We start from the raw sequence: 55101 nt of genomic DNA on the forward strand, positions 1-55101 counted from the left end.
TTATGAAAATTTATATTTATGACACCAAAAATAATGAATATCTATACGAGGCAGAAGCTCAAATAGACCCGCTAGCAAGTAGCAAGGGCGAAACGATCTACCTAATGCCGCCAAATGCAACACAGATCGCACCGAAAGAGCCAAAAGCTGGTTATGCAAATGTTTTTACTAATGGCAAGTGGGAGCAAATCAAAGACGAGCGAGGCGAAATTTATTACGACAATGATAATAACGCCGTAACAATAACCGAACTAGGGCAAGAAAAAGGGCTAAGCAAAGAGCCAAAGGTAGACGAGAAAGACGAGCAACTAGCTGAAATTGAAGCTGATATAAGTGAGTGCGAGAATCATATTAGGCATGCTTTGATTATCGGTAATAACGCCGTGCTTGAAAATTTAAGAGCGGAGTATAAGGAATTAATAATTCAAAGAGAGGAGCTGAAGTGAGAGTAAGAGTAAAAAGATGTGATGTGTGTGCGAGCAAGCTTAAAGATGGGAATTGCACTTGGAGCGAGTGCCCTAAGTGCCCTAAATATCAAAGCGAGGTAAAAGATGAAGCTAAACCAAAAGCAAAAACTACAAATTCTTAAAAATGTAGCTATTGAGTTACCTATCGAAATACTGCATTTTATCATAGTGCCTATCGCTTTACTAGCCTGCGATGAGAAAAGCGAGAATTTGCCTAAATGGGCGGCGTGGTTTGATGAGAACGACTATGGGATAAATGGCGATGATGGCTGGAAAAACGAGCATTCCCCAAACGGCAAAAATAAAACTTATTGGGCTAGACTTTGTTGGCTCTATCGCAATAGGATAGGAAACTTTAGCGCGAAGTATCTAGGCGTCAGGGTTGAAGACATAGATGCAAGCAGTGTTAAAAACGTAGGCGATACTCTAGCTACAGAAAACAAAGGAGTAAAAAGCACTCAGTGCCTAGTGACTTGCAGACTTAAAGATGGACGTGAGCGGTTTGGTTATTACAAAGAAATAAGATATGGCAAATCTAAGTTTTATTGCAGGATATATCTCGGCTGGAAGCTTATGGATATATGTGGAATGAATGAAGATAACAAAAACACATATCTTGAAGCAGATGACAAGAAAGTGCTTAAAAGTGTTTGGTGTGTAAATCCGTTTAAAATGGTTAAATAGCGAAGCTATCCATAAAGAATTTGGTAGCCATAGTTACCGTCTATTGACGGCTGTATTTTTATAAATTTTATCAAACAAAGGAGACTCAATGCAAAAGTACATAGGAATGAAAGAGATTAAAGCGATGCCAATGAATCGTGGAGAATACAACAAGCTACGTGGTTGGGAAGTGCCTACGGATGAAAATCCAAATGATGAGGGCTATCTCATAGAGTATGCTGATAGCAAGAAAAATCATCCAAATTTTGACGGCTACATCTCGTGGTCGCCTAAAAACCTTTTTGAAGCTGCCTATCAAAATATCTCTGACGGGTTTGATTTTGGCTCCGCAATACATTTTTTAAAACAGGGTAAAAAGGTAGCTCGCAAAGGTTGGAATGGTAAAGGGATATTTTTATTTTTAGTCGAAGTATCTAAATTTATAGCAAATTGCGAACCACTTTTATCTATCTTTGGTGAGGGGGAGGAGATTGATTGCTGCCCTCACATCGATATGAAGACGGCTGATGATAAGATCGTGCCGTGGCTTGCTAGCCAAACGGATGTTCTTGCTACTGACTGGGTGCTAGTAGAATGAATTTTTTAATCGCAAATAAACTTTGGCTAATCGTAATTGGCGGGTTAATAGGTGTAATGCTAGGACTTGGAGCTGAAATTTATAGTCTAAAAGGTGGCATTAAAGACGCTAAGGCTGAGCTAAAGGAAACACAAAACGAGCTGGCATTAAAAGAGGCAATTAGTGCGGTTGTAAAAGCAAACCTCGAGGCGTGTAACGTAAAGATCGAGCTGCAAAATGCTAAATTTAAAGAGCTTGAAATAAAAAAACCTGATGTAAAAAAGACACAAGAAAAAGCTAGGAGCAAATTTGATGGTATCAAGCCACTGGTTACGCAAAGCTGCGAAGAGAAGCTGGAGCGTTGCGAAAGGATATTTGATGAGCTGGCACGTTAAGATCACGCTTTTTCTTATCGCTATATTTTTATTTTCAGGTTGCGCGAGTAAAGAGCCACAAATTATTAAGCAAACAGAATATCAAGATGTATATATCACAGTATCTTGCGTTGACGAAATGCCACAAAAACCAGAGCGAGATAGGAGTGATCCAGATAATCAAAAAAAGATAGCAGAGTATTTTAAAGCCTGCGAAGATCTTCTAAGACAATGTGTGCATGCAAATGTTCCGCAACCTAAGCAAAAATGGGGAGGGGAGAAAAAATGAGTGAGATTAAGCTACTGCCAAAAGCAAAAAGCAAAATTAGGCGCTGTTTGGTGCTGTTACTTGGTGGTTTGTTTATGGTAGTGTTTAGTGTCGCCCTGTACCGCCTTTACGGCAATATTTTTTACAATGAAGAAATGAAGCTCACAGCGTTGGCCATCACTCAGGGTGTAGTAAATGTTCTATTGAGCCCGGCAAAGATAATTAGTATCTTTAGAGCATAGCCGTGGAATTACATTATTTATTTTATGTATTAATCATAGGTTGTGCAGGCTCTATCACCGCTTTTATAAAAAATGGTGGTGGAGGTATAAAAATTTTACTCAAACGAACGTGGGATGGCTGTTTTAGTGCATATGTAGTTTATGAGATAGCTTACTTTTTTGCTAAGGACGAACACGTGAGTTTTGCGATTTGTGGTGTGGGTGCTTGGATGGGAAGTGAGGCACTGATATTCGTTAGAGACTTTGTATCAAGCAAAGCTGGAAGGAGATACGATGGCTATGACGACTACGGCGGAAGTTTTAAACATGAGGAGTTTGGTGATGACAAACAGTGAAATATTGCAAGGCATGCAAGCACAGCGCACTAGATGCACCGTATGGAGTAGAGTTATGGGGGAGTGAGCGCCTTTAGAGGACGACTGCTCGTTGTCCGTGCGCAAGCGAGTGAGCGAAGCATATCGCGTAAGCGATGCTAGCGATGGGGTATTTGATGAAAATTTTAACACGTCAAAGCAATGTGTTAAAAAATCTTAAAAAGATTAACACAAGGAGTGAATATGGCAGATTTTAACAACGCTTTTCAAATTTTAATGAGTTTAGAGTTTAGTCGCCCTGAAAAAGCTTTACACAAAAATCCTACCGAGCGTGAATGGACATTTATGGGGATATATCAAAAGTATCATTCAAGTTGGAAAGGTTGGAATGAAATACTTGCTGCGTTAGCTTATGGTGGTGATACTGAAAAAATATCAAGGGTGCTGTTTGATAACAAGGATCTTCGTGATGAAGTTTGGAAATTTTACAAGCAAAAGTATTGGGATAGGATGAGGCTTGGTGAAATTAATAGTCAGCTAAAGGCCAATGAAATGTTTATATTTGGTGTAAATGCCGATACAAAACCTGCCATAAGAGTCGCACAACGAATAGCTGGTGTAGTAGATGACGGCATAATGGGTGAGATAAGCTTGGCTGCTATAAATAAAGTTGATGAAGAGAAATTTGATAAAGAGTTTGATAGAGCGGAGCTTGAACACTATAACATGCTAATTAAACAAAATCCAAAATTGAGAGTCTATGCTAATGGCTGGAGAAGAAGGGCGGAGGCAGTATGACTATTGAAGAATTAGATGAAAAAATAAAAAGACAACAGACACAAATAGATGATCTAAAAAGTAAGGTTTTGTCTTACGATAGCACATTCGGTGATCTTTATAACGCTATAAATAGGCTATCTAGTAGGATAAGTGATATAGAAAATAATGGTATTAAGACGGCTGTTGGTGGTTTACAAGAAGAGGTAAATGTACAGAAGTTAAAAATAAATAAATTAGACAGAATAAGAAAGGGATTAGCATGAGTGCGATCAATTATAAAGATAATTTTGTAGAAAATTTTGAAGCCATTTTGGCAAGTAGCACTGGCGAGCGCTCGATATATCAAAAGGCTTTAGCTCATATAAAAAGCGAGTTTGATAACTTTCAAATAACAGATGACGCTAGGGCTAAATTTATAACCTCGCTTATGGCTGAGATGACGATTGCCTTTACAACAAAAGCAATGGATGCAGCCGGTGATGTTGCAACCAAGGCTTTGACGCTAGAAAAAGAGCTTGAAGCTTTGGAGCTCAAAAACCAAGGACTTAGAGATAGGCTGGAGCTTGATAAACAAAATTTACAGATGCAAATAGAGCTTACAAGAGCTCAAACTGAAAAAACAAAGGCCGAAACTAAGCTAGCTGAAGAGCAACAAGTGGCCATAAAAGAGCAGATAAATGACAATAGAATAATAAAGGCTGGCATGATGACTGGTGATTTTATGCAAAATGTCTCTAATGGAAATCTTAGCGTACCTTCTGATATGTTTGAGTATCTCTTTAATATAATCGACGAGATTATCAAAAGAGCTGGTATAAATATTAAAAAGGTAAAAAATTTTAATTTACCTAAAATAAAATGAGCAACGCGACCCAAAGGGCATTTCTAAGCGAAGCAAAGCGAGGCTGGTAAAATGAGCCAGTTTATTGCCTTTGATGATGAATTAAACATAACAAACAAAGAACCAGATGATGCATTTAGCTATCTAGCTGGTGGAGAACTTTATGCTAACACTTTTGCTGCCAGTGCTGCTTACGTAATCGGTAGGGCTTCTAATATAAATTACACTTCTATCTTTTTACCTTTTTTTGTAGATAAGATCTCGTCTATGATGGAGCTCAATGAGGATTTTGTTGAGTTTGCCCTGATGCCTATGCAAATAATCTTTTATAAAACAGCTGATGAAAAGAGGCGAGAAAAAGAGATATATGATGAGATAAGTGAAGATACTGAAAAGATAGTAAAGCTAGCTAATAGGCTACACGAAAAAAGCGGTGGCAAGATAGGTTTTGCTACGGATAATGGGTCTATTAGTAAAAGAACTGCTACTGATGAAAATTTCCTTAGAGAGTTAGTAGAGCAAAGGCAAAAGGGCTTTTTTAAACAGACTTTGCAAAATATAGCATATACCAAATTTGGAGTTATTGGTGCGATAGTTGCCGGATGGGCTTATGATGGAAAGGTAAGTGGTGCTGTTGTAGCAGATGTCGTAAGTCAAGTCTCAACTGCAAAAATTGCAGATGTGGCCGCAGGGCTTTTGGGTAAAGCTTTAGGACTGCAAGCTGGATTTGCTACGCTAGGGCTTAGTATGGTACTAGGCTCTGTTTTAGATGAAGCCTTTGAAGTAGCTAGTGGTCTTGATATAAGCTATGGTTTTGGTGGTGATATAGCGGGGTTTAACGAGATAGGTCATGGGATATATGAAGCACCTTTGTCTTTTTTGGATGGAGTAAAATCTATGTTTGGTGGTGTGCCAACAAAAGATTTGGCATATGATAAAGAGAGCTATCAAAGAACTGGGCAAATAGCTGGCATAAAAACTAAATTTGGAATGTATATAGGTCAAGTTGGCGACAATCTAGTAAGTGGTAAAGAAAAGGGACTAAACAAGAAAGAAAGAGATAGTGCTTTGGGTATGGCTAGGAGTATGGCCAGGGATCTTGATAAAGCTTCAAAGATGAGTCGTAGCGATAAGAGCAAGCAAAGGCAAGCTGAGAAACATGGTAGTTCTAGTGGTAGCTCTTCAGGTATGAGCCGTAGTGAAAAAAGTAGACAAAGACAGGCAGAAAAACATGGCAATGCTGGTAGAAATAGCTCGCATGATAGAAACGGCGCTGGTAGAAATAGTGCTAGTGGCGGAGCTATGGGATAGTAAAAATATATGTTTTTTAGGAAATGTCTTAGTAATAATATCATTAAAAAAGGAGCTAAGAAATGTGGGATTTTTTAAAAAATTTAGGAGATAAGGCTAGCCAAAATGCAGATGGACTAAAAGCATTTGGGTCGTTACTTGGTGCTGGTGCTGGGATATGGAGTGCGGTAGAGCAAGGCAGGCAAGCTAAAAAGCAAAATGATCTAGCCATGAAAAACTACAATCTAAATCTGCAAATTTTAAAAGATGAGAAAGCACGCCAAAAGCAGATGCAGCAAAATTTAGAGCAAGGTTGGGCTAGATCAGCAGCTGGCATGAGTGATAAGGAAGAAGAGGAGAAAAAGAAGAATGGGCTACTTTAATATAGAGTTTTTAAGACGTCCAGAATTAAGTCCGCTAAGTCCTAAGGCTGGGTATGCTGCAGCTCTTGGTGCTGTTGCAAATGGTGTAAAGGATATAGCAGATATAGGTCTAAATCGCCAGAAGTTAGATGATGAAAATAAGAGATATCAAGAGGAAAAGCTCTTTAGAAACGATGAGCTAAATTTTAGAAAAAACTCGCACGCCGAAGAGATGAAGGCTAAGGCCGACGAACTAGCGTGGAATAAGGATAAATTCGGCAAAGAGCAGGAGTTTGATAAATACAAACTAAGTATGGATATTCTAAAAGCTAATGCGGATAGGGCTGTGGATATGTACAAAGCCAAATCTTTGGATGGTTACTATAAATACTTAACCCAAAGAGGTGGCGAAGAGACGGGCGGTTCGCAAAAGGCGAATTATTACCGCGAAATTTTAAAAGACGAGCTAAAAGATAAATTTGGCGACGACTGGGTTAAGCTCAGCGACAAAGAGGTAAATAATTTCGGAGACGTACGTACGGCGATTAGGCGTGAGCAGGGGGGAAGCGATACGGAGGTCGTAGTAGACGAACCGACGGCTAAATTTTTGTATCCGACGGGAAGAGTAAGACAAGGCAATGACGGTAGATTTTACGCCCCAGCTGCTGCTGTAAATAAGCTCACTAAGGATAGAAACGAGCGAAAAGCAAAAATAGATGCGATGTCGCCAGAGCTTTTGCGTAAAGAAGCACGCAAAAAGCTATGGGAACAAACTGGCGATTTAGCGGAGAGTAATAGACTATATCGGGAGCGTAGTGCAAAAAATCAAAATTTTGCAAAAGATTATTTGCTAGATGGAGCATTATAATGACCGCAAGAGAATTTTTGGGCGATGATAATATAAAAAAGCTTGAAGGGCTTGGGTTTAGTCCTCTGGCTATAAGAGACTTGGCTAGAAAAGAATATGAAACCAAAAAACAAAGCCTAATAGATAGAGGTATAAATGAGAGTGTCGCAGCACAAGGTGCATACGAAAATATGAGCGATCATGAAATAGAGCAGATGAATGATGACGCTAGTCGCGGATGGATAAGGCGTGGTTGGGATGACACCAAAAAGGCCGTTTTGGAGACAGCTAATGCCTATTCTAAATTTAACGACTATGGCAAAGATATAGAAAACTATCTAAACAAAAAAATAAGTGGAGACGAAAAAGCTAAATTTGAGCAAAAGACAAAAAGTAGTCTTAGTGAGTATGCAGATAAAGAAATCAAGCGAATAGATAAGGCTGATGAAAGATGGGCACAAGCTCATCCAGGAGAATGGAACGTCGCAGGCTTGGCAGGTGGTTTGGTTGGCGGTTTTATAGATCCAATAAATTTTATACCTTTGGGTAGCTCTGCAAAATGGGGGAAAAAGATTCTTTACTATGCTGGAACTGGAGCTACTGCAGGTGGCGTTTCGGCATACGGTGGAGATAGAGATGTAGGTGAAGGAGTAGTTGCTGGTGCAGTAGGCGGAGCGATCCTGGGGCCTTTGATGGAGTATGGAGTAAGTGGTATTAGTAAGCTCATAGCAAAGCGTCAAGCAAGTAGGGTGGCAAATGAGGCTGATGCAATAGACAATGCTCAAAATAGCGAGTTTTTGGATAGCGGCAATAGTGCTAGTGGAGATAGTGTGGGTGCTGAGTTAAAAGAGGCTCAGACGATGACTGCTAGGGAATTTGCCTTCAAAGGGGCTGGGCTTGATGAAGATACGGCTAAAAAAGTAGTAAAAGAGGCTATGCAAGGCAAAGAAAAAAGCGACTGGACGGATGCAGACACTTATGCAGATATAGTTAAATTTAAAAACTTTGAGATCCAAAGAGACTATGCTAAAGCTTATGGTGAAAGGATACAGACCGCACAAGCTAGTATAAATAATGCAAGAGAGCAATCAGCTATAAGATACGCAGATACGCAAAAAGCAATTAGCGAGTATCAAAAACAAGGTATGTCGCCAAGTGCGACTAGGGAGCTAATCAATGCTAAATTTAAGCCAAGTGTAGATGAGATAAACTATACTAGAGCCTATAACGACGGATCGGATGTTGATGCTAGACTTGCTGGACAAGGGATATTTTATGCACTTGAAAAAGATATTGCAGCACAGGCTTATACTCCAGAAATTTATGCCACAAGGCTAAAACAAAGAGGTTTTAGTGATGAGAGTGCGCAGGCCTTTACACAAGCATACATAAATAAAGATATAAACATTGCCAAAGACTATGCAAATTCAAAAGTGGCCCAAGTGTATGAGAATAAAATTCAAGCACAAATAGCTAACGAGATCAGAGATAGAGATGAAGTAGGGGGTGGTTTTGTCAATGAAGAAGCAAAAAATAACGGATTATCAAATAGCGTTTCTGATATCGGCGATAATGCAAGCCGAACAGGAGAACGACAAGGAGACGATGAGGAAATATTACGCAAAGGCGGACGCAATACTTCAAGCACTAGCCAGACAAAGCGGACAGCCCAGAGCGATGAGCAAATGGAGCAGCAACCAGCCTTTAAAACAGATGGCGATACTGATGCCACAGCTGCAAGCAAGCAAATGGTGGAAGAACAAGGAAGCGGCGATAATGAGATAAGAGGACATGTAGGGCAAACGCAAGAAGAGTATAAAAAGCTTGCAAATGAATATGATGTTGATAAATTCTTAAGCGACAGAGAAAATGTATTATCTAAAGATGCAAGGCATGGAAAAAGTAGGATAACTGACAGAACCATTGAAAGCAACGACGGAGTTGGCGGCTGGGAGTATAAACTAACTCCAGCAGGTTATGAAAAAAACTATAAGGCTGATTTTTTAACTACAAAAGCTGACGTCGCAAAGATAAGAGCTGGCAAGATGGATGAGGCTACTTTTAATAAACTAAAATCTGATCTTGAAAGCAGTGATGCACTAGGCTATGAGTATAAAAAAGGGAGTGAATATGCTGATATGGAAGACTTTGAGCGAGAATTTGGAAGTCTATATAATCCAAAAGGTGACAGAAATATCAATGCTAACTCTCACATAGCAAGTGGTTTGGTTGGTGGCACACTAAATTCTATCGATGAAGATGGAAACTTTAATCCAGATAGATTTGCAGCTGGATTTTTAGCAGGGCTTGCAGGCAGTAAAGCAGTGGCAATAGCCACAAAAAAGATGACACCAAAGCTTTATAATAAGATCTTGGGTGTAGCTAAAAAGATGCCTCAAATGGCAAAAGGTAATCCTAAACTTCTAGGCAAGCTCTATTCAAATGGTAAAGACATAAGCATAAATTCTTTTGCGGGAGAAAAGGCCATCACTGCAAACGTTGGCAAACTAGATCAAGCTAAAGCAATGCTTGAAAAGGGCGCAGACGAGGTAGAAATTTGGCAAAAGACTGGGTGGTTTAAGGATAAAGACGGTGCTTGGAAATTTGAGATAGGAAACAGCAAGGCAAGGCTAAATCCAAATTTTAAAAGTGGCGGAAAGCTAGGTGAGCTACTAGAGCATGAAGAGCTATTTAAAGCATATCCGGAGCTAAAGGATATTAGCGTTAAAAAGATAGGTGATGATATACCAGACGGCGCAGCTCTTAGTGTAAAAAATACGGCACAAAAAGAAAAGCGAGGGATATATAATGTAGCTTATAACGATAAGAGTGCTACTTTGGTAAGGCGTGATCTAGAAAAGATAGATGATGCTTTGATGTTTGAAAAAGGCTCTAGCAAAAAAGGTGGAGCGATACATATAAAAAAACATTTAGAACCAGAGGCGCAAGGTGCAATAACACAAAGTGAGCTTTTAAATATCGGTAAAAATATAAGAGAGTATCTGCAAAAATATAAAGAGCCTTTTATAGACGAGCATGGCGGTAGGATCTATGAATGGGCTAATAAAGAAGGTGAGAAATTTAGAGTTGTAGTATATGAAAAAACAGATGGGATCTCCGCATCCCATCCAGAGACGATTATATCCTTCTACTCTAATAGAAATCTTAAAAAACCTATGGAGTTTCGCAACCCAGAGGTTAAATATGACGTAAATTTGAGGCAGTGGCACAAGGATAGTGCGCCGATTACCAAAAACGCTGACGGAAGTCCAAAGGTGTTTTATCACGGAAGTCAAGCTAAAGATATAACGGAGTTTAAAGATAAGTTTGATAAAAGTGGCTACGGGTTTTGGTTTAATCAAAGCAAAAGCACTGCGGTAGAGTTTAAACAAGATGGTAAAATTTATCAAGTTTATCTCAACGTCAAAAACCCCATTGATCTATCTTTTCCGTATAGTCAAAAAGCTAAAAATTTACTAGACGAAGCTGAGAAGCTTGGGATAGATACCGAGCTTTATCCCGAAAGTCAAAGTGGAGCTTTTAAAAAGTTTTTAGAGCAAAAAGGATACGATGGGATAGTAATGGACGATTTGGACGGAGCAGCTAAGTATCCGCACGTTATAGTTTTTCGTAGTAATCAAATCAAGCACGTCAAAAATGATGGAAATTTTAGCGATAGTCCTAATATCTATAAATCTGGGAAAGAGGGATATTATAGCCCTGCAAAGAACGAAATAGGACTAAGGGATCTTGGCGACAAATCGACGCTTATGCACGAGGTGCAGCACGCTATCCAGGAGATAGAAGATTTTGCTAGGGGCGGGAATATGGCTGAGGCGCGCAGCTATTTGCTTGGAAAAGAGGGGCGAAAATATGAGCAAGAGCTTAAGGGCATAGATAAAACCTTGAGCAATTTATCGCTAGAGGCTCAACATATGAGAATGCGCTACAGCGAAATTCCGCAGGACGCAAGAGAGTATGAATATGCAAAAGAATTATTTAGAGCTATCGACAATAGAGAAAAAGCATATATGGAACTCTCGGTACTTAGAGACGATTTGAGCAAAAAACTATTTGAAATAGATAAAAAAATACGTCTCCAAGATATACGAGAGACTTATAGAAAAATACACGGCGAGGCCGAGGCTAGAAATGTCGAAAGTAGGCTAAATTTAGACGGTAAAGCGCACCCGCACGAAACCTTTGACGTAAATCCAAACGAAACGATCGTAAGCAAAGAGGACGGCATAAGCTACAGTCGCAAGATAGAAGAGATAAAAAGCGAGCATCCAAACGTTGAAAAAGAGCTAGACGAGAGTATAGCTACGATGAATAAAGAGAGCTTTAACGACGTAAATTTCAAAAATAGCTTGCTAAACAAATTTAGCTCCAAAGAAATAACTACGAAAGAACTAGGTAAAAGCATAAATTTGAGTGATAAGCAACTCTCTGTCCTAAAAAACGATATAAAAAATGCAGACTTTAAAGTAATCAGCGATAGTAAAATTTACTTTGACAAGATAGGTAAAGATGGAGATAAAAAGAGATTTTTTATAGATATAGCAGAAGATGGAAATATAAGAGTAGACGCATACGCAAAGTCTCAAATAGATAGTATACCTATAAAAGAGAACGCACTTCAGGAGTTAGCCGATGTAGGAGATAGAGCAAGGCTAAAAAATATGAGCTTTGAAGTAAAGGCAGCATACTTTAATGAGCTAGATCCTATCAAAAAAGAGGCAATACTAAAGACTGCCGAGCTAAACAAGCTAAAAAAAGCAGCTCAGAGTGGAGACAAGGTGGCTGTAGCTAAATTTGAAGAGTTTAAAGCTAAAAACCTAGACAAAGATGGAAATATAAAAGACGGACTAAGCTTGTGTTAGGAGTAAAAAATGAGTGAAAAATGTCCATTAAAAGAGATCCAAAAAAGATCAAATAAGCTACTAGACCGTTGGGCGCTAAAGGTTGATGATGTTTTTGATAAGGCAAGCCTTGGGCTTGATAAAGCTGCAAAGTGGGCTGATCAAAACATACCATTTGCTGGCAAGTTATTAGATATTAGAGAGCATGCTAAAGATATAGACGATCTGCTAGGAGAATATCATAGAACAACAGCTGCTATATATACTCAAGCTGGGCAGTTTAAAGAGTATCTTGGCAAACTAAGCCTAGAAAATAGAAAGGCGATGTTTAAGGCGCTAGATGGTGAGATGAATCCTAGCGAACTGCCGGAATATGTAAGGCCACTATATGAAAAGGTGCGTAAAACTATCGATGATGGGGCGCAAGCTCTGGTGGATGCTGGTGCGCTTGAGTCAAAAAATGTCATCAAAGACTACATCAAACACTACTATAAAAAGCATATGGATGAAGCAAAGGAAAATAGCCGTATCGCAAAGTCGCTAAGGCAAAGCAAATTTTTTGCTAGAAAGCAGATGAGCTGGGAGCAAAAGCAGTTAAGACAGATCGAGGATGATGCAGCTTTTGCGGTGACAAACACGATCCTAGAGCAAAAAAAGCAACTCCTTAAGGCTCAAACTCTAAAGCTTTTTGCGGATAAATTTGCTAAAGATACGCCACCTGAGGGGGCTGATGGGCTAAAGTGGGTGAGGATGTCTGATGAGAGTGTGGGCGGTGGCATCAAAAAGTATGGTGCACTAGCTGGCAAATACGTCCCAGAAGACGTCGCTAACGCTCTAGCAGAGGCTGAGATGCTGGGTCGTGAGATGGCGAAATTTAACAATATGTATTTTAAACTGATCGATCACATCAAGGTAAATGTGACTGTAAAAAATCCTTTTACACACTTATATAACTTTGGCTCAAATATGGCTCTAGCGTTTTTGCATGGTGACTTTAACGAGGCTATGAAGATAACTGCTGCTGCATTGAGAGGAGATAGGCAGTTTAAAAGGTGGGAGAATCTCGCTAACTCGCTAGGGCTTGATAGTCATTTAAATGACCTTGAAGGTCTGGTAAAGCCTTTGCAAAGTGAGTCAAAAGGCAATATCTTAACCTGGGCACTAAAAGAGGCGTATATGGCTGAGGGAAGCTGGAGTGGTGAGAAAGCTAGATATCTTTACTCGATGGAGGATAAGGTATTTAAAATAGCCAGGTTTAAGAAAAATCTTGAAATTATTGCCAAAGACAAGGGCTTTGACGTAAATGACTTTAGCAATTTTAGTGCAGATGAGCTAAAGGCTGCGATGAAAGATGCACAGTATTCATATGTTGATTATTCTACTCACTTCAATGGCACTCTAAAAATGCTTGACAAAACAGGGGTTCAGCCATTTTTGCACTATGCTGTAAAATCAACTCCGATGGTCGTAAAGGCCGCGCTAAAGCGTCCGGATAGATTTTTGATGATGCAAGCCGTGCTGGCTTATAGCGGCGGCAGCGCATGGCTGGGTGCTGATAATGAGCGAGATAACCTAGCAAAGCCGGAGTGGGCTGAAAGTGGTGCACTGCCAAACTTGGTAGGCGTAAAAAGCTGGATGAGAGTTGGTAATACAAACTGGTATTTTAACTCCGGGCGTTTGGTGCCTGGCTTTAGGTTTGATGGATTTGACAAACTAGAGTTTAACGGAGGTTTTGTCGGAGGAGCTATGAATATAGCAAGTGGTAAAAGTACGCTAGGCTATAAGATAGAAAGTGATGATGATCCTAATGCTGTAAAGATGACAAAAAGGTTGCTAGAGCTAACAAAAAGCTACTTCCCGCCAATCTCTCCTCTTGGCCGCTATGGACAGCAGCTAGGAGCGCAGGCAACTGCCGACGTCACGGGGCTAGATGTGGCACCTAAAGACTACAATAAGGATGATCTAGGATATGGTGGCATAATAGCAAGGGGCGTTGGTGTAAGAAGGTTTAATAAAGAAAAAGAGTACGGCAAGGAGCTAAAAAAGGCGCGAAAAGAGTATGAAGAACTCGTACCTGTAAAAATACCAAACTCAAAAGATGAAGAGAAGGTGGCAAAGGCAAAAGCTCACAATGAAAGGGTCGCAAAACTAAGTGTTGCAGATCTGCGCGAGGCTAAGGCGAGGGCGGAGGCTAAATTTAAGCGTATAAAAGACGCTGCAAGTGCTGATGGTGTGAAGCTAGACATAGGGCTTTTGCGTCAAAGCAGGCAAAGTGGCGGTTCTTTTGGAAGCTCTAAGATCAAATTTCCGGAGTAAAGGGTGCTCCTTTACTTTTAATAAGATTTCGGTTATAATTAACCTACAATTCACCGGGGGCGCTTTAAAGCCCTCACTCAAGATATCCCTTTAAATCTTCATTAAAACAGCATAAAATATCATTTATAAAAAGCTTTAAATTTTCAGGGTCTACGCCTACTACTATGCCATCTAAGTTGGTTGATATACGCGGTGTGCCATCGGTGTTTAGCTTATATAGATTTTCCCAATGTAAAGCCCTATTCCTAATGGTCAGAAGTAGCGAATAACATATCTTTACTTTTTTATAATTTAGCATAGTGCTTTTGCTTTGCCGATTAAATTTAGAGTATTTTGATAAATTTAATCCACGTAGATCGAGTAGATCGTTGTGTATTTTGTTTTGGTCTATCACTCTACACCAATAACCAAATGTTTGGCGTGATATGAAAACGCTATCCATGTTTCCTAAAATTTGTGCTGTTTTATTTCTTGTAATGATTTCGATGATGCCAAGTTTTGGTGCTAGCTGGCCAATAAGCAGTAGATTTGCTCTATGCTCATCATCACTAGTGTATGCTTTTAGTCTATCTTCTGAAAAAAGCTCATTAAGCTCTTTTGACTGCATGTTTAACCTTTGTCTTTTATTATTCTGCAATTTTATCAATTTTTTATTCAAACTGATTCGACCTGTGTTTAGGTTAAGGTTTTGTTTTGCCTTAACTACCATGTGATTAGTAAATGGTCATCATGGAACTATTACAGTAGGCGAGCTGCGACACAAGGTGCTCGGTGCGGTTTGGCTTTTTTTCTTAGGAGTAGTGGCGTAAGTTCGAACACCAGTAGCGGCCAAAGCAAGTAATGAGATGGCTTGTCGGGGTGGGGTGAGTGTGTGAGTTTTTGAGAGTAATCCCAGCCCATTTTTACATACTTGGTGGCTTTTGGTGTGTATTTTGTGGCTTTTTGATGTGTGGTCGGTGTGGATTTGGCTTGTTTGTAGCTTTATTATGCATAGGCCGTCGCTATTTTTGGTGTATGGCGTCTATTTTGGCCGGATATTTACTGCGTAAAAAATAAAAATTTGCACGCTAATCGTGTCTGTTTTTGAGAAAAATGGCTTAAGGTTAGTTTGGCAAAAATGGTCAAAAAATGGCTTGAAAATTTAGTCATGAAAATTATACTTTTCAATACTAAAAATAATAAAGTGCCTAAAATACGGCTTTTTCGTGTAGTAAAGAAAAGTTGTTTAAGGTTAGAGTGGGCAAATTTGGCTAATTTTTTATGAAAAATAGTAATTTTGTTTAAGGTTAGAGCGGCTTTTTGAAAGATAGATTAGTTTTGTTTTTTAAGCTTTGGTGTGGTGTGTGATACTTGGATGCGTGAGCTTTGGATAGAAATTTATGGATTATTGGCTTGGTGCATTGGCTTTGGTATTTTTGTTGTGCTATTTAATAGCGTGAAAGTGCAAAATCTCAACTGTCAAAATTTCTTTTACAGTTGCGATTGTGTGGTTTGATAGCATGATGATGCGGAATGCTTGGGCGCATTAGCTTTGAGCGAAATGCGTGGGAATTTGTGGATTGTTTCTCACTTGTGGTTAGGACATTACGAAAAATTACGAAGCAATTAATGTGCCTAGTGGTCTTTGTGTGGGCGTGCTAGCTATGTTGGCTTGGCTGGCGTGTGTGCGTTGGTTGGTGCGTGCGAGCTGCTTGCTAGATCAAAGCTGGCCATAAAATCTTTGATAGGGGGGGGCTATGAACCCACTTGGCTCGCGCCATACAATACTACAGTCACACTAAAAATTTTAAAATTTTTCAAACTTTTTTCATATTGTGAGCGGTTAAAATGGTGACAATATCTAAAAACACGCACTTTTATCTAATCTGCTGATAAAAAATAAGTAAAAAATTCTTTGACAAGCCAGCCGCTTGGACGCGCCAGCGTTGGAGCTTATGGCAGGGACGAGTTTGTGGCAGAGGATAGTGTGAAAAAGATGATTGCAGCAAATTGTGGCAGTATTGGAGCTTATTGGTAGAGGAGTGAGTTTAGTCAGCTTTGGAGCTTGTGAGCAGGGCAGGTTAAGGGGCGAGTGTAAAAAGGTCGCTACGGCGATAAAGCCTTGCAGGACGGGCAGGCTAGGGCTTTAGTTCTTATAAATTTTTAAGAACATAAGCCCTGCACTTTAAAAAGATATCTTCTCTATGAAGGGTTTTAGCTCTTTGAGATTTGAGAGCATAAGCCCTATAACCACACCAGCACCAAGGAGGACGGCGCTAAAGATCATATATACTATCATAGTGCCCTTCCTGCATTGTTTTGGATATTGCCGTCGCCTATCTGGCTGTTGCCATTAACTATCACGCATCCATCATTATCACAAATTTGCGTTATAAGTACTGGCACGATAAAGACATTTCGCTCATTTGGAGCAAGCTGGTCTAGCACGCTTCTTAGCCTAGCTATGATCTCATTTGTATCATATGTGTTTAGAGCCATTAAGAGCTCATTTTTAAAAGGATTTTTATCTTTCATCGCCTGCTCGCTTCTATATAATTTTTTATCTTTCATCACTTTTTGCCTTTATAGTTGGTAGCTGGTGGTATTTTATGGGTTCGTTTGCACTCTTTTTAAGGGCTGATATATAGTAAAATAGCTCATCTTGCACGGTCTTACTTGCAGCGTAGATGGTTTCAAGCTTAGCTACTATGTCGTTTATGATCTTACCTTGACCTTGCATATAACCCCACTTCTCGCTTTGTAGGTCAAAGTTTTCATGCTCTTTGTCGTATAGCTCTTGCTGCAGTGCTTCTACCTTGCTCTCGAGCGAACGGTAATAATCAAGATCATCGCCGTTTGGTATCTGCTTGTTTATGCGCTCTAGCTCCTCTTCTAAAAATCTCGTCCTACTTCGTAGCTCTTCTAGCTCTGGAGTGGTCTTTTTGTTTAGTTTGTCTCTTAGATCTTGCATGGCTTCATATCTTGCCTCGCTCATTTTCTTTTCAAACTTTAGCTTAGAGCGTAGATCGTAAATTTCTCTATACTTCTCATCCGAGCTACTCTCTAAGAGCTTGATCTTCTCACCTAGCTCACGAGAAGCCTTTAGCTCGTCCTCTAACTTTTTCAATGACTTTTCAAGCTCAGCCTCTGCCCATGAGCGGAAATTTTTAGCCTCTTTAGAGCGGATAAACATACCTAGCTTGATGATACCTCGAAGTGTCCATTTGATGACTGGCTTACTAAATTTATTTGTCTCCTCAATAAAATGTATATTTTCAAAAATTTCGTCGGCATGTTCTCGTTTATGATCTCTAATATTGGTTACGGAAGTGCCATAGCGTTTGGCGACGTAATCAGTAGTAAATGTTTGGAAATTTAAAATTTCGACTTGAGAACTATCTTTTTTCTCTAATGCATTCATAGTAAAATCCTTTCAAGAATTGATTTAAAATCATATTTTAAAAGAATTATACTATTTTAAATAATATAAGTCAATTATTTTTTTATTGTAAATAATATTTTTTTATAAAAAGTTTATTTGGATTTTAGAGCGACGGAATTTCCGTTGCTCTAAATTTCGTTTAGCAATTCCTTGAAGGTAGCTAGCTTTGCAATTTTTTCTTTTAGGCGTTTGTTTTCTAACATGAGTTCTAAAAGATACTGATATGTTGGCGGAACTTCACCCTTTGTTACCCACTGTGCCGGCGTGCCTGAATTTACCTTGATAATCTCCGCTAGCTCTCTTTGGGTTAAATTTAACTCTTTGCATACTCGTTTAACGATATTTTCCTCGCTCATCGCTTCTCCTTTTGCTTTGTCCTTTTCTCATTATTTTAGCCAAAGTCCTTTAAACCCTAGGCGATGAGACTACTGAGGCTTCAAGAAATGCCATGATCTCGCTTGTGGAGTAGAGGACATTTTTGCGAGTGATGGCATACTTTTTAAATTTACCATCTCTGACGTAGCGCCATAAGGTCACGGCGTTGCACTTTAAAAGCTCGCAAGCCTGCTTAGTCGTGATAGGATCTGTTATAGGTAAAAGTGGTGTCATTTTTTATCCTTTAGTTTTTATGGTAGTCTAAAGCCAAGCGCGTAAAGAGGGCTAAAGTCGCTAAAATTTGATAACTTTTCTACTATCTCGGCTCTCGTTGCACGATAATCCGTTTTATGCCAAAAGCCGTCTTCGTCTTTATACTCCCAATACCAAAGGATGTCGTCGCAATAGACATAATCGTCTACGTTTCTTTCTCTTTTTATGTATGAGCTTTGGTAAAAATGACTTTTGGGATGTAGCGGCTCGCCTTCGCTTCGTTTCCAAATCATTAAACCGGTGCCCTCTGATTTTTGTATTTTGGGCTTTATACGATAGTCATTAAGCTGCCAATCCCAAGTGGGGGTAATCGATGTTTCCCAAGTGGTTTCTCCAAAAAGTTTAACCTCTATTGTCTCGCCTTTATCGTAAGCTTGCATTACTTCGATCATTTCTTGCGTCGTCATTTTTTATCCTTTAAATATTTTCAATGTAAAAATACGCTAGGTTCTGGCTGTCCTCGGCTTCCTTGCTGTATTTCGTGTCGTAACTTTTGTTTAGAATATACGCTATCTTATCTTTATTGCAAGCGTAAAATTCCGCCAGCATGGGTGCTAATCTCTGCCCTTTACGGTTGTTTGGTGCAAATTTTAGATAGAGCAGGTCACAAGCAAGTTGTGGTGCTGTGGTGCTAAAATCACTTTTGCAAATGCTGGCCTTGTTTTCAAGGGCTGTTATCTGAAGCTCTATACGCTCTTTAAAAGCATAGTAGTGCTGCACAATAGGCGACATAATCTCAATCAGCTCATCTATAAATTTGCTCGCCTTTTTATTAATGAAAAGCCCTAGATCTTGCGTGCTATCCATCTTTAAAAACGAATAAGCCATCACAAAGATGGCTGCGTCTTTTAGCTCTGCTGTAGTCATTTATTATCCTATATTTCAATCGCCCCGAACAGCGCGCCCGGATCGTAAATCGCATAGTCGTTTAGTAAAGCGTGGTTCATCTCCATCAAAATACCTTTTGAGCTTTGAGTGATGTCTGGATCACAAGTTTTTTCACTAGGTATAAATATTGCGCCACAACTATCAAGCTGTTTTAGGCAGATCGCCATAACCTCTGGGTAGCTTAAATTTCTATAGGCGGAGTTGCTTAAAACTGGGCTAAATAGCTCATACTTCTCATCGCCGTTAAAATACTCGTTGGCTTCTGCTAGCGCCTTGATGGCTACCTCTCTTGCCTTTTTCTTATCGTTCCCAAATACTGAGTAGGGACTACAAACGTAAATTTTAAAAGTTTCCATACTAAAAATCCCTATGATAAATATTGATGGCTTCTAGAAGAGTTCTTGCTGCATCGTCACTAATTTTGTAAGCTATCATTTTAAGAGAATCTTCGCTAAAGTTATCTATTGCATCAATAAGGTTATCTGCTAGATCTTCTGCATTCTGGTCGTTAATAAAATTTATAATATCGTCTATATCTATTCTTTTTAATACTTCTTGTGCACCGCAGTCATTTATAATATCATCTATATCGACTTCTACGTCTACTGAAATTTGCATATCATCTCCTTAAAATGGTATATCTTGATCATCTTCATAAAAATCGGTGTTTGTATCTTCGCTAGGTGGTATATCTTGCTGTTCACTGCGTCTAGGAGCATTCCAAACAACGTCATATAGCACGCCCTCTTTGGCGTTTTCGCCAGCATTAAAAAGGGCGATATAGACTTTATAGCCTGGTACAGCTGGTGTCTCAATGAAGCCGCTTAAGTAGCTTTTTGTACCATCTTTGCTCTTTCTGCCCCATAGTGCGCCTATTATCTGTCTGCCACCTTCATAGCCTTTTGGCTTTTGAAGGGCAAGATGAAAGCCTGGAAAGTCTTTATTTTTCTGCCTGTCTTCTGCGCTTGTGCCAAACATCACGACCTCTATGGGTCTTAAAAATGGGATCATGATAGTCCCACCTATATATCCAATCTCCTCGCCATCAGCGTTTTTGTAGCTTTTGCGTTTAAAATATCCTACGTTCATCTTCTATCCTTTATAAATTTGCTAAATTTTGAAATATCGCTAAGATAATAACTAGCGTAAAAGCCAGCATAAGCCTAAGAACTAGTTTTTTCATCTTGCACCTCTGCATCGATAACATCCTCCTCAAACTCAACCTTGACCCCATTTAAACGAGATAAAAGCTGCTGAGCTGAAACAGCCTCTGGTGGCATGATGGCTAGGCGGTCTAGCATCTTGTCGCTTCTGCCTGCTGAAAGCGTAGAGATAAATTTCGCTCGCTCAAAGTCCTCGTCGCTAAGTGTGCCAGTCTCTCTTTGTTTTGCTACGATGCGCTTTGCTTCGCCCTCCATGATCTCATAGCTAGCAGCTAGCAAGACATTGTTTCGCTCGATATCAACCTTGGTGTTTTTAACTACAGTTTCTAAGCTTGATCTTTGAAGCAAATTTCTAGTTTGCTTATCCTCGCTCATGGCTAGCGTCACCTTGTTTTGCAAGGCTTGCGCCCAATTAAAATCCTTTTTCCAGCGGTTTATAGAGCTGCTTGATCCTTTTAATCCTAGAGCGTCAAGCTTTGAAGCTAGCTGCTCTTCGCTAATAGGCTTATAGTCGCTCTCAAACGTCGCACTTTCGAGATATATCTCAAAAGCTTTTTGCTGCGTTTCGTTCATCTGCTTCATCTATTTTCCTTTTTGTGTCTTAGCTGTCTTATCAATGTCTTAGATATGATAAGACACTTAAAGCACCTAAAAATCGAATTAAAACTAACTTGTCTTATTGTCTTATCTTTTTTTCTATATTGCTCTATAAAAAAAAGATTAAAATAAATTAAAAAAAATATATAAAAAAAGATTAAGTAACAAAAAATAAAGCAATATGTGCAAAAAGTGATAAGACAATAAGACACCCCTATCAAAACCACGATAAAAAGGGCTTTTGCCTGTCTTATCTTAGATAAGACATTGATAAGACAAGATAAGACATTTTTAAATAAATAATAAATATAGCTTTTGTAATCAATCAACATCTGGAGCCGCTCCGTTTGCTTGATAGATATTCATAGCCTCTATCATTACTTGAGATCCACTTATGCTAATCGAATCAAAATCTAAATTCGCATCGCTAAGTTTAATGCCAAATGTGCAATAAGGCTTATTTGACGTTATACCAGTATAGATAGTAGAAAGACGCTTTTGTCCTTTTGTTACTACTATATTTTTTAAAAGCAATTCTTCTTTAAGTGCTCCAAAGAATTTTTGCTCTTTCATCGCAACGCCACCTTTGCCCTCGACATATGATTTATAAACTTGATATAAATAAGTGTTTGGCACGAGCCAGTTTGTATCAGCTACAATGGCATCCTTGACAAATGTTCGCATAGGATTTACTTCATCTTTATACTCTTCGATCTCGCCAAGCATTCGTTTAGACTTTGTAAATTTGCCTTGAACTATTAGCCTATCAAGTCCCTCCATAGCTAAAGAAAATATCCCACTCATCTCATCAGCAAAGCGATCAGATAAATTTCTAATCTTCCTATCGTCTTCAATCTCTGTATCAAATGTCAAAACTAGCATACGTCTAAAAAAGCCGTTGTCTAGGTTTTGTTTTGGTTTTTCGTTACCAGCAAAGGCAAGCTTTGGCTTTTCGCTAGGCGGAAGGCTAAATGGTGTTTCACCCTTTGGGTTTATGCTAACTTCATCTTTTGCCGAAACTAGCGTTTTTAAAACTGAGAGTTGACCTTTATCGGTGCCGTTTTTATCTATCTCTGAGCCGATATTTAAAAATTTGCCTACAAGCGCATGTGTCTGGTGTCCTTCAAACTGCTGAAGCTGAAGTGATGAGACATTTTCAGCTCCGAAAAAATCTCTAATAACGCTTAAAATAACGCTCTTGCCATTAGCGCCACTTTTGCCATATAAAAATAAGAAGCTTTCAAAATCATGGCTAGGTAAAAAGCAGTAGCCGATAAACTCCATAAGTGTTTTTCGGTCGTCCTCATCAGGCAAAACTTGACGCAAGAAGTTGTGCCATTTGTGGCATTTTGCACTTTTGTCATAGTTAAATTCTAAGATGTTTAATGTCGCATCACGTGGATCGTGCATAGGTTTAAAGGTTCTCACACCATTTTTACTAATAAATAGTGTGCCATTTTTGAAATTTACTATGCGACGTGCATCATCTCTTCTTACAAAATCTAGCGGTTTTGCAGTATTTAAGATATTATCGATGATCTCTTTTGCGTTTTTTGCGCTAGCTTTTTTCTTATCTACGCAGGCTTTGTTCATCCAGTGCTCTTGGATGAAGTAGCTTAGCGTAGGCAGGTCAAGTTTTGCATAGTGAGTTTTAGTCCAAAAGTATAGCTCACCACGGTATTGGGCCGTTTGATAGCCGATTTTGTTAAGGCTTTTTCTAAAGCTCTCTGTCATATCGGTGATATGAGTTTGATGATAGTTTGTTAAAACTGTTTTGTTTATATATAAAAGTTTGTCCCAGACTTCACTAAATTTATCAAAGTCTCCTTTTTCTCCATCCTCTAGTAAAAATCCTTCAAAATAAGCTTTTTTAAATCGGTCATACTTTTCGCCAAATTTTCTCTTAAGCTCTTTTGCCTGTTTTAAAATGGCTTGTATATAAGCTTCGTCTAGCTCGCCCTTGACCGGAAAGATATTTACATAGTTTCCATCTTCATCTTGGGTTAAAATTTCTCTAAAAATTTCATCAAAATGCTTAACGATCTTTTTGGTTTTATACCTATCAAGCTTTGCAGAAAGATTCGGAAAGTATTCGCAAATCTCGTCAATAACGACGTTCGTCGGTTCAAAACAGCTAAAGGCCACTACTTCAAGTGGGCTAGCGTTTTGAAATTTAAAGGTATGGTCATAGAGATAATCGCTAATATCATAACCTTTTGAAAAGTTTTTGCCGATCATATAAAATAGCACTATTCGTACGCTTCTAGCTACATCTTTGATCTCATAAAATTTCTTTATCGCATTTTCATATCCGGCCTCATCGTGATCAAACCAGATAAATACATGCTTATCTCTTAGAAGCTCTTTGTATTCTTCCCAGCTAGCAGTTACACCACCAAGCGTCAAAGCACAAACATTAAAACACATCAAATTTAATGCATCTTTCTCGCCTTCGCAAATGACTACATTACTACCTTTATAATCATCGTAAAAATTTAGAGGAAAAGGGCTAGCATGTGCGCCGCTTTCGCCTATCCACTTTCCAGGCATTCTCTCGCTTGTCAGCTCACCCTTATACGTATCATAGGCAAATTTCTCTCTATATTTGATATTTATAGGTGCGCCGTTAGCATCTCTTATAATAATCGCTAGGCTTTTATGCTCAAAGCTATATCCTATAAGCTCACGGCTATATGAATCAAAGTTATTGATTTGTGTTGGGAATAGTGCTGAAATTTGATCTTTGATAAGATCGTAATTTTTAAGCTTATTTTCCACAAGTTGTGGAGCTATCTTGGCCAGCCTGGCTTTAAGGGCAAGCTCTTTTTTTGCTCTTTGCTCAGCTTCTTTTTTCATACGAGCTTCATTTTCAGCCTTTAAAATGGCTTGGTGTGCTTCGTAGGCTGCTTTCTCTTCCTCGCTCATCTCTTTTGCGTTGATGGTATTTTGGATGCCGAAGTGATCACAAACTTTTTTGGCTGCTTGAAGTGGTGAGAGATGCTCTTTTAACTCAACAAATTTTATTATATCCCCACTGGCATTGCATGCAAAGCATTTAAAGAATGCACCGTTAGAATCAGAATTGATACCAAGACTAGGTGTATTATGACCATGGTCATGAAATGGGCAATAAGCATTTCCACTTTTAAACTCGATACCATAAACACTTTGTGCAAAATCTTTAAAATCATGCTTAGATATTGTTTGTTTTATCGTTTGAAATATATTATTATCCATTATGCACATCCGAAAAGAGACTATTTTCTTTTATAAATTTCTTTAAAATTTTTACGACTTCATGTGCAAACTCAGGGTTTTTAAAACGAAAACGTCTAAAGTAAAAGTAAATTGCAGCTTTGTTTTTACCAGTATGCTTTGAAACGTAGTCTGCTATCTCGCTTTCACTCGATGCGCATTCAAGTGCTTTGTAGTATATATCTGCCACTTCATCAAAATGTGGGCAAAGGTAGTTTTGCTTAACGAAAAGGGCGTGCTCGTATATTTTAAAGCGATCATGCCTGTCATGCTTGCGGTCAAGATAGCTTAAATTTTGTAGATTTTTCTTGCATGTTTCAAGTATGCTAGCATGATCTACACGTATATACTCCCTCATCGTTGTCATGAGCTAGCTCCTTTTTTTAAAAAATAAAGCCAACATGCCAAGCGTAAACATAGCACCGCCTACAAAAGCACAAACAACTACTGCAATAACGCTTAAGGCAAATTGCTCAGTCATCCTAAATCCTTTTTCATCAAATTCACTCTTTTAACTCCTTTGGGATATAATCAAATCACGAAACGAAACCCCAAAGGAGCTAAAACAATGAATATCGTAAAAGTTCAATCCTCCGCAATCGCATACGTCGGATACGACGAAGCCTCAAAAACCATGCTCGTAAAATTCCACGGGTCAAAACCCGAATATAAATTTTGCGGCGTGCCTAAAAGCGTTTTTAGAGAGCTCATTAGCGCGCCTTCCGTCGGGACTTATTACCACAAGCACGTAGAGGGTAAATATCTCTGCCCCTAATTCGCGAAATAACCGCCAAAAGCGCGTCTAGCTCTTTTAGAATTTCGCAGTTATCTATGCGCCAACTATAGTCTTCTCGCGGCTGAGTATTTACATCGTCCGTGATTACGCAGTTATGATGAAAAGCAAAATCATGCTCGCATTTCCGTAATACGCGCAAAATGCGTCTTTTTAAATTTTCTCTACGCATCGTTTCTCCTTTTACTAAAAATTTCGCCTTGTCCTTGATATATCCAGTTTTGATTGAGGTTATATTTTTCGGCGAGCTTTATCACCCACTCGTAAGGGATGAGCTTGCGGCCGAAACGCACCTCGTTAAAGATGTATTTCGTGGTTTTTAAAAATCTACAAATCTTAACCTGCTCCAGTCCGAAAATCAGCCTAATAGCCTCTAGTCTGTCGCCGATAGTCTTGAGCTTGATAACCTCACTTGGATCGCTACGTCTCATAAATAAATCCTTTTTAGTCCAAATTCGCTATAATCTACGGTAAAAATCAAAGCTTTTAATTTAAGACTTTTTGTTTTTGCGTCTTAAATTAAAAAAACTTATTCATTTTTTGAGTGAATTATAACTCATTATGAATTAGATGTCAAGGTTTAGAACTCAAAATATAACTCATTTTAGATTAGGAGGAGCTAAAAAGATGAATAGCGGCGAAGAAAAGGTAGCTCAAATGAAGAGAATATTCGATGTAAAAACCGACGAAGAGCTCGCAAACGAAATGGGGGTTAGTATTTTTACGGTTAGAAACTGGAAGCAAAGAGGCGATGTACCGAAAAAGTACGAGCTCAAAATTTTAAAGGAACAGGGGATAAGGTTGTCCGATACAAAAATTTCGAACAACACTAACTCTATAATTGTAAACGGCTCGAATCACGGCAATATAGCCAATGGACATCAAACCGAAGTAAGCACAGAGTTAATGGAACTTATAGAACTTTTCAAAGAGTACGGCAATAATGCAATACTTAAAAAGTGGAAAAATGAGCTTGAAAATTTAAAAGAAATCATCGGGGAATAAGGTTATTAATGGGTAAAATTTCGAAAAATACGAAAGCAGTTGTTATAAATGGCGACAATAGCGGTGTTGTAAATCTTTTGAATATAAACATGAACATACTTATTCAAGATAAGGAAGAAGCGGCTAAAGAAAAGATATTGGACGTTGTTAAAGATATAATTGATAATAAAGCCATAACGAAGGAGAATTATCGTTGTTTTTGGCGATATCTTTTAATAACACTATCTAACAATGAGGAAAAGAAATTAACATATTTTATAAGGTTCTTTAGGATATTGATTATTACAGATTATAAGTTAAGATATTTTATGTTTAAATCATCGTATTTAAGCTACATAGAGAAAAAAGAAATAATAGACACTGCATTTGACAATATTTTTAATGTTATTTCAAAAGATGATTTAAAAATTCCTAAAAAGTTTGTTGAACTAATAAAAGATGAAATTCTGAAATTTGAGGCTGCAAAATCTGTATGCGAGGATATAGTCAAGTATGCTGCACAGCATAAAAGCATAGATGAAACGACTGGTATTAATTATGATGAAACTTTCTATCACACAAGAATGGATTACAACAAAAAAATGGTTGATTGCTTTGAAATTTTATTTACCGAAAACTATGAAGGTAGTTTTCTTGATTGATTTTTTAACCATATGGCGCCACGCCCCGCTTATGAAGTAGCGTAACATAAAAAGGAAAAAATAAACTATGCTAAAGAAAATTTTAGCGTGTATGATCGCGCTGTTTGTTTTGGCTAGCGTAGCCGAAGGTGCACAAAGAACGCGAGGCTACATGAAGAAAAACGGAACCTATGTGATGCCGCACTATAAAACCAGAAAAGACGGCACAAGACTAAACAACTACAGCACGAAGGGCAACGTAAATCCGTATACGGGTAAAAAGGGGTACAAAGATCCATTTAAAGTAAGAAGAAGAGGGTTTTAAAATGGGTAAATTTGTTTTATTTTTGATGGTTGCAATAAGTTGTTTTGCTTGGGGCGGTTATGATTTAAAAACTGGGGAATGCGTGGAAATAGGAAAAGGAAATCTTGTAAGGCGTGGGCGAGATATAGAGATATATGACTGCAAGGACGGCAAATATAAGATCGTAAACGTTAAAAGTATATCCAAGGTAGGAGGTAGTGTAGAAATAGAAGTATACGACTACGAAAAAAATAAAACTAGAATTTTTGAAATGGAAGGCCGCTAATTGGGAGGAGAGAATATGAGTAGCAAAAATCAAGATAGTAAAGTGTTGTTGCAAAAGCGACTTATCCACTTTTTAGAAGATGAATCAAAAACGTCTATGCGTAAATTTGTACAGGTAATAGGTGGTGGATATAAAATTTTAGCCATACATGGTTAAAATACGAAAAGGAGGATGGATATGGCTAGTTGGGGTGAAATTTTAGATGAGATGGATTTTCAAGGCGAGTCTGTAGTTGACAAAACAAGAAAAAAGTATATAGAGGGATTATCGAAAGTTACAAATAGGAATACCATTATATACTATTCAGCTTTTTTAACAAAATCTTTCGCCGATAATATAGATATTAATGATAGCGATGTAGAAGGTTTTATGGCTGTTATGAATGGAATTGATTGTAGTAAAGGGCTTGATCTTGTTTTACACACGCCCGGAGGTGATCCTACGGCAGCAGAGTCTATAGTGAATTATTTAAAATCAAAATTTGGGAATAATATAAGAGTAATCGTTCCTCATCTTGCGATGTCTGCCGGTACGATGATTGCTTGTTCCGCAAAAAGTATAGTGATGGGGAACCACTCAAGTCTTGGACCAACCGATCCACAATTTGGAGGAATACCAGCGGAGAATATAGCAAGAGATTTTTTTGAAGCAAAAAGAGAAATAAAAGATGACCCAGCAAATATGCCTTACTGGGACATAGTTTTAAGAAAATATCCGCCGTCCATACTGAGATTGGTCGCAGATGCTATGAGCTTATCTGAAAAATTAGTTAAAGACTGGTTAAGTGCCAATATGTATAATAATTGCAATGAAGTGGAAAAGGTAAACGATATAGTAGGAAAATTAAACGACCATGGAGAGTCGAAGGTTCATAGTAGGCATTACAGTAAAAAATTTTGTAAAGATATAGGACTAAAAATAGAGGACTTAGAGGCAGACCAAAATTTGCAAGATGCTGTTTTAAGTGTCCATCACACAATGACTTTAACTTTTGCTAGAACACCTATAACTAAAGTTATTGCGAGTAGCACAGGCAACTCTTTTATAAGAACTGCTGAAAGAGGATAGGATGTCAAGATTAGAAAAATTAAAAAAAGATATAGAAGAGATAGAAGAAATGTTGCAACTAGAAAAAAAGCACAAAGAGCTTTCTTTTTATGAACAGTATTCAGAAAAGTATAGTAAATTTTTAAAAGATGAGAAGCCTTTTTTTAGAAATCCGTTTGAAAAAAATAATAATGTATCTGGGTGTCTTAATAAAATAAAAGAGTCGGATATAAAGAAATACAAATTAGCTGGTGGCTGTGTTGTTTAAAATTTTAAGACCGTTTTTTGCCGCTACTATCTCTATTTGCGCCCTCAGATAAAGCAATCAAACTATTAAATGGAGCACAATTGCTATACCGATGTAAAATAATACCTAATATATTACATATTATTTTACCAACTCATCCAAATAATCTGCCCACCACTGCATCAACATCTTCATATCTGCTAAATTTTGAGCTCTATTGTAAGCTTCTCTTACTTTATCCTTGTCCTTGTGTGCAAGGCATCGTTCGATGATGTCAGCATGGCAACCATGTTCATTTCTTTTTTCGTTGGCCATAGTTGAAAACATCGCACGAAAGCCATGAGAAACGATCTCATCTTTGCTATATCCCATGCGTCTTAGTGCTGTATTTAACGTATTTTCACTCATTGGACGGCTTTTGGATAGTGTACTAGGGAAAAGATACCCTTCGGTGCTTCCGCAAATTTTAGTGTAGTCTTTCAATAAATTTACGACTTGATCGGCTAGTGGTAGTCTAAATGCATCTTTCATTTTCATTTTATCTGCTTTTACCGTCCAAATTTTAGCGGATAGATCAAACTCATCCCACTTAGCAGCTCTGACATTAAATGGGCGCATTGCCGTATAGATCGCAAGATTTAATGCGACTTTTGTTTTTATGTCGCCATTATATCCATCTACTGACGCAAGTAACGTGCGTATCTCGTTTTCATCTGTGATAGTAGGGAAATTTTTAGGCTTGGCGGTTTTAAAGGCGTATTTGAAATTTATATCGGCTACGACGTTATGAGCGATTATCTCATAGGTGACGGCATATCTAAAAATTTGATTTAGCAAGATAAATACACGCTTGATGGTTTCTAAATTTCCAGCTTTCTCTATGATCTTTAAGATGTCTATTATTTCTACTGCTTTTATATTATCCAATGGCCGATCGCCTAAATATGGTGCAACGTGCTTGTTAAAAATCAAATTTTGTTTTTTTAAGTAGTTCGGAGTTATGTTCGCGGATTTTATATCTAGCCATTTTGCAGCGATGTCGTTTAGTGTCGTTTTACTACTCTTTTTACTTACTAGCGGATCAATGCCATCTAGTATCTGAGCGGCGAACTCTCTGCGTTTTTCTCTGGCGGCTGAGAGACTAAGATCAGGATAATTCCCCAGGGCCATTCGGCGTGTTTTTAATGTAAGAGGACTTTTGTATTCAAGTGCAAAAAATTTACGACCGCTTGGCTCGATGAAAATAAATAAATTTTGTCCGTCAGATTTTTTATAAACCTTATCTTTGGGTTTTAAGGCTCTTATAGCTGTGTCCGTCAAGGGAGGGTTAATTTTTGGCATTTTTGTCCTTTTAGTGTCCACAAGCCCCTAAAAATCAAGTAACGATTTTTTACGGATATTTTTTAGCGGACAATATTTTATCCTTTAAATTATCCGTAAAAAGTCCTTAAAGGCAATTAAAAAGATTTAAAAATATTGAAAACAATTTAAATAAATAATATATATCAAAAGTTGTTCTTATCGTATTTCTTGAAAGGTTTTTAAAAAGATTGAAATGAATTAAAAAGTATAAAATGGTGGAAGCGAGGGGGATCGAACCCCTGTCCAAAAACAAAATGCATACAGCCTCTACACGCTTAGCAAAAGTGAAAATTTCATCTAAAAAGGCTCACTTTCCAAAACCAAAATTTAGACTAAGACTAAAATTTCAGCTAGCAAGCAGTCACTTTGCGAGCCTACTCTAGCTAAATTACTTGCTTTTGTCCTAGCTAGAATTAGACTAAGCAAGGCTCAACTGAACTTACGCAGCTTTAGCGTAAGCAGGAGCGAAATTAACGTTGTTTGCGTTTAAATTTAATTTAAGCTTTTTACGCTTTGCTCAAAGCGACGTGCCACCGTACACACTCTGCTCCTGTCGAAGCCAAGTCGCTCCCAAAAAATAAAATGGTTAGTGAATTATTTAGTTAAGTTTTGCAGGCACATCAATGATTTTTGGCTCAAGAACGCTAAAATATTCAAAATCGTTCTCGACGTCATCTTTATATTTATTAAACTGATCGCTAATAAGTAGTAACCAATCTATAAATTTATCATTTGCTGGCCCTTTTAGACTTCTTGCCTCTTGAGTTATCTCTTCAGCTAAAGTTGTAAGCTTTAATATCGGATCAAGATGCATGAATCCTGCTGCTGATTTAATATTATGAAAAATCCTAGTAAGCTCTAGGATGCTATCTTTATATTTATCAGCTCTTCCTAAATTTATTATCAAAGGCTCGAGTAAATCGCACATTAAAGCATAGTGAGATAAAAATTCTTCAACTATATCATAAGAGTAATCTATTTCAAGCCTTTTTAATATACCCATTTTTATGTCCTTAAGAAATTGGCGTAATTGTAGCAAAAATTTGATAAAATTGTTAGCCTTTTAGCTAAAAATCCTTGGAGCTTGCAATGAAAAATGAAAAAACTCAGAAGAAAAAACTAAGCATAAATGATATAAAAAATAAAAAAGACATTGAGCCTATTGTAATGATAACAGCCTATGATGCGTTATTTGCTAAGCTTTTTGATGATTATGCTGATATTATTTTGGTTGGCGATAGCTTAAATATGAGTTTTAATATGCAAGAAAGCACGATAAGCGCGGACATGAATACCATGCTTTATCATACAAAGGCCGTTTGTAACGGAGCTAAAAATACTTTTATCATGGCTGATATGCCATTTGGTAGCTACACAAATGAAAAGCAAGCGATAAAAAATGCGATGAAATTTTTCAAACAGACAAATGCTGATGCAGTAAAGCTCGAAGTTGGTATGCATCAAGTAAATTTAGTAAAACGCCTTTGCGAAGAGGGCATAAATGTTATGGCTCATATCGGCTTAAAGCCTCAGTTTTATAAATTTGAGGGTGGCTATAAGATAAAAGGCAGAAGCGAGATCGAGGCAAAAGAATTAATTGAAGAGGCTTTGGCGTTTGAGCAAGCTGGAGCGTTTGGTATCTTGCTTGAGGGTACGATGAGTGGCGTGGCTAGTGAGATAACAAAGCAAGTTCATGTGCCAGTTATTGGCATTGGGTCTGGAGTAAATGTCGATGGACAAGTGCTTGTGTGGTCTGATATGCTTGGTTTTTTTGAAGACTTTAAACCAAAATTTGTAAAACGCTATCTTGATGGAGCGGATATTGTAAGAAAGAGTGTGCAATCCTACGCAAATGATGTAAAAGGCAAAATTTTTCCAAGTGAAGAATTTTGCTATTAGGATGATTAATATCCGCGTTAAATAAAAAGCGTCAAAAGGCTATCTATTTAAATTTCTTTATAGCCTTTTATATCAAGACCAAAACCTGCTAAGCTTACAAATTCTTTATTTTTATTTGAGCTTAAAAGCTCAATTTCACTTATGCCAAAATACTTTAAAATTTGTGCCCCAATGCCATAATCTTTTTGCGAGCTTGCATTGCTTTTATTGCCGTCTAAAAATAGTAACACTCCACCATTTTTACTTAAAAAATCCAACGACTTTAACAAATTATCAAATTTATCTCCGCTTAAAAGCTCATGGTCTTTGCTTATTTTTTGAAATTTTACATTAGTTTGTGCTTTTATCTCTCCAAAAACATAGGCAGCGTGATTTTTATTTTCGTGATCTTTTATGTCATATCTTTTTGCTTCAAAACCACAGATTTTTACACTCTTTGCAGGCGAAACTTCTATTAAGCTTTCGTGGCTAAGTCTGTATTCTACTAATTCAGAAACGCTTATCATATTTAGGTTAAATTTTTTACAGAATTCCTCCAAATAATCACGTCTTGCCATTGTGCCATCTTCTTTTACGATCTCGCAAATCGCTGCCATTGGACTAACGCCAGCAAGTTTGCAAAGATCAACTGATCCTTCAGTGTGACCTGTACGAACGAGGACGCCGCCTTTTTTTGCAATAAGCGGAAATATATGCCCAGGCCTTACAAAATTTTCAGGCACTGAATCAGTACTAGCAGCAAGTCTAATCGTCATATCTCGCTCATAAGCACTTACGCCTGTCGTTGCTTCCTTTGCGTCAATTGTGACAGTAAATGCAGTTTCGTGACTGGATGTATTTTTAGAAACCATTAGTGGCAAATCAAGTCTTTTTGCGTTTGCTTCATCCATCGCAAGGCAAAGCACACCTTTTGCATGAGTGATCGCAAAATTTACCTTTTGCATATCGCTGCTTGCCGCTGAAAAGACCAAGTCCCCTTCATTCTCACGGTCCTCGTCATCGACCATAATTACCATTTTGCCATTTTTTATATCTTCAATCGCTTTTAATACATTTTCAAATGCCATAAATTTCCCTTATTAAATTTTTACGATTATATTGATTTTTTGATAACTTAGAGATAAAAATATTAATTTTGATTTGTCTTGTATCAATTATTTAGAAATTTTAGAAAAGATTTATTTTTAAATATATATGATTTGGTAGCGATAAATTAGATTTTATTTTTCAATTTATTTTATACATAAATTTTAAAAATATAAATTTTCAATAAAAGAAACTTGCTTTAAGAATTATAGTAACAGTGAAAATGAAAGCCAAAGAATAAATGATGGCGCAGCGGACGGGGCTCGAACCCGCGACCTCCGCCGTGACAGGGCGGCATTCTAACCAACTGAACTACCGCTGCACCTAAAATGGTGGTCGCTATAAGACTCGAACTTATGACATCCACCTTGTAAGGGTGGCGCTCTACCAACTGAGCTAAGCGACCTAAAATTTAAAAAATATCTGGCGACCCTTAGAGGATTTGAACCTCTGTTTCTACACAGAGAAAGTAGAGTCCTGAGCCACTAGACGAAAGGGTCATAAACCCAAAAATGGTGTCCTGCGTTGGATTCGAACCAACGGCCCCCTCATTAAAAGTGAGATGCTCTACCGACTGAGCTAGCAAGACATTTGTTTAAAAAAGAATTGAGATTATACAAAAAACATTATTACATGTCAAGAAAAGGATGCTTAAAATTTGTTTTTAGCTAACATGGTTGCATGGTTAGGTTGGTTTGGCATCAATAAGTTTTCAAAATAAAATATATTATAAAGCCCACTTGCAAGATATGCAGACATCAAATAGATGAATATTGGATTTATTTAATAAAATTTATTTAAATTTAAGTATCTTGTCTTTTAGCCTCATGTGAGCTATTGCTATACGATAGATGATGCGTGATTCGTGGTAAAAATTGTGAATAATATGGATCAACGATATTGATTGTAATATATGCCTAAATAAATTATTTTGAACTAATAAATTGATGCTATAGAGTTATTTAAAGACAGCAAATGTCTACTTGAATAAATTCTAATTGCCTCGTGTAAGTTAAACCAAAATTATAGATAGTGCTTGAAAAATATTTTAAATTGTATTCAATAAATAAAAAACTATAAGAACATAAATCTAGGATATTTAAGATTAGGATTAAACCCCATTAATAGGGGTTTAATAAATTAAATAATTATAGTCCATCAAAAGGATTTGAAACTACATCTTTGCGATCTACTATGTAAGGTATAATAGCTGCATGACGAGCTCTTTTGATCGCTTTTTCTACCATTTCTTGATGTCTTTTTGATGTGCCAGTTAAACGCCTTGGCATTATTTTAAATCTCTCTGATAAACAATACTTTAAAAGAGAAGTATCTTTATAATCTATAAAATCAATTTTTGCTTCTGTAAATTTGCAATATTTACGTGAATATTTTCTTTTTTCTGCCATTTTCTATCCTTTAAATTAAAACGGTATTTCGTTGTCGCCATCAAAATTATCGGCGTCAATGTTTATATCAGGGATCTTTTCCTCATAGTACTCTTCTTGTACTTTTTTATTTTGTGGTTGCATTTGCTGTCTTTGTGGTGCTGAATTTTGATATCCACCATTGCCATAGCTATTAGTTGAACCATTATTTCGTTGTTGTGAGTACGAACTATTTTGATTAAATCCACCTTGACTTTGTCCATTAGCTCCGCTATTTCCGCCAAGCATCTCCATATTTTCAACTACGATTGAGTGCTTTGAACGGTTTTGTCCATTGTTGTCGGTCCATTGATCAAATTTTAATCTTCCTTCAACCAGAAGTTTAGAGCCTTTGCTTAAATATTGATTTGCTATCTCAGCTGATTTGCCAAAGAACGATATGTCAATAAAGCATGTCTCTTCACGTTTTTCGCCGTTAGTATTAAATTTTCTAGTAACAGCAATACCGGAATTTCCTATAGCAGATCCACTAGTAGTGTATCTTAGCTCGATATCTCTTGTTAAATTCCCAACCAGTACTACTTTATTGAACATTTTTTATCCTTGATTATTCTTCTGTAAAAGTTTGCTCGTCTACTTTTTCAACTCTTGGCTCACGCGGTGCTCTTGGCTCACGAGGCTCTTTTTTTATAGTTTGTTTGATACCTTTGCAAAGTCTTTCCCAAGCTGCGATTTCGCGTTTATTTTCATATTTAACGCTTAAAAATCTTATGATATCTTCAGTGATCCTTACATTTCTTGTAAGTTCTGCAAGAAGCGCTGGTGGAGCTTTGTAATAGATAACAAAATATGTTCCACGCTCGTATTTTTTGATGGTGTAAGCTAGCTTTCTAGTGCCCATCTCAACAACAGTAGCGATCTCGCCGCCGTTTTTTGTTATAACTTCTTTTACGAAGTCAACTTTAGCTTTAACTTCCTCTTCCGTTAGTGTCGGCTTAAGAATAAATAAAAGCTCGTAATGTTTCATTTCTTCTCCTTGTGGATATTTAGCTCACTTTGTGAGCAAGGATTTTGCTTTAAGCAAGGGTGGATTTTAGCTTAAAGTTACTTAATATTTGCTGTTGATATGAGATGTTGCAAATTTAAAATAGTTGATAATGCAAAAATTTCTTTATCCATTTTTGTGTTTGTTTTTAGCTCTAGCTCGGCTAAATTTAGCGTTTTAAATATCTCAAAATAGGCATTTAAATTTAGTTTTAAGCTATTTGTTTTTAATAAATTTGCGACATTTACAGGCGGTTGATAACCGATTGCCTCATCTAGATTTAATCGACCATTTATCTTAATGTAAGAGTAAATTTTAAATAGCCTAAAAAATGCTTTGTAAAGCGAGTTTAGAAGTAAAATTTCATTAAAATTTGGATCTTCTAGATAGGTAAAAAAGTCGTTTTTTATATCTTTTAGAGCCATAAATTTATTAAAAAAATCATCAAAATTTATCCCGCCAAGTCCAAAAACTAGCCTTTTTACATCATCTTGTTCGATGTGTGTGTTTAGGCTCTTTAGCTTTGTTAGCTCGCTTGCCGCAAGGTATAAATTTTCATTATGTGTAAAATAAAGCTCATAAAGTGCGTTTTTGGTTATGTTTAGACCAATTTTAGCTGCGCTTTTAGCTAGCAAATTTATCGCTTCATCTGGAGTTGCGGGCTTGAAAAATCTAGCAAAATTTGTCCCAAAAGCCTTTTGCGTATCAAAAACTAGCTTCATATCGGACTCATAAAGCTCAAACAAAAAGTAGTTATCCTGGCTCTTTGAGCAAAGCAAGATGAGTTCTTTTAGCTCTTTTGCTGGAATCTTTTTGTCGCTTTTTACATAGAGGATATTTTTACCGCCAAAAAGTGACTGCTCGCTTAGGTGAGAGCTTGCTTGCGCGTAGTTGTACTCGTCAAAATAAAGGCTTAATAAATTTGTGTCTTCGATTGAGTAAAAGCTCAAAATTTCTTTGCCAAAGAGCTCAATCTGAAACTCGTCAGCCCCAAAAAGTAAGAAGTAGTTGCTTAAATTTGCATTTGCTAAATTTAGCTCCAAATCCTTTCTATACATCGATCTTTCTTACCACTTTTGCAAAAATTTTAGCACTCGCGATGTCGGCCTCTGTGATCTTTACAATGAGCTTCTGAAGTAAATTTGCGCTGTATCCAGTTATAAAAATTCTAGCTCCAACAAAATAATCATCAAGCTTAGCAACCAAGACATTTTGGTTTTCGCTCACATAGCAGCGCACCTCTTTGCCGATATTTGCGGCTGCCCAGCGTGCAAATTTCCTATCCATAAAGTCGTAGGCTACCTTGTCAGCTTCTCTTTCAAGCTCGCTTAAATTTGCGCAGGTGCTTTGGATGTTTAAAAGCAAGAAGTTGTAAAGCTTGTCATCTTTTGAAATTTTAGCCTTTAAGAGCCTATGTAAAATAAGGTCAGAGTAGCGTCTAATAGGGCTTGTAAAGTGCGTGTATCTATCAAATCCAAGCCCAAAGTGACCCAAATTTTCACTCGAGTACTCAGCTTTTTTTTGAGACTTGATGATGAGTTTATCTATCTCCTCGCGGTTACCAAGTTCATCGGCTTTTAGCTGTATTTTTCTTATTAAATTTGCAAGATCGTTTTCATAAGTAAAGTCAAGCCCCAAAAGTTGCAAATCTTCAAGTAATGTATCTATCTTTTTAAAATCAGGCGATGCGTGGTTTCTAAAAACGCCTTTTGTGATGAGCTTTGCAGCAGCTTTGTTCGCTAAAAGCATGCAGTCCTCGACAAGTCTATGTGAGTCAGAGTCGCTTTCAAATCTAGTTTGTAAAATTTGACCCTCTTCATCAAGACTCATTCTCAGCTCTTTTGTCCTAAAGTCAAATGCATGCAAAAGCCTTTTTTTGCGAAGCTTTGTGGTGAGTTTAAAAAGCGGCTTGATCCATGAAATTTCACACTCTCTCTTGCCCTCTAAAATTTCATCGATCTCGTCGTAGTTAAAGCGCCTTTTTGAAAGGATGATCGTCTCAAAAAGCTCCTCTTTTTTTACCTCATTATTCGCATCAAGTGAAATTTTAAAACAAAATGCAAGGCGCGGTACATTTGGCTTTAGCGAGCAAATATTTTCACTAAGCGCGCGCGGCAGCATCGGTACTGAGATATGCGGAAAGTAGATAGAAAAGCCTCTTTTTTTAGCCTCGCTATCAATGGCACTATATGCAGTCACGTACTCGCTCACATCGGCAATAGCAACGTAAATTTCGCGCTTTTTCTCATCAAAATATATGGCATCGTCAAAGTCTTTGGCATCGACTGGATCGATCGTACAAAACTCTAAATTTCTTAGATCAACCCTGTTTGGATACATGCTAGCATCGACTTCGTCGCCAAAAGCCTTTGCCTCAAGCTCACAAGCCTCGCTAAATTTATCGTTTTTATTATAAATAGCAAGCGAAATTTTTTCATCACTTAGCGGATCGTCTAAATTTCCTAAAACCTCGACTATTTCGTTATTTAGGTTGTTTACCTTAAGTAGCGTCCCAAGAGGAAGCGTCTTTAGGCTTTTTTGCGTCGCTTTTAAGGTCGTGCTCAGTCCAGTTTTTAAATTTACTCCTAAAATGGCCGCTCCAAAGCGTTTTGTATAGACCACACTTGTCTCATTGGCAAGCTTTAGGCTCATTACTATTTTAGCGCTTTGGCGTTTTTTCTTAAGTGGCAAAAGCTTTGCTAACACGATATCGCCAAGGTGAGAGTTGTTTAAATTTTTATTTTCAACGATGATGTCTTGCTTGAAGCGTTTATCAAACGGCATCATAAAGCCAGTTGCGTTTTGGCTGATGTCTAGCTTGCCACAGACGTAGCCATTGTTTAGGTAAAATTTATCTTTATGAGAGCTTACGGCACCAAGATTTAAGAGATTTCGTAAAATCTCTTTATCTTCGTTTGAAACTTCTTTTTCCTTGATGCCAACTAGTAGTGAGGTTAGAAATTCTTTCACAAATTATCTTTGACTTTAGCAACAGCCATTAAAAACGTATCATGTCCAAAGCCGTATTCGTCAAGAAGGGGTAGAGTATTTTGTATGCTTATATCATCAAGTTGATTAAAGATATTTACAGCTGTTTTTATCACTTTTAGAGCTTTTGCGTAATCTTTTATATGATCTGGTGCCTCTTCTGGATTATTTGAATAGAGTATTGAGCTGCTAAGCTCTGTCTCAAGGTTCCATTGTTCAAAAATTTTAGCTGTAACTTCTTCATTTGACATATCTAAAATTTCTGTTTCAAATAGGGCAAGATCGATTGGGCTAGATATATTTTTAAGTTTTTCCCTAAATTCGACGTCTTGTTTATTTTCAGCTAATTCATGAGCAAGAACTATTTTGCCAATCTCAAGCATAAATGAAGCTGGAGAGAGAATTTCTAAGCTTTTAGGATTAACTTTAGAATGCCAATTGTACATCAGTGCATTTTGTATTATCGAGATATTTAAAAAATCTTGTGTAGTAATGCCATAAGGCTCTAAATTTATAGAAAAACTCTTTTTAATCGTACTTGAAAGTGCAAAACCACGAATGGTAGCCATACCAAAAAGAGAAATAGCTCTTGCTATGGTTGTGATCTCTTGAGAAAACCCATAAAGTGGAGAGTTTGCTGAACGCAAGATATTTGCTGTTAGCATCGGATCCTTTTCGACCACTTTTGTAAGATCACTTATTGAGCTGTTTTCATCCGCATGTAAGCGTTGAATTTGTATAACTGTGTCATCTAATGGTGGAAGTGCTTTGATTTTTTTAAAAACTGATTCATTCATTGAGTTATCTCTTTTTTTGAAATTTCAGCGTATTTTATCAAAATAAATTATCATAAAACTTAAAAAGAGTTTCTATATATTTCAGCCGAATTTTTGCTGGCTAAAGTTATAATTTTGCCAAATTTTAATAATAGGAGTAACAATGGCTATAAATGTTTATTATGATAAAGACTGCGATTTAAGCCTTATTCAAAGTAAAAAAGTAGCAATCATTGGCTTTGGTTCACAAGGTCATGCACATGCTGAAAATTTAAGAGATAACGGTGTAAGCGTTGTGATTGGCCTTTCAAAAGGTGGCAAAAGCTGGGCAAAGGCTGAAGCAAAAGGCTTTGAGGTAAAAACCGTAAGCGAAGCTACAAAGGGCGCTGATGTGGTTATGATTTTAACTCCAGATGAGCTTCAAGCAGAAATTTATAAAAACGAGATCGAGCCAAATTTAAAAGATCAAGCTGCTATCGCATTTGGGCATGGTTTTAACGTTCATTTTGGTCAAATCAAAGCTCCAGCAAATATAGATGTCATTATGATCGCTCCAAAAGCTCCAGGACACACAGTTAGAAGTGAGTTCGTAAGAGGTGGCGGCATACCTGATCTTATCGCTGTTGAGCAAAATGCAAGTGGAAAGGCAAAAGAGATCGCGCTAAGCTACGCTTGCGGCATAGGTGGCGGTAGAACTGGTATTATCGAGACAACTTTTAAAGATGAAACTGAAACAGATTTGTTTGGTGAGCAAGCTGTGCTTTGCGGCGGTCTTTGCGCACTAGTAAATGCTGGCTTTGATACGCTTGCAGAGGCTGGTTATGAGCCTGAGATGGCATATTTTGAGTGCTTGCATGAGCTAAAATTAATCGTTGATCTAATGTATCAAGGTGGCATGGCTGATATGCGCTACTCTATCTCAAACACAGCTGAATACGGCGATTACGTAAGCGGCGTAAGAGTAGTTGGCGAAGAGAGCAGAAAAGCTATGAAAGAAGTTTTAAAAGAGATTCAAAATGGCAAATTTGCAAAAGACTTTATCCTAGAGAGAAAAGCAGGATATGTTAGAATGAACGCTGAACGCGGTATAGCTGAGAGAAGTTTGTTAAATCAAACTGGCAAAAAACTTCGCGCGATGATGCCTTGGATAACTAACGGCAAACTTATAGATCAAAATAAAAACTAAGCCTTGAGCGAAAAAAAGACTGCAAAGAAGCGACCCACAAAAAATAGTGCAGGTCGCTCTCATAATAAAACCTATCTTGGTATCGGCATTATCGCAGCTATTTTGATAATAGCACTTAGCGTAGCCCTTAGTATAAAAAATAATGGTGCAGAGCAGTTAAGCAAAACAAATGAGCCAAAGATAGATAAGCAAATTTCTAAAAAAGCTGAGCCAAAGGTTGCCAGTAAAGAGAAAAAACAAGAGTACGAAAAGAGAAAATACCCTCTAAAATTTGATGAAGATGAAAATTTAAGTAAAATTTTTACTGATCCTAAGTATAAAAGTGAGCTTGCTTTAAATTCAAAAGTTGGGCCAAAAGAGCAAAAAAAGATAGCTGAAGTAAAGAGTGAAGCCAAAAAAGAAGAGATAAAAAAAGAGCAAAACGATACTAAAAATTTACTTGCAAGTTATAAAAACACAGAGCCTAGTGTAATAGAAAATGAACAAAAGATAGAGCCATTTTATAGCTCAAAAACTGAACAAAAAACTGAGATAAAACCTCAAAATTTTGAAGCAAAAGTCGATCAAAATAAAAGCGCTGAAATAGAAAAAAAAGAGAAATTTAAAAGTGAGAACACAAAAGTCGAGCCAGCTAAAAAAGCTGAAAATTTAACTACCAAAAAGATAGAAAAAACAAAATACGAAGAAAAAAATATAAAAAAAGATAGCTTTGAAGCGGTACCTTTTACGCCAAACGCCAGCATAAAAGGGCGCGCAAAGCTCGTTATCGTAATAGATGATGTGGCGACATTTGAACATGCAAGTATGATAAAATCGCTTGGCCTAAAAATCACACCGTCTATTTTTCCAGCGACAAAGACTCATCCAGATACTCCAAATATCGCAAGAACATTTGAGTTTTACATGATACATCTTCCGATGCAAGCAAAACACTTTGATAGCCCAGAGATAGGCACTCTCACGATCAATGAGAGCTTTGAGAGCATGCATGAAAAGATAAAAAAGATACGCAAAGACTTCCCACGTGCAAAATACACAAACAACCACACAGGATCGCGCTTTACAAGCGATTTTGACGCTATGGATAAGGCATATAGGGCGCTGATAGAGCAGGGCTTTGTCTTTGTTGATAGCAAAACTATCGCTCAAACCGCAGTAGCAAGAGCTGCAAAAAAACATAATCAGCCATACATCTCAAGGGATATATTTTTAGATGACGATCCATCGGCTAGTGCTGTTAGACGTGAGCTTATGGCTGCTGTAAATTTGGCTAAAAAAAGAGGCTATGCGATCGCCATTGGACATCCAAAGAAAAATACGATCTCGGTTATAAAAGAGAGTAAAAATAATCTTTTAAAAGATGTTGATGTAGTTTATTTAAAAGATATTTTATGAGACTTGACTTTATCCCAGAGCCGTTAAAAAGACTAAAAAATCCACCAAAACAGCTAAATTTTATCGGAGATACTTTACTTTTATCTTTGCCAAAGATCGCAGTTGTTGGCTCAAGAAAGGCAAGTGTTTATACAAAAGAGTGTGTTGCGGCACTTTGCGCAGCACTAAAAAGTGCAAACATATGCGTGGTAAGTGGCGGAGCAATCGGCGTTGATATCACAGCTCATAAAGCTGCTATGCCACGAACGATTGGCATTTTTGCGAGCGGACTTGACACCATCTATCCAAGCCAAAATAAAGTGGCGATAAATGAAATTTACGCCAAAGCCTTGGCTCTTAGTGAGTATGATGAAGGCGAGCCGCCACTTGCTTATAGATTTTTAGAGCGAAACCGCATAGTTGTGGGGCTTTGTGAAGCTCTAGTCGTCGCGCAAGCCGATCTTAAAAGTGGCTCAATGCAAAGTGCAAGGCTTGCAAATGAGCTTAAAATTCCAGTGTATGTATTGCCACAACGCATGGGCGAAAGCGATGGGACAAATTTTTTGCTTGCAAATAAAAAAGCCGAGCTTATCGATGACTATCATAAATTTGCTTCAATTTTTGGTGAGATAAAAGAGCAAGAAAAAACTAGTGACGAGATTTTAGAATTTTGTAAAAATGGCGTAAGTCTTGATGAAGTTTTGGCAAAATTTGGTGATATCATCTATGAGTACGAGCTTGAAGGATTGGTTGAAATTTCAAATCTAAGAGTAAAGAGCTTGCTATGAGAGAGAAATTTATAGCCATTGATGTTGGACTAAAGCGAATAGGACTTGCCTTTGGTTTTGGCGAGATCGTGACACCGCTTGAGCCAGTGCTTAGAAAAAATAGAAACCAAGCCGCAAGAGATGTGAGCCAAAAGGTAAATGAATATGCCCCAGATACGCTAGTAGTGGGTGTGCCAATCGGCGGTAGTAGCGAAGATGAGATGAGAAGACGCATCGAGCATTTTGTCTCACTTCTTGATGTAAAGGCAAATATTGTCTATCAAGATGAGGCCTTTAGCAGCAGTGAAGCTAGTGAAATTTACACCAATACAAGGCGAGATGGTAGGCTAGATAGCATTTCAGCCACTATTATTTTAAAAAGATATCTTGGGATAAATTAAAAAGTAAAAATCGGTCTATTTTTCGAGCGAATTTTTAAAAGCTAACTGAAAGCTATCTGTGCTAAAAGGCTGCTTTAATACTGTGACATGATTTGGCAGATCGTTAGCTGACTCATCGTTTTTACAAATGGCTACAATACGAAAATTTTTAATATTTTTAAACTCAAGTATATCTTCTAACATCGCTTCATTTTTTAAAATTTTACTATCAATAAAAATAACAAATGGGGTAAAAATAGAATCTTTTATGTGTCTCATTAGATTGCTAAGGTCGTTTTTGCCGATAACTTTTAGACCTAAAAAATTTATCTGAGCACTAATGGTGTCAAACAAAGCATCGTCATCGCAAGCGATCAAGATATTTGTATTTGTTTGATTTTTGATATTTATTTGTTTTTGGATGGCTCTATCGCCTGTTAGTGCCGCGCTAAAAGATATTAAAAATTCTCCATCATTATGAGAGATCATAGATTCATTTGCTTTTTTTAGATAGTTATTTATCTTGCTGAGGTAGTAGTGACTTGGCCTCATTACGCTATGGCTAGATTTTATCTTAATGTCAAAATGCACAGATTTGGGACTATAATTTTTAAGTTGAAAGAGAATGTAAATGTCTGCATATTCGGTAGAGTAAAGGAAAAATTTGCAAATATTTTCAAGTGTTTTTATAAGATTTGTAGCATCAAATTTTAAAAGCCTTGGATAACTTGGATCGTAACTAAAAATGATGGAATTTTTAGTATCTTGCGCATCTTGGTATATAGTACTAAGAAAAATTTCCATTCTGTTTATGATATCGATAGGCTTATCTTTCATATTATCAACATCCCGTCGCCGTATGAGTAAAATCTATACTTTTCATCAACTGCCGTTTTATAAATTCTCATCGTCTCTTCAAGCCCTATGAAGCTAGTAACTAGCATTATTAGAGTCGATTTTGGTAGATGAAAATTTGTAAGAAGGTAGTTTTGCCTAATTGGTTTATTATTTAGGTTTAAAAAGAGCTTGCAAAAGCCGCTTGCTTGCTTGCTTCTTGCAAATTCTTCAACGCATCTAGTAACCGTCGTGCCAACGCCAAGGATTGGTTTATTAGAATTTATAATCTCTTGAGCTTGCTCGCTTAGCTCGTAAAATTCTGAGTGCATTTTGTGGTCATTTATATTTTGGCACTCCACACCTTTAAATGTCCCAGCGCCAACATGAAGCGTAATGTAGGCGACTTCATGCTTTGTTTTTATCTGCTCTAACATTTGCTCACTTATGTGAAGGCTAGCTGTCGGAGCTGCCACAGCGCCACTATTTTTGGCAAATATGCTTTGATACCAGCTCTCATCATCCTTTGTATCGGCTCTTTTTATATACGGAGGAAGTGGAACGTGGCCGATTTTTTCAAGCTCACTAAAAAGGCGAACGTTATCAAGCAAAACGCCATTTTGCGTAAAATTTACCACTCTTGTGCCATCGTCATTTAGCTCAAGCACATTGACTTTTAGATTATCAGGAAAATTTAAAACGCTACCAGCGCTTACTTTACCTCTTATATAGACGCTAAATTTATTCTCGCCTATGGGCTGATTTAGCATCACTTCGCAAGCCCCGCCGCTTTCTTTTTGTCCTAAAATGCGAGCTTTGATAACTTTTGTGTTATTAAAAATGACCGCTGCATCCTCTGGGATGAGGCTGGAGAGATCTTTAAATTTGTAGTGTTTTATCTCTTTTGTATTTTTAAAATAGACAAGCAATCTTGCCTCTTCTTTTGGCAAAATTGGCTCTTTCGCGATGAGCTCTTCTGGCAAAAAATAATCATAACTTGAAACGTCGTTTATGTTACTCATCGCTTGCTACGTCGCTGTCTCGTTCTTCTTTTTCGTCTTCATCGTCGCTCTTGTTAGCTCTTTTGGCGACGATTATTGAAATTCCATAAAGTCCGATGAGTGGTAGCGCCATTAAGACTTGACTTATCACATCAGGTGGTGTAACGATGGCTGCAAAGATAAAGATGATAACAACAGCGTATCTGAAGTAATCTTTTAGCATCTTGTCATCGACAAGTCCGATCTTTGCTAAGAAAAATGTAATGACTGGTAGCTCAAATGAAATTCCAAAGCCAATCAGTAGTTTTGCAAAAAAGCCAACATACTCGCCAATGCTTGGTAAAGCCGTAAAGAGTTGGCCACCAAAATTTACCAAAAATGCAAAGCCAAGTGGGATGACCACGTAATAACAAAACGCCGCCCCGCACGCAAACATAAATGAAGCTGAGATGACAAATGGGATCACATATTTTTTTTCATTGTCATAAAGCCCAGGGGCGACAAATAGCCAAAACTGCCAAAAAATGATAGGTAGCGCGATCACGACACCAGCAAAAAATGCAACTTTCATCGCTGTAAAAAATGGCTCTTGAATTTGAGTAAATATGATATTTGAGCCAGCTGGCAAGACCTGTTTTAGCGGTTCGCTCATCCATGCAAGCAGTGGGTTCCAAAACGTAAAGCAGATGCCAAAACAGACAAAAACGCTTACTATGCTTATAAAAAGTCTCTTTCTGAGTTCGATTAAATGGGGTCTTAGCTCTTCAAACATTACGCCTCTTTTTTATCGTTTAAGATCGCATCTTTAACTAAATTTGTTGGATTTTGTATATTTTCTACCGTTTTTTTGGTATCGCTTACGACATTTTGTATATCGTTAGTGATATCATTTGCGCTTTTTTTGATTTCGTCAAGCTCCTCAAAAGTAAGCTTTTTACGCACACTTTGCGTACTTTTAGTTATGCTTTCTTTATATTTTTGAGCATCTTCTTTTAGCTCAGCTATCTTCATTTCTTGATCAAATGTTGATTTTGCGTCATTTATGCCTTTTTTAAACATTTTTAGAAATTTTGCAATCTGAACCATCGCGCTTGGCAGCTTGTCAGGACCTAAAACTAACACTGCAATAATGGCGATAACTAAGATTTCAGAAAAACTCATTCCAAACATTTTTGCCTCTATTAAATTTTATTTAAGCTTTGTATTTTATCTTGACTTTGCTCAAAATTTTATAAATTTAGCCCTCGATAAAGAGTGCGATCTCGTCGCTTAGTAAGAAATTTGGATTGTAAAATTTACCATTTTTAAAGAGCAGTTTTTCATTTTCTACAAGAAAATTTGCCCTTTTTTTCTGTGCCTCACTTAATCGTTCAGCCTCCACGCCAACAATGCTTCTAAGCCCTAAAAATATATGCTCTCTTACTAGCTCACTCTCGTTTAAAATTTCTTTTTCTCTGTAAGTTGGCTGTGAGATGTAGGCATCTATGCTATTTTTGGCGTAGTATCTCGTGCCATCCACGAAGCCCACGCTATAAGCCCCTACACCAAGGTAGTTTTTGCCCTGCCAGTAGCCAAGATTATGTTTGCAAATTTGCCCGTAATTTGAAATTTCATACTGCCCAAAGCCAGCAAGCCCAATTTGCTCTATCATAAATTTAGCCAAAGTGTCACTATCCTTTTTATAGCTTTTTTTGCCAGCAAATGGGGTGTTTTCTTCAAGAGTGAGCGAGTAGGCGCTTAGATGCGTGATAGCAAGGCTTTTTAGATTTTCAGTTTCAGCCAAAAGGCGTTTTTTAGTATCAAATTTGGTGTCATAGATGAGGTCTAAATTTATATTGTTAAAGCCAGCTGCCCCGGCATTTTCAACTGCTTTAAAAATTTGCTCCCTGCTGTGAATGCGCCCAAGAAATTTTAGCTTATCTTCAAAAAAACTTTGAGCGCCAAAGCTTATGCGATTTGCGCCTAAATTTTTAACATGCTTTAGCCAAGTAAGGGTTGCTGAGTTTGGGTTTGCTTCAAGTGTGATCTCAGTTGTTGGAGTGCAAAGAGGCACTAAAATGCTAAAAATTTCATCATAAAATTTAGTATTTACCGCGCTTGGTGTGCCGCCACCAAAAAAGATGGTAGAAATTTCTTTTACATTTTGGCTTTTTAGCTGAAAATTTAGATCAAGGCAAAGTGCCTTAAAATAGGTGCTAACCTTGTTAAATTCGTCATCGCTTGAGCCAAAAGCACAGTAAGGACATTTGCTTTCACAAAATGGCACGTGGATATAAACTTGCAAATTTCTCTCTTTTTAAATTTTGGCGATTATAAGAAATTTGGCATTTATAGCAGTTTAAAAGTAGCTTTTGGTCTTTAAGAGTTTGCTTGGTAAAAAGCCAAAATTTATCTTAAAAATTTTTGCAAAATGTGCAGTATTTGCGTAGCCTACGATATTTGCGGCTTCTTTTATGCTGATATCGTTTTGCTCTAAAAGAGTAAAAGCCAGCTTTAGACGCTCTTTTGCTAAGAGCTGGTATATCGTATCTTTGAAAAATAGCTTAAAATTTTTCTTTAGCCAAAAGTCATTTGTGCCACAAAGATGAGCTAGCTCTTTGATACTTGGAGGATTTTGCATACGACTTAGCAAGATCATTTTAGCTTTTAAAAGAGTCTTTTCTTCATCTCTGCTAAGTGAAATTTCGCTCTCTTTTTGTATTTTACTTTTATAAATAAGCTCTAAAATTTTTGACTCGGTAAAAATTTCCCTCATCGCGCCTTCATATAAATTTGTCGTATCAAGTTCATTTAAAACACAAATTTGAGCTAAATCTTTTTTGTATTTCAAAAGCTCAAATTTATCATCAAATCTAAGCCCAGCAAATATCTCAAGCTTGTTTGCATAGCTTTCATCAAAAAGTAGTGTTTTTGTCTTATAAAATTTATTTTGATACTCAAAGACACCTTTAAAATCGTCATTAACAAGCCCAATGCAAAATTCATCTTTGTTTAAAATATACTCTTTTCTATCAAGCTTAAAGCAAAGATCGTTTTTATCCTCATTAAACATTAAAAATAGATATTTTTTAGACTTGTGACGATCTCTTTTTATCCTGCCATTACATAAAATTTCACTTTTTAGATAGCTGATACCGCTACTTTGCTTGAAAAACTCTACGCTCACTTGTTTTTCCTTTTGAGATATCTTGCTAGTCCCATATTTTTTGTCTAAATTTATCATTTTATCCCTCAAGCGTTAAATTTAATCCCTTTAGCGTTACGTATGATATTGATAACGATTATTTAATTTTAGTAAAATGTGCATTAAATTTTTATAAGGAGTTTTTGTGAAAAGTGCATTAAAAATTTCTATTTGTGCGGCAATTTTTATAAATTTACCGCTTTTTGCAAATGAAGATAAGGTTCTACCAGAGGTTAAAGTAGTGAGTGCGACAGGATTTGAGCAAAATATCAAAGACGCACCAGCAACGCTTAGTGTTATAACCAAAGAGGCATTAGAAAAGAAAAATCACAAAGATATCGAGAGCATGACCAAAGATATCCCAAGTCTTTTTGGGACAAGTCCCGCAGCGGCAAATAGACGAGGAATTTCTATACGTGGATTCTCTCCAAGATTTACTAAAATTCTAGTAAATGGCATGCCAGTACCAGGCGATAACGCCTATAAAGGACTTAGAAGTGTTGGAGGCTCATATAGTTTCATTCCGCCAGCAAGTGCGATAAGCCGTATTGAAGTGATACGTGGACCTATGAGCTCGCTTTATGGAAGCGATGCACTTGGTGGAGTTATAAATATCATTACAGATGAGTTTAGTAATGAATTTGGTGCAAATCTTGGCTCAAGCTATAAATTTGCAAGAAATAAAAATATAAGTGGCGAGCTTTACAATAGCCTTTATTTGCACTCCGGACTAATTGATGATGTTTTAAGTGTTTCTGTTTATGGTAAAAATTTAAATAAATCAGAAGATAAAATTTCTTATGCAATCAGAGAGCAAAAGGATAGAAATTTTGGTGCAAAGCTATTTTTTAAGCCAAATGAAAATAATGATCTTACGCTTGAGCTTGCAAGAAGCGATGTGAAATATAAAAGAACTAAAGGCAAAACACTATCAACTGGTACTAACTCGGTTGCTAGCGAGAGAATAGAGGGAGATATGATAAATTTAAGCCACGAAGCAAGGCTTGATAATATCTTGCTTCAAAGCTATTTATCTTATGGCAAGCTAAAAGAGACAGCTCAACAAAATTTGACGTTAAAGACTCTAAATTTTGATACAAAAGGCTCATATTTTACCGATAATAATGCCTTTACATTAGGACTAAACGCTAAAAAAGAAAAGCTTGACGAAAAGGCTACCACAGCAGATGCGGCAAATGTAAAAAGGTATGATGTTTCGCTTTACGGCGAAGATGATTATCATCTTACAAAAGACTTTATCTTAAGTACTGGTATTCGTTATAACTACGATGAAAACTATGGATCGCACGTTTCACCAAGAATTTATGGCATCTATAGCTTAAACGACTTTTTCGCCTTAAAGGGTGGAGTTAGTACAGGTTATGCAACACCCGATATCAAGCAACGCACACAAGATCTTGCGTTGCCATTTGCTGGAGGACGCGGAGCACAGCTTGGTAGAAGCAGCCTTAAGCCAGAGACAAGCGTAAGTTATGAATTTGGTGGCGTTTATAATAATAATGAAGGTTTTGAAACGTCTTTAACTGGCTTTTACACAAGTTTTAAAGATATGTTAAGCTATAACCCTATCTGCTCAAGAGGCAGCGTTTGTATGCATAAAGGTAAAATTTATCCAAATGGTATTTGGGAGAGTATAAATATCGGCAAGGCTGAAATTTACGGAGTTGAGCTAACAAATGAGTGGCAGGTGACAAATGCTCTTAGACTAAATCAAAGCTATGTTTATACAAAATCAAAACAAAAAGATGGACCAGAAGCTGGTAAAACCTTAAACAACTATCCGCTTCATACATTTAAATTTGGAGCGAACTACGAGCTAAATAGATGGCTAAATTTCTGGTCACAGATAAATTACTATGGTAGAACTAAAAACTCTTTTAACTATGCTAATGATATGAGAGCTTACGTTATTGCGGATCTTGGCATAAACTACAATGTAACTAAAAATTTCAGCCTAAACCTAAGCGTTTATAATCTCTTTAACGAGTTTTTTACGACAAGATCAAACGGATATGATATCTTAATAGCCGATGGGCAAAAGATCGAACTTGGCTTTAATCTAAAGTTTTAAAATGTTTAAAATTTGGCGGAAATTTCACTTAATTTTAGCTCTTATCTTTGCTTTGCCACTTTTGATAATCTCAATTAGTGGAGCGATTATTTCGTATCACGATGAGATAATTGAAGTTTTTAGTAAAGATGAGATAGATATAACGACTAATAAGAGTGCTTTAAAAATAGATGAAATTTTAAAAATTTTTAGCAAAAACGAGCCAAATTTTAACCTTAGCTATATAAAGATAAAAGGCGAGACAAATAGAGCTTATGTGGTAAGTGGCACAAGCGAGAGTGGCGAGTTTAAGTCGTTCTTAGTAGATCCTTATACGGGCGAGGTAGTCTCTGAAAATAGCGTGGAAAAATTTATAGGGCTAGCTTTAAATTTACATAAAAATCTAGGACTAGCTCTATTTAAAAATGAAAATTTATCTAAATTCGCAAGTGAGCTGGTGGCGATTTCAACGCTTGCACTACTTGCGATTTTATTAACTGGAGCGTTTATACAATTTTGGAGATTTAGAAGCAAATTTATTAGCGCCTTTAAGCTAAATCTAAAGGCAAAGAAATTTGCATTTTTATATTCGTTGCATGGATTTTTAGGGCTTTATTTGGGATCCATTTTGCTTATTATCTGTGTTAGCGGTCTATACTTTTCTTATGAGAAATTTGCTCTTTTTATAAATCAAATCTGTGGCGAGCAAAAGGTATTGAAAAAGCCAAATTTTACTAGCAAAAATGGCTTTAGCCTAAATGATGAGCAAAAGGTAGAAAATCTTCAAAAGGCTTATGAAATTTTTACCTTAAAATTTGGAAATGAGTTTGATGCTTTAAATTTTATCCTCAATAAAGACGGCGTAAAATTTATGATCTTTTACTTACCAAAAGGCGCTAGTGAGAGTGATGGCGTTAGGCTTGTAGTCGATACGGCAAGTGGAGAAATTTTAAAAAATACCATGCCAAAATCTTTTGAAATTTATAAATTTATGCTTGATCTGCACGCTGGATATACATTCGGAGAGGCTGGGAAATTTATCTTTTTTATGGCTTCTTGTGGAGTTGGCGTGCTACTTTTTAGTGGCTATGTGATTTACTACAAACGGCGTAAAAAGTAGTCTTATTTATCTATCTCTTAACTCTTTTTAGTTATTATCCCAAATAAAATTTTTGGAAAAATCATGCAAAAAAAATACAGACCAAATGTGGCAGCTGTTATTTTGTCTAGCTTGTATCCATTTAAATGTGAAATTTTAGTCGCAAAAAGGGTGGATATGGATGATATTTGGCAGTTTCCTCAAGGCGGAATAGACGAAGGCGAGAGTCCAAAGCAGGCCTTAAAAAGGGAGCTTAAAGAAGAGATCGGAACTGATAAAATCGATATCTTAGATGAGTATCCGCAGTGGCTAAGCTACGACTTTCCAGCAAACGCGGCAAAGAAATTTTATCCATTTGACGGACAGACGCAAAAATATTTTTTGGTTAGACTTAAAAATGGTGCCAGCATAAATTTAAAGACAGAGCATCCAGAGTTTAGCGAGTATAAATTTGTAGATTTTGGTAGAAGTTTAGAGGGAATAAATCACTTTAAAAAGCCTATTTATGAAAAGGTTTTGAGTTATTTTAAAGAGAAAGGATATTTTTGATGTTGATCGTTCAAAAATTTGGCGGAACTAGCGTAGGAACACTTGAACGCATCGAAGCTGTGGCAAATAGGGTCATTGAGACAAAAAATAGCGGTGCAGACGTAGTTGTGGTAGTTTCTGCGATGAGCGGAGTTACAAATCAATTGGTTGAATATAGTGAGTATTTTTCAAAACATCCAGATGGTGTCGCCACTGATATGCTTTTAAGCTCTGGAGAGCAAGTAACGACCGCGCTTTTAACGATCGCACTTAATGCAAAAGGCTATGCGTGTGTGGGTATGACAGGTGCGATGGCAGGCATAATTACTGATGATATTCATACAAAAGCAAGGATCGAAAGGATAGAGACTGCTAGGCTAAAAGCCGAGCTAAAAGCCGGCAAAATCGTAGTTGTGGCTGGCTTTCAAGGTATAGATGAAAAAGGTAATATCACAACCCTTGGTAGAGGTGGTAGCGACCTTAGTGCAGTTGCATTAGCGGGAGCACTTGATGCTGATCTATGCGAAATTTTTACCGATGTTGATGGCGTTTATACGACTGATCCAAGGATAGAAAAAAAGGCAAAAAAACTTGAGAAGATAAGCTATGATGAGATGCTAGAGCTCGCTTCTGCTGGCGCAAAGGTACTACAAAATCGCTCAGTCGAGCTGGCAAAAAAACTAAATGTAAAACTCATTACAAGAAGTAGCTTTAATCACAACGAAGGTACATTAATAGCAAAGGAAGATGACAATATGGAAGCAGTTTTAGTAAGCGGAATAGCACTAGATAAAAATCAAGCAAGAGTAACACTAAGGGGCGTAGTTGATAAACCTGGCATCGCAGCAGAAATTTTTACAGCTTTAGCTCATGAAAACATAAACGTAGATATGATAATCCAAAACGTAGGACATGACGGCACTACAAATTTAGGCTTTACAGTGCCACAAAATGAGCTTGAACTAGCAAAAGAAACTATGCAAAAGCTCTCAGCTGCAAAACATATAGAATTTGATGATGCGATCGTGAAAGTTTCAGTTATTGGCGTCGGCATGAAGAGCCATAGTGGCGTAGCATGTTTAGCATTTGAAACGCTTGCAAAAGAGGGTATAAATATCCAAATGATCTCAACAAGTGAGATAAAAATTTCAATGATCGTTGATCAAAAATATGGCGAGCTAGCGGTTCGCGTACTTCATGATGCTTATAAGCTAGATAAATAATGCAAGATTTTATTCAGTGGACGTTAAAGGCTATTAGAGACGAAGGCCCTTTGATGAGCTGGATGGAGGAAAGGCGTGTCGAATGGACGCCTTTGCTCGCATCTAGGCTTAAATTTTTACTTGAAGGAAGGGCTTTTATAACTATAAGTGATGAAGAGCGAAGATGGTTTGAAACTTATCTTTTAAAAAAGATGAACCATTCAAAAAGTATCAGACCATTTTTGCCATTTTTTAGCCTAAGATCGCTTTATCCATCGCTTGATGAGATAGAGACAAATGAACAAAAGCAGCTTCTAAAAGATATGCTAAGTCTTGCTTTTCCAAACGGGTACTTGTTTTTTTATATCGGAAAGAGCCTTGATAGATATGCGAATTTAGCCAAAAGCGATGAGGATAGTTATATGTGGCTATTTGACGAGCAGGCGCAAAACAGCTTTACTCTTAGCTCGAGCGATGAAAATTTAGACGTTAAGCTAATAAGCCTTTGCAAAATTTTTGATAAAAGCATTGATGCTGCGCTCTTTGCTAAGGTGATACTCTAAATGCTTAATAAAATCGTCGTTACAAGCGATTTTGAAAGTTTAAAAGCCAAGCTTGAAAGCGAGTTTGGTATTAATAATTTAAGATTTTTTATAAGCGATGATTTTTTGCTAGAAAACGCAAAAGAGGTCATTGCAGAAGCTTACATTGCTGAAAAAGATGAAAAAATTTTAGTAATACATGCTAGTTCTTTTAGGACAGAAGCTCAAAACGCACTTTTAAAGATCATCGAAGAGCCCCCAAGAAATATCAAATTTATAATAGCAACGCAGAGTAAAAATTTACTTCTACCAACGATTAGATCAAGAATGCTCATAGAAAATAATCTCACAAAAAAACCAAAAATAACCCTTGATCTAAATTTAAAATCGTTTAGCCTAAAGGAGATAACAAGCTTTATCGATCAAAAGATCGCAGATGAGCAAGCTCAGAAATTTGGCAAAAACGAGTTAAAAGAGCTTGTGGGCGTTATCGTGACAAAGGCGGTCGATAGCGGGTATAAATTTAGCGGCGATGAGATGGATTATTTTTTCTCGCTTATTAGGCTTGCTGATCTAAATGCCAAGTCTCACGCCGTGCTAACGCCACTACTGCTTACTATATTTCAAAAAGGACGACGTTGAAAATTTATAAGATAAATAATAAAAGTAACTTTGATGAAATTTGCAAAGCCATCTCGCCAAGCCCTGCTGGTGTGAAGCTCATGCATGAAAAGAGCGAGATAAATTTTATATTTATAGATGAGATAAAAACCCCAGCGGCAAATATCCTAAAGCAAGACGCCCTAAGCGTTGGAGCTGAGCTTGTGACGCATAAAGATACGATTTTGGGTAGGCAGAGTCTAAATAAAGCCTTACTAATGGCGACGAATGCGCAGCTTAGGCAATTAGCTAAAAAAGAGAAGTTGCAAGACTTTGGACTTAAAAATTTAGCAGCCTTTTTAGAGACAAAATTTATAAAGCCCGCAAAGCCTGTTATAATGGGCGTTGCAAATATAAACACAGATAGCTTCAACGAGCAAAGCCGCATAAATACGCAAAATGGCATAGCGAAAATCGAAGCCATGATCGAAGCAGGTGCAGACTACATCGACCTTGGTGGCGTTAGCTCAAGGCCAGGGAGCGAGTATTGCGGACGCGAGGAGGAGTTTAGACGCATAAAAGATATCGTGGAGGAAATTTACAGGCTAAATTTACACGAAAAGGCGAAATTTAGCCTTGATAGCTTTGATGAGTATTGCTTAGAATTTGCGCTAAATCACGGCTTTAAGATAATAAATGACATCACGGCAAACGCCTCACTTGCCACGCTTGCGGCGCGATATGACGCTGAGTTTTGTATGATGCATATGCAAGGCAATCCTGCGACTATGCAGGTCGCACCAAAATATAACGACTTAATCGGCGAGATAGCAGACTTTTTTGAGCAAAAGATAACCCTTGCAAGAGAGCTTGGCGCCAAAAAGCTAGTGCTTGATGTGGGTATTGGCTTTGGCAAGACGGCTGAACAAAATTTATTGCTTATTAAACATTTGGAGCATTTTTTGAAATTTGATTGCCCGCTACTAGTAGGCGCAAGCCGCAAATCAGTCATAAATCACTACTACAAAAGCGAGGTCAAAGAGCGCTTACCAGGCTCACTTTACCTGCATCTAAAGGCCTTCGAAAACGGCGCACAGATCATTAGAACACACGATGTGGCCGAGCACAAACAGCTTTTTGATATGCATGAGGCGATGAGCCAAGCCACGCTTTGGTAGAGTGTAAGGCTAAAAAGGCTGAGTGCTTTGGTGATAAAGAGGCTTTGGAGCAAATTTTATCCGCTAAAGATCCAGTACAGATGAAGGCGTTTGGCAGGCAGGTGCGAGGCTTTGACGCTAAGGTCTGGGACGAG

General features: G+C 37.4%; 67 protein-coding genes, 4 tRNA genes and 1 other RNA gene (1 of these 72 only partly in view). 38 read left to right on the plus strand and 34 right to left on the minus strand.

Annotated features, from left to right (window positions below; genetic code table 11):
- From CVT13_RS08315 to CVT13_RS08390, 16 genes are all read left to right on the plus strand, one after another.
- A partial coding sequence (locus CVT13_RS08315; RefSeq protein ID WP_107812242.1) for a hypothetical protein occupies window positions 1-446 on the plus strand: 446 nt, incomplete at its 5' end.
- Window positions 443-589, plus strand: a complete 147-nt coding sequence (locus CVT13_RS10305; RefSeq protein ID WP_199907290.1) for a hypothetical protein — start codon at window positions 443-445, stop codon at window positions 587-589. The genes CVT13_RS08315 and CVT13_RS10305, both read left to right, overlap by 4 nt.
- The gene (locus tag CVT13_RS08320) at window positions 552-1151 is read left to right on the plus strand and encodes a hypothetical protein (protein ID WP_107812243.1); all 600 of its coding nucleotides are present in this window, start codon (window positions 552-554) and stop codon (window positions 1149-1151) included. Before CVT13_RS10305 ends, CVT13_RS08320 begins: the two co-directional genes overlap by 38 nt.
- Window positions 1152-1239: 88 nt before the next feature.
- Window positions 1240-1728: a DUF2829 domain-containing protein gene (locus tag CVT13_RS08325; protein ID WP_107812244.1), complete on the plus strand. Its 489-nt coding sequence runs from the start codon at window positions 1240-1242 to the stop codon at window positions 1726-1728.
- Window positions 1725-2102 carry a hypothetical protein gene (locus CVT13_RS08330; RefSeq protein WP_107812245.1) on the plus strand — a complete coding sequence of 126 codons (378 nt, stop codon included), beginning with the start codon at window positions 1725-1727 and terminating at the stop codon, window positions 2100-2102. The genes CVT13_RS08325 and CVT13_RS08330 overlap by 4 nt, the downstream gene beginning before the upstream one ends.
- Window positions 2086-2370, plus strand: coding sequence for a hypothetical protein (locus CVT13_RS08335; RefSeq protein WP_107812246.1), 285 nt, complete (start codon window positions 2086-2088; stop codon window positions 2368-2370). Before CVT13_RS08330 ends, CVT13_RS08335 begins: the two co-directional genes overlap by 17 nt.
- Window positions 2367-2591 carry a hypothetical protein gene (locus tag CVT13_RS08340; protein ID WP_035142478.1) on the plus strand — a complete coding sequence of 75 codons (225 nt, stop codon included), beginning with the start codon at window positions 2367-2369 and terminating at the stop codon, window positions 2589-2591. Before CVT13_RS08335 ends, CVT13_RS08340 begins: the two co-directional genes overlap by 4 nt.
- A gap of 2 nt (window positions 2592-2593) precedes the next feature.
- Complete coding sequence (locus CVT13_RS08345; protein ID WP_107812247.1) at window positions 2594-2926, plus strand: hypothetical protein; 333 nt, start codon at window positions 2594-2596, stop codon at window positions 2924-2926.
- 222 nt (window positions 2927-3148) lie between these two features.
- On the plus strand, window positions 3149-3703 hold the full coding sequence (locus CVT13_RS08350; protein WP_107812248.1) for a glycosyl hydrolase 108 family protein: 555 nt from the start codon (window positions 3149-3151) through the stop codon (window positions 3701-3703).
- Entirely contained in the window at window positions 3700-3948 is a 249-nt protein-coding gene (locus CVT13_RS08355) for a hypothetical protein (RefSeq protein WP_107812249.1), read from the plus strand. The genes CVT13_RS08350 and CVT13_RS08355 overlap by 4 nt, the downstream gene beginning before the upstream one ends.
- Complete coding sequence (locus tag CVT13_RS08360; RefSeq protein WP_103604957.1) at window positions 3945-4547, plus strand: hypothetical protein; 603 nt, start codon at window positions 3945-3947, stop codon at window positions 4545-4547. The genes CVT13_RS08355 and CVT13_RS08360 overlap by 4 nt, the downstream gene beginning before the upstream one ends.
- 51 nt (window positions 4548-4598) lie before the next feature.
- Entirely contained in the window at window positions 4599-5837 is a 1239-nt protein-coding gene (locus CVT13_RS08365) for a hypothetical protein (RefSeq protein ID WP_107812250.1), read from the plus strand.
- 62 nt (window positions 5838-5899) lie between these two features.
- Window positions 5900-6199, plus strand: a complete 300-nt coding sequence (locus CVT13_RS08370; protein WP_072595426.1) for a hypothetical protein — start codon at window positions 5900-5902, stop codon at window positions 6197-6199.
- Window positions 6186-7046, plus strand: coding sequence for a hypothetical protein (locus tag CVT13_RS08375; RefSeq protein ID WP_107812251.1), 861 nt, complete (start codon window positions 6186-6188; stop codon window positions 7044-7046). Before CVT13_RS08370 ends, CVT13_RS08375 begins: the two co-directional genes overlap by 14 nt.
- Window positions 7046-11908, plus strand: coding sequence for an LPD23 domain-containing protein (locus CVT13_RS10215; RefSeq protein WP_159071114.1), 4863 nt, complete (start codon window positions 7046-7048; stop codon window positions 11906-11908). The genes CVT13_RS08375 and CVT13_RS10215 overlap by 1 nt, the downstream gene beginning before the upstream one ends.
- Before the next feature lie 9 nt (window positions 11909-11917).
- Entirely contained in the window at window positions 11918-14203 is a 2286-nt protein-coding gene (locus CVT13_RS08390; protein WP_107812252.1) for a hypothetical protein, read from the plus strand.
- A gap of 73 nt (window positions 14204-14276) precedes the next feature.
- Here the strand turns inward: CVT13_RS08390 and CVT13_RS08395 are convergent, their stop codons facing one another.
- Complete coding sequence (locus CVT13_RS08395) at window positions 14277-14810, minus strand: ATPase (RefSeq protein WP_107812253.1); 534 nt, start codon at window positions 14808-14810, stop codon at window positions 14277-14279.
- A 1287-nt stretch (window positions 14811-16097) separates the two neighbouring features.
- Here CVT13_RS08395 and CVT13_RS10560 point away from each other — a divergent pair.
- A complete protein-coding gene (locus tag CVT13_RS10560; protein ID WP_265094428.1) occupies window positions 16098-16220 on the plus strand; it encodes a hypothetical protein in 123 nt (40 codons plus the stop codon).
- Between the two features lie 257 nt (window positions 16221-16477).
- Here the strand turns inward: CVT13_RS10560 and CVT13_RS08400 are convergent, their stop codons facing one another.
- From CVT13_RS08400 to CVT13_RS08460, 12 genes are all read right to left on the minus strand, one after another.
- Entirely contained in the window at window positions 16478-16753 is a 276-nt protein-coding gene (locus CVT13_RS08400; RefSeq protein WP_107812254.1) for a hypothetical protein, read from the minus strand.
- Window positions 16743-17603 (minus strand): hypothetical protein, encoded by an 861-nt coding sequence (locus tag CVT13_RS08405; RefSeq protein ID WP_107812255.1) that lies wholly within the window; start codon window positions 17601-17603, stop codon window positions 16743-16745. Before CVT13_RS08405 ends, CVT13_RS08400 begins: the two co-directional genes overlap by 11 nt.
- A 149-nt stretch (window positions 17604-17752) precedes the next feature.
- A complete protein-coding gene (locus CVT13_RS08410) occupies window positions 17753-17980 on the minus strand; it encodes a helix-turn-helix domain-containing protein (RefSeq protein WP_107812256.1) in 228 nt (75 codons plus the stop codon).
- 49 nt (window positions 17981-18029) lie between these two features.
- Window positions 18030-18233 (minus strand): helix-turn-helix domain-containing protein, encoded by a 204-nt coding sequence (locus tag CVT13_RS08415; RefSeq protein ID WP_087586368.1) that lies wholly within the window; start codon window positions 18231-18233, stop codon window positions 18030-18032.
- A 17-nt stretch (window positions 18234-18250) separates the two neighbouring features.
- On the minus strand, window positions 18251-18679 hold the full coding sequence (locus CVT13_RS08420; RefSeq protein WP_072595431.1) for a hypothetical protein: 429 nt from the start codon (window positions 18677-18679) through the stop codon (window positions 18251-18253).
- A 10-nt stretch (window positions 18680-18689) separates the two neighbouring features.
- Window positions 18690-19139 (minus strand): hypothetical protein, encoded by a 450-nt coding sequence (locus tag CVT13_RS08425; protein ID WP_107812257.1) that lies wholly within the window; start codon window positions 19137-19139, stop codon window positions 18690-18692.
- A gap of 8 nt (window positions 19140-19147) precedes the next feature.
- Entirely contained in the window at window positions 19148-19516 is a 369-nt protein-coding gene (locus tag CVT13_RS08430; RefSeq protein ID WP_107812258.1) for a hypothetical protein, read from the minus strand.
- A 1-nt stretch (window position 19517) separates the two neighbouring features.
- Window positions 19518-19778, minus strand: a complete 261-nt coding sequence (locus CVT13_RS08435; protein WP_107812259.1) for a hypothetical protein — start codon at window positions 19776-19778, stop codon at window positions 19518-19520.
- Window positions 19779-19787: 9 nt separating this feature from the next.
- Complete coding sequence (locus tag CVT13_RS08440) at window positions 19788-20249, minus strand: DUF736 family protein (RefSeq protein WP_107812260.1); 462 nt, start codon at window positions 20247-20249, stop codon at window positions 19788-19790.
- A 74-nt stretch (window positions 20250-20323) separates the two neighbouring features.
- Window positions 20324-20905, minus strand: a complete 582-nt coding sequence (locus CVT13_RS08445; protein WP_107812261.1) for a hypothetical protein — start codon at window positions 20903-20905, stop codon at window positions 20324-20326.
- Window positions 20906-21241: 336 nt separating this feature from the next.
- Window positions 21242-24157 (minus strand): phage/plasmid primase, P4 family, encoded by a 2916-nt coding sequence (locus CVT13_RS08455; RefSeq protein WP_159071115.1) that lies wholly within the window; start codon window positions 24155-24157, stop codon window positions 21242-21244.
- Window positions 24150-24542 carry a hypothetical protein gene (locus CVT13_RS08460; RefSeq protein ID WP_107812264.1) on the minus strand — a complete coding sequence of 131 codons (393 nt, stop codon included), beginning with the start codon at window positions 24540-24542 and terminating at the stop codon, window positions 24150-24152. Before CVT13_RS08460 ends, CVT13_RS08455 begins: the two co-directional genes overlap by 8 nt.
- Window positions 24543-24809: 267 nt before the next feature.
- Between CVT13_RS08460 and CVT13_RS10685 the strand changes: the two genes are divergently transcribed.
- Window positions 24810-24950 (plus strand): KTSC domain-containing protein, encoded by a 141-nt coding sequence (locus CVT13_RS10685; protein ID WP_413784301.1) that lies wholly within the window; start codon window positions 24810-24812, stop codon window positions 24948-24950.
- A gap of 182 nt (window positions 24951-25132) precedes the next feature.
- Here CVT13_RS10685 and CVT13_RS08470 read toward each other — a convergent pair whose 3' ends face one another.
- Window positions 25133-25399 carry a helix-turn-helix domain-containing protein gene (locus CVT13_RS08470; protein ID WP_107812266.1) on the minus strand — a complete coding sequence of 89 codons (267 nt, stop codon included), beginning with the start codon at window positions 25397-25399 and terminating at the stop codon, window positions 25133-25135.
- A gap of 196 nt (window positions 25400-25595) precedes the next feature.
- Between CVT13_RS08470 and CVT13_RS08475 the strand changes: the two genes are divergently transcribed.
- From CVT13_RS08475 to CVT13_RS08500, 7 genes are all read left to right on the plus strand, one after another.
- Window positions 25596-25973 carry a helix-turn-helix domain-containing protein gene (locus tag CVT13_RS08475; RefSeq protein WP_159071116.1) on the plus strand — a complete coding sequence of 126 codons (378 nt, stop codon included), beginning with the start codon at window positions 25596-25598 and terminating at the stop codon, window positions 25971-25973.
- 8 nt (window positions 25974-25981) lie between these two features.
- A complete protein-coding gene (locus tag CVT13_RS08480; RefSeq protein WP_107812268.1) occupies window positions 25982-26614 on the plus strand; it encodes a hypothetical protein in 633 nt (210 codons plus the stop codon).
- Window positions 26615-26681: 67 nt separating this feature from the next.
- Window positions 26682-26918 (plus strand): hypothetical protein, encoded by a 237-nt coding sequence (locus tag CVT13_RS08485; RefSeq protein WP_107812269.1) that lies wholly within the window; start codon window positions 26682-26684, stop codon window positions 26916-26918.
- Between the two features lies 1 nt (window position 26919).
- Window positions 26920-27183 carry a DUF5334 family protein gene (locus CVT13_RS08490; RefSeq protein WP_107812270.1) on the plus strand — a complete coding sequence of 88 codons (264 nt, stop codon included), beginning with the start codon at window positions 26920-26922 and terminating at the stop codon, window positions 27181-27183.
- 15 nt (window positions 27184-27198) lie between these two features.
- Entirely contained in the window at window positions 27199-27339 is a 141-nt protein-coding gene (locus tag CVT13_RS10220) for a hypothetical protein (RefSeq protein ID WP_159071117.1), read from the plus strand.
- Between the two features lie 21 nt (window positions 27340-27360).
- Window positions 27361-28251: an SDH family Clp fold serine proteinase gene (locus tag CVT13_RS08495; protein WP_159071118.1), complete on the plus strand. Its 891-nt coding sequence runs from the start codon at window positions 27361-27363 to the stop codon at window positions 28249-28251.
- Between the two features lies 1 nt (window position 28252).
- Window positions 28253-28498, plus strand: a complete 246-nt coding sequence (locus CVT13_RS08500; protein ID WP_107812272.1) for a hypothetical protein — start codon at window positions 28253-28255, stop codon at window positions 28496-28498.
- 120 nt (window positions 28499-28618) lie between these two features.
- Here the strand turns inward: CVT13_RS08500 and CVT13_RS08505 are convergent, their stop codons facing one another.
- The 3 genes from CVT13_RS08505 to CVT13_RS08515 form a co-directional block, all read right to left on the minus strand.
- A complete protein-coding gene (locus tag CVT13_RS08505; RefSeq protein WP_107812273.1) occupies window positions 28619-29818 on the minus strand; it encodes a tyrosine-type recombinase/integrase in 1200 nt (399 codons plus the stop codon).
- A gap of 234 nt (window positions 29819-30052) precedes the next feature.
- Window positions 30053-30411, minus strand: a transfer-messenger RNA (tmRNA) gene (ssrA, locus tag CVT13_RS08510).
- 26 nt (window positions 30412-30437) lie between these two features.
- A complete protein-coding gene (locus CVT13_RS08515) occupies window positions 30438-30842 on the minus strand; it encodes a histidine phosphotransferase (protein WP_035167557.1) in 405 nt (134 codons plus the stop codon).
- Window positions 30843-30928: 86 nt separating this feature from the next.
- Here CVT13_RS08515 and panB point away from each other — a divergent pair, with 86 nt between their 5' ends.
- Window positions 30929-31738: a 3-methyl-2-oxobutanoate hydroxymethyltransferase gene (gene panB, locus CVT13_RS08520; RefSeq protein WP_107812274.1), complete on the plus strand. Its 810-nt coding sequence runs from the start codon at window positions 30929-30931 to the stop codon at window positions 31736-31738.
- Window positions 31739-31785: 47 nt separating this feature from the next.
- Here the strand turns inward: panB and CVT13_RS08525 are convergent, their stop codons facing one another.
- The 11 genes from CVT13_RS08525 to CVT13_RS08575 form a co-directional block, all read right to left on the minus strand.
- Window positions 31786-32805 (minus strand): bifunctional 3,4-dihydroxy-2-butanone 4-phosphate synthase/GTP cyclohydrolase II, encoded by a 1020-nt coding sequence (locus CVT13_RS08525; RefSeq protein WP_107812275.1) that lies wholly within the window; start codon window positions 32803-32805, stop codon window positions 31786-31788.
- A gap of 264 nt (window positions 32806-33069) precedes the next feature.
- Window positions 33070-33146 (minus strand) — tRNA-Asp (locus tag CVT13_RS08530).
- A gap of 8 nt (window positions 33147-33154) precedes the next feature.
- Window positions 33155-33230: transfer RNA gene (locus tag CVT13_RS08535), tRNA-Val, on the minus strand.
- 18 nt (window positions 33231-33248) lie between these two features.
- A tRNA-Glu gene (locus CVT13_RS08540) sits at window positions 33249-33324 on the minus strand.
- 13 nt (window positions 33325-33337) lie between these two features.
- Window positions 33338-33413: transfer RNA gene (locus tag CVT13_RS08545), tRNA-Lys, on the minus strand.
- Between the two features lie 559 nt (window positions 33414-33972).
- Window positions 33973-34233: a 30S ribosomal protein S18 gene (gene rpsR / locus CVT13_RS08550; RefSeq protein ID WP_021091467.1), complete on the minus strand. Its 261-nt coding sequence runs from the start codon at window positions 34231-34233 to the stop codon at window positions 33973-33975.
- A gap of 15 nt (window positions 34234-34248) precedes the next feature.
- The gene (locus tag CVT13_RS08555) at window positions 34249-34806 is read right to left on the minus strand and encodes a single-stranded DNA-binding protein (protein WP_021091531.1); all 558 of its coding nucleotides are present in this window, start codon (window positions 34804-34806) and stop codon (window positions 34249-34251) included.
- A 13-nt stretch (window positions 34807-34819) separates the two neighbouring features.
- Window positions 34820-35239, minus strand: a complete 420-nt coding sequence (gene rpsF / locus CVT13_RS08560; protein WP_021091458.1) for a 30S ribosomal protein S6 — start codon at window positions 35237-35239, stop codon at window positions 34820-34822.
- Window positions 35240-35316: 77 nt separating this feature from the next.
- On the minus strand, window positions 35317-36315 hold the full coding sequence (holA, locus tag CVT13_RS08565; protein WP_107812276.1) for a DNA polymerase III subunit delta: 999 nt from the start codon (window positions 36313-36315) through the stop codon (window positions 35317-35319).
- A complete protein-coding gene (locus CVT13_RS08570; RefSeq protein ID WP_107812277.1) occupies window positions 36308-38227 on the minus strand; it encodes an RNB domain-containing ribonuclease in 1920 nt (639 codons plus the stop codon). The genes holA and CVT13_RS08570 overlap by 8 nt, the downstream gene beginning before the upstream one ends.
- Window positions 38224-39042 carry an HDOD domain-containing protein gene (locus CVT13_RS08575; RefSeq protein WP_021091523.1) on the minus strand — a complete coding sequence of 273 codons (819 nt, stop codon included), beginning with the start codon at window positions 39040-39042 and terminating at the stop codon, window positions 38224-38226. The genes CVT13_RS08570 and CVT13_RS08575 overlap by 4 nt, the downstream gene beginning before the upstream one ends.
- A gap of 142 nt (window positions 39043-39184) precedes the next feature.
- Between CVT13_RS08575 and ilvC the strand changes: the two genes are divergently transcribed.
- From ilvC to ruvX, 4 genes are read left to right on the plus strand one after another with little or no spacing between them, the layout of a single operon-like run.
- The gene (ilvC, locus tag CVT13_RS08580) at window positions 39185-40207 is read left to right on the plus strand and encodes a ketol-acid reductoisomerase (RefSeq protein ID WP_107812278.1); all 1023 of its coding nucleotides are present in this window, start codon (window positions 39185-39187) and stop codon (window positions 40205-40207) included.
- Between the two features lie 3 nt (window positions 40208-40210).
- The gene (locus CVT13_RS08585; protein WP_107812279.1) at window positions 40211-41602 is read left to right on the plus strand and encodes a divergent polysaccharide deacetylase family protein; all 1392 of its coding nucleotides are present in this window, start codon (window positions 40211-40213) and stop codon (window positions 41600-41602) included.
- A complete protein-coding gene (locus CVT13_RS08590) occupies window positions 41599-42369 on the plus strand; it encodes a DNA-processing protein DprA (RefSeq protein ID WP_107812280.1) in 771 nt (256 codons plus the stop codon). The genes CVT13_RS08585 and CVT13_RS08590 overlap by 4 nt, the downstream gene beginning before the upstream one ends.
- Window positions 42366-42749, plus strand: coding sequence for a Holliday junction resolvase RuvX (gene ruvX, locus CVT13_RS08595; protein WP_107812281.1), 384 nt, complete (start codon window positions 42366-42368; stop codon window positions 42747-42749). Before CVT13_RS08590 ends, ruvX begins: the two co-directional genes overlap by 4 nt.
- Before the next feature lie 15 nt (window positions 42750-42764).
- On the opposite strand, the gene CVT13_RS08600 is transcribed toward ruvX, so the two are convergent.
- From CVT13_RS08600 to CVT13_RS08630, 6 genes are all read right to left on the minus strand, one after another.
- Window positions 42765-43565 (minus strand): hypothetical protein, encoded by an 801-nt coding sequence (locus CVT13_RS08600; protein ID WP_103579910.1) that lies wholly within the window; start codon window positions 43563-43565, stop codon window positions 42765-42767.
- The gene (gene queA / locus CVT13_RS08605; RefSeq protein ID WP_103579909.1) at window positions 43562-44584 is read right to left on the minus strand and encodes a tRNA preQ1(34) S-adenosylmethionine ribosyltransferase-isomerase QueA; all 1023 of its coding nucleotides are present in this window, start codon (window positions 44582-44584) and stop codon (window positions 43562-43564) included. The genes CVT13_RS08600 and queA overlap by 4 nt, the downstream gene beginning before the upstream one ends.
- Entirely contained in the window at window positions 44577-45335 is a 759-nt protein-coding gene (gene tatC, locus CVT13_RS08610; protein ID WP_103579908.1) for a twin-arginine translocase subunit TatC, read from the minus strand. The genes queA and tatC overlap by 8 nt, the downstream gene beginning before the upstream one ends.
- The gene (gene tatB, locus CVT13_RS08615; protein ID WP_087577664.1) at window positions 45335-45733 is read right to left on the minus strand and encodes a Sec-independent protein translocase protein TatB; all 399 of its coding nucleotides are present in this window, start codon (window positions 45731-45733) and stop codon (window positions 45335-45337) included. The genes tatC and tatB overlap by 1 nt, the downstream gene beginning before the upstream one ends.
- Window positions 45734-45800: 67 nt before the next feature.
- Window positions 45801-46847 (minus strand): radical SAM family heme chaperone HemW, encoded by a 1047-nt coding sequence (gene hemW / locus CVT13_RS08625; protein WP_107812282.1) that lies wholly within the window; start codon window positions 46845-46847, stop codon window positions 45801-45803.
- A 54-nt stretch (window positions 46848-46901) separates the two neighbouring features.
- Entirely contained in the window at window positions 46902-47786 is an 885-nt protein-coding gene (locus CVT13_RS08630; protein WP_107812283.1) for a helix-turn-helix domain-containing protein, read from the minus strand.
- Between the two features lie 106 nt (window positions 47787-47892).
- Between CVT13_RS08630 and CVT13_RS08635 the strand changes: the two genes are divergently transcribed.
- From CVT13_RS08635 to CVT13_RS08670, 8 genes are all read left to right on the plus strand, one after another.
- Window positions 47893-49839 carry a TonB-dependent receptor domain-containing protein gene (locus tag CVT13_RS08635; RefSeq protein WP_107812284.1) on the plus strand — a complete coding sequence of 649 codons (1947 nt, stop codon included), beginning with the start codon at window positions 47893-47895 and terminating at the stop codon, window positions 49837-49839.
- A gap of 1 nt (window position 49840) precedes the next feature.
- Entirely contained in the window at window positions 49841-50938 is a 1098-nt protein-coding gene (locus CVT13_RS08640) for a PepSY-associated TM helix domain-containing protein (protein ID WP_107812285.1), read from the plus strand.
- Window positions 50939-51001: 63 nt separating this feature from the next.
- Window positions 51002-51466 carry an RNA pyrophosphohydrolase gene (locus CVT13_RS08645; RefSeq protein ID WP_021091471.1) on the plus strand — a complete coding sequence of 155 codons (465 nt, stop codon included), beginning with the start codon at window positions 51002-51004 and terminating at the stop codon, window positions 51464-51466.
- The gene (locus tag CVT13_RS08650; RefSeq protein ID WP_021091541.1) at window positions 51466-52668 is read left to right on the plus strand and encodes an aspartate kinase; all 1203 of its coding nucleotides are present in this window, start codon (window positions 51466-51468) and stop codon (window positions 52666-52668) included. Before CVT13_RS08645 ends, CVT13_RS08650 begins: the two co-directional genes overlap by 1 nt.
- On the plus strand, window positions 52668-53210 hold the full coding sequence (locus CVT13_RS08655; RefSeq protein ID WP_103583365.1) for a HobA family DNA replication regulator: 543 nt from the start codon (window positions 52668-52670) through the stop codon (window positions 53208-53210). The genes CVT13_RS08650 and CVT13_RS08655 overlap by 1 nt, the downstream gene beginning before the upstream one ends.
- Window positions 53211-53831, plus strand: coding sequence for a DNA polymerase III subunit delta' (locus CVT13_RS08660; RefSeq protein ID WP_107812286.1), 621 nt, complete (start codon window positions 53211-53213; stop codon window positions 53829-53831). It begins immediately after the preceding gene.
- Entirely contained in the window at window positions 53828-54967 is a 1140-nt protein-coding gene (gene folP, locus CVT13_RS08665; protein ID WP_107812287.1) for a dihydropteroate synthase, read from the plus strand. Before CVT13_RS08660 ends, folP begins: the two co-directional genes overlap by 4 nt.
- Window positions 54961-55101: the 5' end (the start) of an NADAR family protein gene (locus CVT13_RS08670; RefSeq protein ID WP_234412007.1), read on the plus strand. It continues 291 nt past the right edge of the window; only the first 141 of its 432 coding nucleotides appear in the window; it begins with the start codon at window positions 54961-54963; its stop codon lies off the right edge, out of view. The genes folP and CVT13_RS08670 overlap by 7 nt, the downstream gene beginning before the upstream one ends.

Source organism: Campylobacter concisus, assembly GCF_003049085.1.
In the GTDB taxonomy this organism is placed as follows: Bacteria; Campylobacterota; Campylobacteria; order Campylobacterales; family Campylobacteraceae; genus Campylobacter_A; species Campylobacter_A concisus_H.

What these genes read in the sequence shown, in the direction of transcription:
- CVT13_RS08435 (WP_107812259.1), bottom strand. Translation starts at nt 19,778, where the DNA reads ATGCAAATTTCAGTAGACGTAGAAGTCGATATAGATGATATTATAAAT.
- CVT13_RS08330 (WP_107812245.1), top strand. Translation starts at nt 1,725, where the DNA reads ATGAATTTTTTAATCGCAAATAAACTTTGGCTAATCGTAATTGGCGGG.
- CVT13_RS10220 (WP_159071117.1), top strand. Translation starts at nt 27,199, where the DNA reads ATGAGTAGCAAAAATCAAGATAGTAAAGTGTTGTTGCAAAAGCGACTT.
- CVT13_RS10685 (WP_413784301.1), top strand. Translation starts at nt 24,810, where the DNA reads ATGCTCGTAAAATTCCACGGGTCAAAACCCGAATATAAATTTTGCGGC.
- CVT13_RS08350 (WP_107812248.1), top strand. Translation starts at nt 3,149, where the DNA reads ATGGCAGATTTTAACAACGCTTTTCAAATTTTAATGAGTTTAGAGTTT.
- CVT13_RS08480 (WP_107812268.1), top strand. Translation starts at nt 25,982, where the DNA reads ATGGGTAAAATTTCGAAAAATACGAAAGCAGTTGTTATAAATGGCGAC.
- CVT13_RS08415 (WP_087586368.1), bottom strand. Translation starts at nt 18,233, where the DNA reads ATGACACCACTTTTACCTATAACAGATCCTATCACGACTAAGCAGGCT.
- CVT13_RS08640 (WP_107812285.1), top strand. Translation starts at nt 49,841, where the DNA reads ATGTTTAAAATTTGGCGGAAATTTCACTTAATTTTAGCTCTTATCTTT.
- panB (WP_107812274.1), top strand. Translation starts at nt 30,929, where the DNA reads ATGAAAAATGAAAAAACTCAGAAGAAAAAACTAAGCATAAATGATATA.
- CVT13_RS08500 (WP_107812272.1), top strand. Translation starts at nt 28,253, where the DNA reads ATGTCAAGATTAGAAAAATTAAAAAAAGATATAGAAGAGATAGAAGAA.
- CVT13_RS08470 (WP_107812266.1), bottom strand. Translation starts at nt 25,399, where the DNA reads ATGAGACGTAGCGATCCAAGTGAGGTTATCAAGCTCAAGACTATCGGC.
- CVT13_RS08495 (WP_159071118.1), top strand. Translation starts at nt 27,361, where the DNA reads ATGGCTAGTTGGGGTGAAATTTTAGATGAGATGGATTTTCAAGGCGAG.
- CVT13_RS08365 (WP_107812250.1), top strand. Translation starts at nt 4,599, where the DNA reads ATGAGCCAGTTTATTGCCTTTGATGATGAATTAAACATAACAAACAAA.
- CVT13_RS08455 (WP_159071115.1), bottom strand. Translation starts at nt 24,157, where the DNA reads ATGGATAATAATATATTTCAAACGATAAAACAAACAATATCTAAGCAT.
- CVT13_RS08525 (WP_107812275.1), bottom strand. Translation starts at nt 32,805, where the DNA reads ATGGCATTTGAAAATGTATTAAAAGCGATTGAAGATATAAAAAATGGC.
- CVT13_RS08460 (WP_107812264.1), bottom strand. Translation starts at nt 24,542, where the DNA reads ATGACAACGATGAGGGAGTATATACGTGTAGATCATGCTAGCATACTT.
- CVT13_RS10215 (WP_159071114.1), top strand. Translation starts at nt 7,046, where the DNA reads ATGACCGCAAGAGAATTTTTGGGCGATGATAATATAAAAAAGCTTGAA.
- CVT13_RS08645 (WP_021091471.1), top strand. Translation starts at nt 51,002, where the DNA reads ATGCAAAAAAAATACAGACCAAATGTGGCAGCTGTTATTTTGTCTAGC.
- CVT13_RS08575 (WP_021091523.1), bottom strand. Translation starts at nt 39,042, where the DNA reads ATGAATGAATCAGTTTTTAAAAAAATCAAAGCACTTCCACCATTAGAT.
- queA (WP_103579909.1), bottom strand. Translation starts at nt 44,584, where the DNA reads ATGAGTAACATAAACGACGTTTCAAGTTATGATTATTTTTTGCCAGAA.
- CVT13_RS08655 (WP_103583365.1), top strand. Translation starts at nt 52,668, where the DNA reads ATGCAAGATTTTATTCAGTGGACGTTAAAGGCTATTAGAGACGAAGGC.
- tatC (WP_103579908.1), bottom strand. Translation starts at nt 45,335, where the DNA reads ATGTTTGAAGAGCTAAGACCCCATTTAATCGAACTCAGAAAGAGACTT.
- CVT13_RS08410 (WP_107812256.1), bottom strand. Translation starts at nt 17,980, where the DNA reads ATGAGCGAGGAAAATATCGTTAAACGAGTATGCAAAGAGTTAAATTTA.
- CVT13_RS08485 (WP_107812269.1), top strand. Translation starts at nt 26,682, where the DNA reads ATGCTAAAGAAAATTTTAGCGTGTATGATCGCGCTGTTTGTTTTGGCT.
- CVT13_RS08425 (WP_107812257.1), bottom strand. Translation starts at nt 19,139, where the DNA reads ATGACTACAGCAGAGCTAAAAGACGCAGCCATCTTTGTGATGGCTTAT.
- CVT13_RS08390 (WP_107812252.1), top strand. Translation starts at nt 11,918, where the DNA reads ATGAGTGAAAAATGTCCATTAAAAGAGATCCAAAAAAGATCAAATAAG.
- CVT13_RS08430 (WP_107812258.1), bottom strand. Translation starts at nt 19,516, where the DNA reads ATGGAAACTTTTAAAATTTACGTTTGTAGTCCCTACTCAGTATTTGGG.
- CVT13_RS08370 (WP_072595426.1), top strand. Translation starts at nt 5,900, where the DNA reads ATGTGGGATTTTTTAAAAAATTTAGGAGATAAGGCTAGCCAAAATGCA.
- CVT13_RS08355 (WP_107812249.1), top strand. Translation starts at nt 3,700, where the DNA reads ATGACTATTGAAGAATTAGATGAAAAAATAAAAAGACAACAGACACAA.
- CVT13_RS08400 (WP_107812254.1), bottom strand. Translation starts at nt 16,753, where the DNA reads ATGAAAGATAAAAAATTATATAGAAGCGAGCAGGCGATGAAAGATAAA.
- CVT13_RS08590 (WP_107812280.1), top strand. Translation starts at nt 41,599, where the DNA reads ATGAGACTTGACTTTATCCCAGAGCCGTTAAAAAGACTAAAAAATCCA.
- CVT13_RS08325 (WP_107812244.1), top strand. Translation starts at nt 1,240, where the DNA reads ATGCAAAAGTACATAGGAATGAAAGAGATTAAAGCGATGCCAATGAAT.
- CVT13_RS08650 (WP_021091541.1), top strand. Translation starts at nt 51,466, where the DNA reads ATGTTGATCGTTCAAAAATTTGGCGGAACTAGCGTAGGAACACTTGAA.
- CVT13_RS08420 (WP_072595431.1), bottom strand. Translation starts at nt 18,679, where the DNA reads ATGACGACGCAAGAAATGATCGAAGTAATGCAAGCTTACGATAAAGGC.
- ruvX (WP_107812281.1), top strand. Translation starts at nt 42,366, where the DNA reads ATGAGAGAGAAATTTATAGCCATTGATGTTGGACTAAAGCGAATAGGA.
- CVT13_RS08445 (WP_107812261.1), bottom strand. Translation starts at nt 20,905, where the DNA reads ATGAAGCAGATGAACGAAACGCAGCAAAAAGCTTTTGAGATATATCTC.
- CVT13_RS08630 (WP_107812283.1), bottom strand. Translation starts at nt 47,786, where the DNA reads ATGATAAATTTAGACAAAAAATATGGGACTAGCAAGATATCTCAAAAG.
- CVT13_RS08490 (WP_107812270.1), top strand. Translation starts at nt 26,920, where the DNA reads ATGGGTAAATTTGTTTTATTTTTGATGGTTGCAATAAGTTGTTTTGCT.
- holA (WP_107812276.1), bottom strand. Translation starts at nt 36,315, where the DNA reads ATGTATAGAAAGGATTTGGAGCTAAATTTAGCAAATGCAAATTTAAGC.
- CVT13_RS08360 (WP_103604957.1), top strand. Translation starts at nt 3,945, where the DNA reads ATGAGTGCGATCAATTATAAAGATAATTTTGTAGAAAATTTTGAAGCC.
- tatB (WP_087577664.1), bottom strand. Translation starts at nt 45,733, where the DNA reads ATGTTTGGAATGAGTTTTTCTGAAATCTTAGTTATCGCCATTATTGCA.
- rpsF (WP_021091458.1), bottom strand. Translation starts at nt 35,239, where the DNA reads ATGAAACATTACGAGCTTTTATTTATTCTTAAGCCGACACTAACGGAA.
- CVT13_RS08405 (WP_107812255.1), bottom strand. Translation starts at nt 17,603, where the DNA reads ATGAATGCATTAGAGAAAAAAGATAGTTCTCAAGTCGAAATTTTAAAT.
- CVT13_RS08335 (WP_107812246.1), top strand. Translation starts at nt 2,086, where the DNA reads ATGAGCTGGCACGTTAAGATCACGCTTTTTCTTATCGCTATATTTTTA.
- CVT13_RS08340 (WP_035142478.1), top strand. Translation starts at nt 2,367, where the DNA reads ATGAGTGAGATTAAGCTACTGCCAAAAGCAAAAAGCAAAATTAGGCGC.
- ilvC (WP_107812278.1), top strand. Translation starts at nt 39,185, where the DNA reads ATGGCTATAAATGTTTATTATGATAAAGACTGCGATTTAAGCCTTATT.
- CVT13_RS08440 (WP_107812260.1), bottom strand. Translation starts at nt 20,249, where the DNA reads ATGAACGTAGGATATTTTAAACGCAAAAGCTACAAAAACGCTGATGGC.
- CVT13_RS08660 (WP_107812286.1), top strand. Translation starts at nt 53,211, where the DNA reads ATGCTTAATAAAATCGTCGTTACAAGCGATTTTGAAAGTTTAAAAGCC.
- CVT13_RS08515 (WP_035167557.1), bottom strand. Translation starts at nt 30,842, where the DNA reads ATGGGTATATTAAAAAGGCTTGAAATAGATTACTCTTATGATATAGTT.
- CVT13_RS08475 (WP_159071116.1), top strand. Translation starts at nt 25,596, where the DNA reads ATGAATAGCGGCGAAGAAAAGGTAGCTCAAATGAAGAGAATATTCGAT.
- CVT13_RS08505 (WP_107812273.1), bottom strand. Translation starts at nt 29,818, where the DNA reads ATGCCAAAAATTAACCCTCCCTTGACGGACACAGCTATAAGAGCCTTA.
- CVT13_RS08320 (WP_107812243.1), top strand. Translation starts at nt 552, where the DNA reads ATGAAGCTAAACCAAAAGCAAAAACTACAAATTCTTAAAAATGTAGCT.
- rpsR (WP_021091467.1), bottom strand. Translation starts at nt 34,233, where the DNA reads ATGGCAGAAAAAAGAAAATATTCACGTAAATATTGCAAATTTACAGAA.
- CVT13_RS08395 (WP_107812253.1), bottom strand. Translation starts at nt 14,810, where the DNA reads ATGCAGTCAAAAGAGCTTAATGAGCTTTTTTCAGAAGATAGACTAAAA.
- CVT13_RS08555 (WP_021091531.1), bottom strand. Translation starts at nt 34,806, where the DNA reads ATGTTCAATAAAGTAGTACTGGTTGGGAATTTAACAAGAGATATCGAG.
- CVT13_RS08600 (WP_103579910.1), bottom strand. Translation starts at nt 43,565, where the DNA reads ATGAAAGATAAGCCTATCGATATCATAAACAGAATGGAAATTTTTCTT.
- CVT13_RS08375 (WP_107812251.1), top strand. Translation starts at nt 6,186, where the DNA reads ATGGGCTACTTTAATATAGAGTTTTTAAGACGTCCAGAATTAAGTCCG.